The organism is Wenyingzhuangia gilva (assembly GCF_030519655.1).
Classification (GTDB): Bacteria; Bacteroidota; Bacteroidia; order Flavobacteriales; family Flavobacteriaceae; genus Wenyingzhuangia; species Wenyingzhuangia gilva.
In genome coordinates, this window is the sequence record NZ_JAUMIT010000002.1 from 173,014 (window position 1) to 230,684 (window position 57,671).

58 protein-coding genes and 1 tRNA gene (1 of these 59 running past the window's edge) are annotated in these 57,671 nt (G+C 31.9%); 31 read left to right on the forward strand and 28 right to left on the reverse strand.

All coding sequences use genetic code 11. The annotated features are described in order from the left end of the window. The 3 genes from QVZ41_RS05785 to QVZ41_RS05795 form a co-directional block, all read left to right on the forward strand. Positions 1–438, forward strand: the final stretch of a protein-coding gene (locus QVZ41_RS05785) for a RelA/SpoT family protein (protein WP_302883606.1). 1,767 nt of this gene lie to the left of the window's left edge; only the last 438 of its 2,205 coding nucleotides appear in the window; the start codon falls outside the window, past its left edge; the stop codon is at positions 436–438. An 81-nt stretch (positions 439–519) separates the two neighbouring features. Continuing rightward, positions 520–960 (forward strand): Fur family transcriptional regulator, encoded by a 441-nt coding sequence (locus QVZ41_RS05790; protein ID WP_073121135.1) that lies wholly within the window; start codon positions 520–522, stop codon positions 958–960. A 22-nt stretch (positions 961–982) separates the two neighbouring features. Further along, positions 983–2,254 (forward strand): adenylosuccinate synthase, encoded by a 1,272-nt coding sequence (locus QVZ41_RS05795; protein WP_302883607.1) that lies wholly within the window; start codon positions 983–985, stop codon positions 2,252–2,254. 67 nt (positions 2,255–2,321) lie between these two features. On the opposite strand, the gene QVZ41_RS05800 is transcribed toward QVZ41_RS05795, so the two are convergent. Further along, on the reverse strand, positions 2,322–2,660 hold the full coding sequence (locus QVZ41_RS05800) for a cupin domain-containing protein (RefSeq protein WP_302883608.1): 339 nt from the start codon (positions 2,658–2,660) through the stop codon (positions 2,322–2,324). A gap of 131 nt (positions 2,661–2,791) precedes the next feature. Between QVZ41_RS05800 and QVZ41_RS05805 the strand changes: the two genes are divergently transcribed. Further along, the gene (locus QVZ41_RS05805) at positions 2,792–4,297 is read left to right on the forward strand and encodes an OstA-like protein (RefSeq protein ID WP_302883609.1); all 1,506 of its coding nucleotides are present in this window, start codon (positions 2,792–2,794) and stop codon (positions 4,295–4,297) included. Then, a complete protein-coding gene (locus QVZ41_RS05810; protein ID WP_302883610.1) occupies positions 4,290–5,480 on the forward strand; it encodes an aspartate aminotransferase family protein in 1,191 nt (396 codons plus the stop codon). The genes QVZ41_RS05805 and QVZ41_RS05810 overlap by 8 nt, the downstream gene beginning before the upstream one ends. Positions 5,481–5,516: 36 nt before the next feature. Here QVZ41_RS05810 and QVZ41_RS05815 read toward each other — a convergent pair whose 3' ends face one another. The 4 genes from QVZ41_RS05815 to QVZ41_RS05830 all read right to left on the reverse strand — a co-directional run bounded on the left by QVZ41_RS05815 (position 5,517) and on the right by QVZ41_RS05830 (position 9,370). After that, entirely contained in the window at positions 5,517–6,533 is a 1,017-nt protein-coding gene (locus QVZ41_RS05815) for a LacI family DNA-binding transcriptional regulator (protein WP_302883611.1), read from the reverse strand. An 89-nt stretch (positions 6,534–6,622) separates the two neighbouring features. Then, positions 6,623–7,924: a TRAP transporter large permease gene (locus QVZ41_RS05820; protein WP_302883612.1), complete on the reverse strand. Its 1,302-nt coding sequence runs from the start codon at positions 7,922–7,924 to the stop codon at positions 6,623–6,625. A 5-nt stretch (positions 7,925–7,929) separates the two neighbouring features. Continuing rightward, positions 7,930–8,388, reverse strand: coding sequence for a TRAP transporter small permease (locus QVZ41_RS05825; protein ID WP_302883613.1), 459 nt, complete (start codon positions 8,386–8,388; stop codon positions 7,930–7,932). 1 nt (position 8,389) lies between these two features. After that, positions 8,390–9,370, reverse strand: a complete 981-nt coding sequence (locus QVZ41_RS05830; RefSeq protein WP_302883615.1) for a TRAP transporter substrate-binding protein — start codon at positions 9,368–9,370, stop codon at positions 8,390–8,392. A gap of 262 nt (positions 9,371–9,632) precedes the next feature. Here QVZ41_RS05830 and kduI point away from each other — a divergent pair, with 262 nt between their 5' ends. The 3 genes from kduI to QVZ41_RS05845 are packed head-to-tail and all read left to right on the forward strand — an operon-like array spanning position 9,633 to position 12,475. Continuing rightward, on the forward strand, positions 9,633–10,475 hold the full coding sequence (kduI, locus tag QVZ41_RS05835; protein ID WP_302883616.1) for a 5-dehydro-4-deoxy-D-glucuronate isomerase: 843 nt from the start codon (positions 9,633–9,635) through the stop codon (positions 10,473–10,475). 19 nt (positions 10,476–10,494) lie between these two features. Next, complete coding sequence (locus QVZ41_RS05840; protein ID WP_302883617.1) at positions 10,495–11,289, forward strand: gluconate 5-dehydrogenase; 795 nt, start codon at positions 10,495–10,497, stop codon at positions 11,287–11,289. Between the two features lie 16 nt (positions 11,290–11,305). Beyond that, the gene (locus QVZ41_RS05845; protein WP_302883618.1) at positions 11,306–12,475 is read left to right on the forward strand and encodes a DUF4861 family protein; all 1,170 of its coding nucleotides are present in this window, start codon (positions 11,306–11,308) and stop codon (positions 12,473–12,475) included. 63 nt (positions 12,476–12,538) lie between these two features. Here the strand turns inward: QVZ41_RS05845 and QVZ41_RS05850 are convergent, their stop codons facing one another. After that, a complete protein-coding gene (locus tag QVZ41_RS05850) occupies positions 12,539–13,447 on the reverse strand; it encodes an ROK family protein (protein WP_302883619.1) in 909 nt (302 codons plus the stop codon). Between the two features lie 210 nt (positions 13,448–13,657). On the opposite strand from QVZ41_RS05850, the gene QVZ41_RS05855 reads away from it, so the two are divergent. After that, the gene (locus QVZ41_RS05855; RefSeq protein ID WP_302883620.1) at positions 13,658–14,506 is read left to right on the forward strand and encodes a transketolase; all 849 of its coding nucleotides are present in this window, start codon (positions 13,658–13,660) and stop codon (positions 14,504–14,506) included. A 136-nt stretch (positions 14,507–14,642) separates the two neighbouring features. Here the strand turns inward: QVZ41_RS05855 and QVZ41_RS05860 are convergent, their stop codons facing one another. Together QVZ41_RS05860 and QVZ41_RS05865 are read right to left on the reverse strand one after the other, a co-directional pair. After that, positions 14,643–14,858: a choice-of-anchor I domain-containing protein gene (locus tag QVZ41_RS05860; RefSeq protein WP_302883621.1), complete on the reverse strand. Its 216-nt coding sequence runs from the start codon at positions 14,856–14,858 to the stop codon at positions 14,643–14,645. Between the two features lie 64 nt (positions 14,859–14,922). Next, positions 14,923–14,995: transfer RNA gene (locus tag QVZ41_RS05865), tRNA-Phe, on the reverse strand. Positions 14,996–15,072: 77 nt separating this feature from the next. Here QVZ41_RS05865 and QVZ41_RS05870 point away from each other — a divergent pair. The 11 genes from QVZ41_RS05870 to QVZ41_RS05920 all read left to right on the forward strand — a co-directional run bounded on the left by QVZ41_RS05870 (position 15,073) and on the right by QVZ41_RS05920 (position 25,376). Then, positions 15,073–15,840, forward strand: coding sequence for a type III pantothenate kinase (locus QVZ41_RS05870; RefSeq protein ID WP_302883622.1), 768 nt, complete (start codon positions 15,073–15,075; stop codon positions 15,838–15,840). Continuing rightward, positions 15,821–17,077: a BamG family beta-barrel-assembly machinery protein gene (gene bamG / locus QVZ41_RS05875; protein WP_302883623.1), complete on the forward strand. Its 1,257-nt coding sequence runs from the start codon at positions 15,821–15,823 to the stop codon at positions 17,075–17,077. Before QVZ41_RS05870 ends, bamG begins: the two co-directional genes overlap by 20 nt. A 15-nt stretch (positions 17,078–17,092) precedes the next feature. Continuing rightward, a complete protein-coding gene (locus QVZ41_RS05880; RefSeq protein ID WP_302883624.1) occupies positions 17,093–18,448 on the forward strand; it encodes a tetratricopeptide repeat protein in 1,356 nt (451 codons plus the stop codon). A gap of 131 nt (positions 18,449–18,579) precedes the next feature. Next, on the forward strand, positions 18,580–19,161 hold the full coding sequence (gene lptC / locus QVZ41_RS05885; protein WP_302883625.1) for an LPS export ABC transporter periplasmic protein LptC: 582 nt from the start codon (positions 18,580–18,582) through the stop codon (positions 19,159–19,161). Positions 19,162–19,163: 2 nt separating this feature from the next. Beyond that, the gene (locus QVZ41_RS05890) at positions 19,164–19,349 is read left to right on the forward strand and encodes a hypothetical protein (RefSeq protein ID WP_302883626.1); all 186 of its coding nucleotides are present in this window, start codon (positions 19,164–19,166) and stop codon (positions 19,347–19,349) included. Between the two features lie 6 nt (positions 19,350–19,355). Beyond that, positions 19,356–20,621 carry a hemolysin family protein gene (locus QVZ41_RS05895; RefSeq protein ID WP_302883627.1) on the forward strand — a complete coding sequence of 422 codons (1,266 nt, stop codon included), beginning with the start codon at positions 19,356–19,358 and terminating at the stop codon, positions 20,619–20,621. 90 nt (positions 20,622–20,711) lie between these two features. Further along, positions 20,712–22,862: a peptidylprolyl isomerase gene (locus QVZ41_RS05900; protein WP_302883628.1), complete on the forward strand. Its 2,151-nt coding sequence runs from the start codon at positions 20,712–20,714 to the stop codon at positions 22,860–22,862. A gap of 84 nt (positions 22,863–22,946) precedes the next feature. Further along, on the forward strand, positions 22,947–24,053 hold the full coding sequence (prfB, locus tag QVZ41_RS05905; RefSeq protein ID WP_302883629.1) for a peptide chain release factor 2: 1,107 nt from the start codon (positions 22,947–22,949) through the stop codon (positions 24,051–24,053). A 68-nt stretch (positions 24,054–24,121) separates the two neighbouring features. After that, on the forward strand, positions 24,122–24,463 hold the full coding sequence (arsC, locus tag QVZ41_RS05910; RefSeq protein ID WP_302883630.1) for an arsenate reductase (glutaredoxin): 342 nt from the start codon (positions 24,122–24,124) through the stop codon (positions 24,461–24,463). A gap of 19 nt (positions 24,464–24,482) precedes the next feature. Next, the gene (locus QVZ41_RS05915; RefSeq protein WP_302883631.1) at positions 24,483–25,055 is read left to right on the forward strand and encodes a pseudouridine synthase; all 573 of its coding nucleotides are present in this window, start codon (positions 24,483–24,485) and stop codon (positions 25,053–25,055) included. Between the two features lie 150 nt (positions 25,056–25,205). After that, the gene (locus QVZ41_RS05920; protein ID WP_302883632.1) at positions 25,206–25,376 is read left to right on the forward strand and encodes an MgtC/SapB family protein; all 171 of its coding nucleotides are present in this window, start codon (positions 25,206–25,208) and stop codon (positions 25,374–25,376) included. A 160-nt stretch (positions 25,377–25,536) separates the two neighbouring features. Here QVZ41_RS05920 and QVZ41_RS05925 read toward each other — a convergent pair whose 3' ends face one another. From QVZ41_RS05925 to gcvP, 10 genes are all read right to left on the reverse strand, one after another. Beyond that, positions 25,537–26,148 carry an arsenate-mycothiol transferase ArsC gene (locus QVZ41_RS05925; RefSeq protein WP_302883633.1) on the reverse strand — a complete coding sequence of 204 codons (612 nt, stop codon included), beginning with the start codon at positions 26,146–26,148 and terminating at the stop codon, positions 25,537–25,539. Between the two features lie 10 nt (positions 26,149–26,158). Beyond that, entirely contained in the window at positions 26,159–26,623 is a 465-nt protein-coding gene (locus QVZ41_RS05930) for a DUF6428 family protein (RefSeq protein ID WP_302883634.1), read from the reverse strand. A gap of 22 nt (positions 26,624–26,645) precedes the next feature. Next, positions 26,646–26,978, reverse strand: coding sequence for an ArsR/SmtB family transcription factor (locus QVZ41_RS05935; protein WP_302883635.1), 333 nt, complete (start codon positions 26,976–26,978; stop codon positions 26,646–26,648). A gap of 74 nt (positions 26,979–27,052) precedes the next feature. After that, positions 27,053–27,619, reverse strand: coding sequence for a pentapeptide repeat-containing protein (locus QVZ41_RS05940; protein ID WP_302883636.1), 567 nt, complete (start codon positions 27,617–27,619; stop codon positions 27,053–27,055). Positions 27,620–27,730: 111 nt separating this feature from the next. Further along, positions 27,731–28,180, reverse strand: coding sequence for a NanQ anomerase/TabA/YiaL family protein (locus QVZ41_RS05945; RefSeq protein WP_302883637.1), 450 nt, complete (start codon positions 28,178–28,180; stop codon positions 27,731–27,733). Between the two features lie 157 nt (positions 28,181–28,337). Beyond that, positions 28,338–29,735, reverse strand: a complete 1,398-nt coding sequence (gene fumC / locus QVZ41_RS05950; RefSeq protein WP_302883638.1) for a class II fumarate hydratase — start codon at positions 29,733–29,735, stop codon at positions 28,338–28,340. Positions 29,736–29,873: 138 nt separating this feature from the next. Then, positions 29,874–30,884 carry a TlpA family protein disulfide reductase gene (locus QVZ41_RS05955; protein ID WP_302883639.1) on the reverse strand — a complete coding sequence of 337 codons (1,011 nt, stop codon included), beginning with the start codon at positions 30,882–30,884 and terminating at the stop codon, positions 29,874–29,876. Positions 30,885–31,038: 154 nt separating this feature from the next. Beyond that, on the reverse strand, positions 31,039–32,688 hold the full coding sequence (locus QVZ41_RS05960; RefSeq protein ID WP_302883640.1) for a pyruvate dehydrogenase complex dihydrolipoamide acetyltransferase: 1,650 nt from the start codon (positions 32,686–32,688) through the stop codon (positions 31,039–31,041). A 16-nt stretch (positions 32,689–32,704) separates the two neighbouring features. Further along, positions 32,705–33,703: a pyruvate dehydrogenase (acetyl-transferring) E1 component subunit alpha gene (pdhA, locus tag QVZ41_RS05965; protein ID WP_302883641.1), complete on the reverse strand. Its 999-nt coding sequence runs from the start codon at positions 33,701–33,703 to the stop codon at positions 32,705–32,707. A gap of 377 nt (positions 33,704–34,080) precedes the next feature. Then, positions 34,081–36,930, reverse strand: a complete 2,850-nt coding sequence (gene gcvP / locus QVZ41_RS05970) for an aminomethyl-transferring glycine dehydrogenase (protein WP_302883642.1) — start codon at positions 36,928–36,930, stop codon at positions 34,081–34,083. A gap of 120 nt (positions 36,931–37,050) precedes the next feature. Here gcvP and QVZ41_RS05975 point away from each other — a divergent pair, with 120 nt between their 5' ends. Beyond that, positions 37,051–37,875 (forward strand): UbiA prenyltransferase family protein, encoded by an 825-nt coding sequence (locus tag QVZ41_RS05975; RefSeq protein WP_302883643.1) that lies wholly within the window; start codon positions 37,051–37,053, stop codon positions 37,873–37,875. A gap of 48 nt (positions 37,876–37,923) precedes the next feature. Here QVZ41_RS05975 and QVZ41_RS05980 read toward each other — a convergent pair whose 3' ends face one another. The 7 genes from QVZ41_RS05980 to rsfS are packed head-to-tail and all read right to left on the reverse strand — an operon-like array spanning position 37,924 to position 43,299. Then, positions 37,924–38,523 (reverse strand): YceI family protein, encoded by a 600-nt coding sequence (locus QVZ41_RS05980; protein WP_302883644.1) that lies wholly within the window; start codon positions 38,521–38,523, stop codon positions 37,924–37,926. Next, positions 38,520–38,798, reverse strand: coding sequence for an acyl-CoA-binding protein (locus QVZ41_RS05985; RefSeq protein ID WP_073121236.1), 279 nt, complete (start codon positions 38,796–38,798; stop codon positions 38,520–38,522). The genes QVZ41_RS05980 and QVZ41_RS05985 overlap by 4 nt, the downstream gene beginning before the upstream one ends. Before the next feature lie 12 nt (positions 38,799–38,810). Beyond that, positions 38,811–39,464 carry a phosphatidylserine decarboxylase family protein gene (locus QVZ41_RS05990; protein WP_302883646.1) on the reverse strand — a complete coding sequence of 218 codons (654 nt, stop codon included), beginning with the start codon at positions 39,462–39,464 and terminating at the stop codon, positions 38,811–38,813. Between the two features lie 3 nt (positions 39,465–39,467). Continuing rightward, on the reverse strand, positions 39,468–40,295 hold the full coding sequence (locus QVZ41_RS05995; protein WP_302883647.1) for a phosphatidate cytidylyltransferase: 828 nt from the start codon (positions 40,293–40,295) through the stop codon (positions 39,468–39,470). 9 nt (positions 40,296–40,304) lie between these two features. Further along, complete coding sequence (locus QVZ41_RS06000; RefSeq protein WP_302883648.1) at positions 40,305–40,898, reverse strand: LUD domain-containing protein; 594 nt, start codon at positions 40,896–40,898, stop codon at positions 40,305–40,307. A gap of 27 nt (positions 40,899–40,925) precedes the next feature. Further along, positions 40,926–42,914, reverse strand: coding sequence for an ATP-dependent zinc metalloprotease FtsH (ftsH, locus tag QVZ41_RS06005; RefSeq protein WP_302883649.1), 1,989 nt, complete (start codon positions 42,912–42,914; stop codon positions 40,926–40,928). A gap of 22 nt (positions 42,915–42,936) precedes the next feature. Next, entirely contained in the window at positions 42,937–43,299 is a 363-nt protein-coding gene (gene rsfS, locus QVZ41_RS06010; protein ID WP_302883650.1) for a ribosome silencing factor, read from the reverse strand. 76 nt (positions 43,300–43,375) lie between these two features. On the opposite strand from rsfS, the gene QVZ41_RS06015 reads away from it, so the two are divergent. Continuing rightward, on the forward strand, positions 43,376–44,116 hold the full coding sequence (locus QVZ41_RS06015; protein ID WP_302883651.1) for a biotin--[acetyl-CoA-carboxylase] ligase: 741 nt from the start codon (positions 43,376–43,378) through the stop codon (positions 44,114–44,116). On the opposite strand, the gene QVZ41_RS06020 is transcribed toward QVZ41_RS06015, so the two are convergent. Beyond that, positions 44,113–44,502, reverse strand: coding sequence for an SRPBCC family protein (locus tag QVZ41_RS06020; protein WP_302883652.1), 390 nt, complete (start codon positions 44,500–44,502; stop codon positions 44,113–44,115). The genes QVZ41_RS06015 and QVZ41_RS06020 overlap by 4 nt on opposite strands. An 82-nt stretch (positions 44,503–44,584) precedes the next feature. Further along, positions 44,585–45,235 (reverse strand): orotate phosphoribosyltransferase, encoded by a 651-nt coding sequence (gene pyrE / locus QVZ41_RS06025; protein WP_073121264.1) that lies wholly within the window; start codon positions 45,233–45,235, stop codon positions 44,585–44,587. 7 nt (positions 45,236–45,242) lie between these two features. Here pyrE and QVZ41_RS06030 point away from each other — a divergent pair, with 7 nt between their 5' ends. From QVZ41_RS06030 to QVZ41_RS06070, 9 genes are all read left to right on the forward strand, one after another. Continuing rightward, positions 45,243–45,839 (forward strand): NUDIX hydrolase, encoded by a 597-nt coding sequence (locus QVZ41_RS06030; RefSeq protein WP_302883653.1) that lies wholly within the window; start codon positions 45,243–45,245, stop codon positions 45,837–45,839. A gap of 51 nt (positions 45,840–45,890) precedes the next feature. Beyond that, entirely contained in the window at positions 45,891–47,804 is a 1,914-nt protein-coding gene (locus QVZ41_RS06035; RefSeq protein WP_302883654.1) for a protein-disulfide reductase DsbD family protein, read from the forward strand. A gap of 76 nt (positions 47,805–47,880) precedes the next feature. Further along, on the forward strand, positions 47,881–48,561 hold the full coding sequence (locus QVZ41_RS06040; protein ID WP_302883655.1) for a phosphatase PAP2 family protein: 681 nt from the start codon (positions 47,881–47,883) through the stop codon (positions 48,559–48,561). Continuing rightward, on the forward strand, positions 48,561–50,153 hold the full coding sequence (locus tag QVZ41_RS06045; protein WP_302883656.1) for an ArnT family glycosyltransferase: 1,593 nt from the start codon (positions 48,561–48,563) through the stop codon (positions 50,151–50,153). Before QVZ41_RS06040 ends, QVZ41_RS06045 begins: the two co-directional genes overlap by 1 nt. A gap of 14 nt (positions 50,154–50,167) precedes the next feature. Then, positions 50,168–51,835, forward strand: a complete 1,668-nt coding sequence (locus tag QVZ41_RS06050) for an ArnT family glycosyltransferase (RefSeq protein WP_302883657.1) — start codon at positions 50,168–50,170, stop codon at positions 51,833–51,835. Positions 51,836–51,914: 79 nt separating this feature from the next. Next, a complete protein-coding gene (locus tag QVZ41_RS06055) occupies positions 51,915–52,862 on the forward strand; it encodes a glycosyltransferase family 2 protein (protein WP_302883658.1) in 948 nt (315 codons plus the stop codon). After that, positions 52,849–53,739 (forward strand): lysylphosphatidylglycerol synthase transmembrane domain-containing protein, encoded by an 891-nt coding sequence (locus tag QVZ41_RS06060; RefSeq protein ID WP_302883659.1) that lies wholly within the window; start codon positions 52,849–52,851, stop codon positions 53,737–53,739. Before QVZ41_RS06055 ends, QVZ41_RS06060 begins: the two co-directional genes overlap by 14 nt. A gap of 173 nt (positions 53,740–53,912) precedes the next feature. Further along, on the forward strand, positions 53,913–55,706 hold the full coding sequence (gene rpsA, locus QVZ41_RS06065; RefSeq protein WP_302883660.1) for a 30S ribosomal protein S1: 1,794 nt from the start codon (positions 53,913–53,915) through the stop codon (positions 55,704–55,706). 118 nt (positions 55,707–55,824) lie between these two features. Further along, a complete protein-coding gene (locus QVZ41_RS06070) occupies positions 55,825–56,679 on the forward strand; it encodes an N-acetylglucosamine kinase (protein ID WP_302883661.1) in 855 nt (284 codons plus the stop codon). Between the two features lie 62 nt (positions 56,680–56,741). Here the strand turns inward: QVZ41_RS06070 and QVZ41_RS06075 are convergent, their stop codons facing one another. Beyond that, positions 56,742–57,536 carry a hypothetical protein gene (locus QVZ41_RS06075; protein ID WP_302883662.1) on the reverse strand — a complete coding sequence of 265 codons (795 nt, stop codon included), beginning with the start codon at positions 57,534–57,536 and terminating at the stop codon, positions 56,742–56,744. Positions 57,537–57,671: the final 135 nt, after the last annotated feature.

Genomic DNA, 57,671 nt, shown 5'->3' on the forward strand with positions numbered 1-57,671 from the left:
TTGTTTGGAAATGATAATGAAAGGTTAGAGTATACATTATCTAAATGCTGTAATCCTATTCCGGGAGATAAAGTGTTTGGTTTTTTAACGGTGAACGAAGGAATTAAAGTACATAAAACCAATTGTCCAAATGCCATTAGTATGCAATCTAACTATGCATACAGAATTATGAAGGCACATTGGGTAGATTCAACCAAGCAAGAATTTAAAGTAACCCTAAGTATTACAGGAGAAGATAGTTCTGGAATGTTAGGAAATATAACAAGAGTGATTTCTAATAATAATCACGTCAATATAAATAGTCTGAATATTTCTGGAGATGGTAGTTTGTTCGAAGGAAAATTTACGATTACTATTAATAATAAGAGTAAACTAAAAAAAATAACACAGCAGTTACAAGGTGTTAAAGGGGTGAAGCGCATAAAACGTATTATTTAAAAAAAAGCCCTTTTTTTTAACTAGATAAAACAAATAAAAGTATAAATTTGCATCTTGCTGTTTTTAAACAACAACCCAGTCATGGATACTAAAGAAAAGAATCAAGAAATCGTTAAAAATGTGTTTGTTAAGTTTTTAGAGACTAACAAACATCGTAAAACGCCTGAGCGTTTTGCCATTTTACAGGAAATTTATGATTTAGAAGAGCATTTTGATATTGAGTCATTATATATCAACATGAAAAACAAAAAGTATCGAGTAAGTAGAGCTACCCTTTACAATACTATAGAATTGTTGTTAGAATGTGGTTTGGTAAGAAGACATCAATTTGGACAAAACCAAGCACATTACGAAAAAAGTTTTTTTGATAAACAGCACGATCATTTGATTTTAGATAGTGGAGAAGTAGTTGAGTTTTGCGACCCAAGAATACAAACCATTAAGAAAACAATAGAAGACGTATTTGGTGTAGAGATTCATAAACACTCTTTATATTTTTACGGAACTAAGAAAGAAAATTAGAATTATACATTTATAAAGCAAAATGGCGGTAGATTTATTATTAGGATTGCAGTGGGGTGATGAAGGTAAAGGAAAAATAGTTGATGTTTTAACTCAAAATTACAACTTAATATCTCGTTTTCAAGGAGGTCCAAATGCTGGGCATACTTTAATCTTTGACGGACACAAACATGTTTTACACACAATTCCTTCTGGAATTTTTCATAAAGATGCTGTAAACGTTGTAGGTAACGGAGTGGTTATAGACCCTGTTATTTTTAACAAAGAAATTGAAAACTTATCTCAGTTTGATATTGACTTTAAAAATGTGTTGTTAATTTCTAGAAAAGCACACTTAATTTTACCAACCCACCGTTTGTTAGATGCTGCATCTGAAAAAGCGAAAGGAAAAGATAAAATTGGTTCTACTTTAAAAGGTATTGGTCCAACTTATATGGATAAAACAGGACGTAATGGAATGCGTGTTGGAGATTTAGAGTTAGACAACTGGAAAGAAATTTTTGAAACGTTGACTCAAAAGCACATCAATATGTTAGATTTCTACAAAGTAGATTTAGACTATGATTTAGATGCTTTAAGAGAAGAGTTTTTTGCAAGTGTTGCAGAGTTAAGAAAATTAACTTTTATAGATAGTGAGGAGTATTTACACACCGCTATTAGAAATAAAAAAACCATTTTAGCAGAAGGAGCACAAGGTTCTTTGTTAGATGTTGATTTTGGAACTTATCCATTTGTTACTTCATCTAATACTACAGCTGCTGGAGCTTGTACAGGTTTGGGTATTGCACCAAACCAAATTGGAGAAGTTTTTGGAATATTTAAAGCTTACACTACTCGTGTAGGTTCTGGACCTTTCCCAACTGAATTGTTTGATGAAGATGGAGCAACTATGGCTAAAGTAGGTCATGAGTTTGGAGCAACAACTGGACGTGCACGTAGATGTGGGTGGTTAGATATGGTAGCTTTAAAATATGCTTGTCAAGTAAACGGTGTTACTCAATTAAATATGATGAAAGCTGATGTGTTATCAGGTTTTAAAACTTTAAAAGTGTGTACTGCTTATGAATATAAAGGAGAAGTAATCACACATTTCCCATATAACATCGAACCAGAAAATGTAAAACCAATTTATACTGAATTACCAGGTTGGAATGAGGATTTAACTGGAATGACTTCTGAAGATCAATTACCACAAGCTTTATTAGATTATATTGCTTTTATAGAAAAAGAAACAGGTATTAAAATTACAATTGTTTCTGTAGGACCAGATAGAAAACAAACTATTGAAAGATAGTTTACTACTGATATAAAACAAAAACCTCATCAATCTGATGAGGTTTTTTTATGGGTTAAAAATAAGACTAGCTTAAAAAATCTTCTCTAATAGGAGAAAAACTATCTATTAATTTTACGTATTCCGTTAAGGTTTGAATTCCGTGCTTTAAGTTAGAAGCTACTTTAAAAGTATCTCCTTCGTTTAACAAATATTCTCTGTCTTCAATAAATAGTTTTACAGATCCAGCTGCGATGTAAGTGATTTGTTCATGTGGATGACTGTGAGGAACTTCAGGTTCTGCCATAGGTCCATTAGAAATTTCTATCACCGTAACCATTAAAGTGTCTAAGTGAATAATTTTTCTTTGCGCATTTGGATTGTTAGGAATTGGTTGGTATGATTCGCTTTTTTTTGTGATTTCCATGTGATTTTTTGTTTTTATAAAATTAAGCAAATTTTATAGGAGAACCGCTCTTTTTATGGCATACTCATTGCTCATTCAATTGTTTTATAAAGGTTTCAAAAATTCACTTAATAAAGTATCTTTGCTAGCGTATGAAAATATTAATGAAACACAGTTTATTGTTTTTGCTCATTCCTTTTTTAGGAATGTCTCAAGCTAGTAAAATAAAAATATTACACGCCAATCAAACCTATGCAGATCAAAAGCAATACCCTAAAGCTTTGGTGTTGAATGGAGATGTTCGTGTATCGCATCAAGGTGCTTTAATGACCTGTAAAAAAGCATTGTATTATAAGCTAGACAATAGATTGTATGCTTATGGTGATGTGGTCATTAATCAAGGAGATACTATTAAGCAATATAGCGATCATTTACAATATGATGGAGATTCTCAAAAAGCATTGTCCTGGGGTAAGGTAAAAGTAAATGACAAAGACATGATATTAACTACCGATACCCTTCATTTTAACAGAGTCACTCAAGTATTAAGTTATGATTGTTTTGGTAAAATTGTTAACAAAGAAAATACTTTAACAAGTCAAATTGGGGAGTATTTTGCCAATGATAAAAAATTAACAGCCAGACAAAATGTTAAAGTAGTAAATCCAGATATGGATTTAAAAACAGGTCATTTAGATTATTATACAGAAACGGGAAAAACTTATTTGTATGGTCCTTCGACTATCAAAAATAAAGAGAGTGATTTATACACAGAGAGAGGAATTTATGATACTCGACTTTCTTTAGGGTATTTATTAAAAAATTCAGTCATTTATCATGAAGATAATGAGATTCAAGGAGATAGTTTATACTACAATCAGAAGAATGATTTTGCTTCGGGTACAGGGAATTTAATCATTACAGATACCGTTAACAAAATAGTAGTCAAAGGAGATTATGGAGAAATTTATCGAAGAAAAGACTCCATGATTGTCTCAAAAAGACCTATTGCTATTTCTATTGTTGATAAAGATTCTATGTACATTCATGGAGATACAATCTCTGTGACTGGAGTGGATAAAAACAAATTGATGAAAGTATATCATCATGTAAAGTTTTTTAAATCAGATTTAAGTGGAAAGTGTGATTCTTTGGTTACTCGACAAGAAGAAGGAGTAACAGAATTGTTTAGAAATCCAATTTTATGGTCAGGTGAAAATCAAATTACTGGAGATAGTATTCGTTTGATTAGTGACAAAGTCACACAAAAGTTAGATTCTTTAAAGATTGTTAAAAATGCTTTTATTATTCAAAAAGATAGTATTGAAGGGTACAATCAAATTAAGGGAAAAGACATGTTTGGTAAGTTTATAGAACAAAGGCTTTCCACCTTGTTAGTAAAAGGAAATGGAGCAGTAATTAATTATGGTAGGAGTGATGATACCAAAGAATTAATTAGTATTGAGAAAATGGAATGTAGTAATATACTTTTTACATTGAAAGAGAATAAAATGCAAACCATTAGGTTTTTAAAAATGCCTGAAGGAAAAATGTATCCACCCTCCCAGTTTCCAAAAGATCAGGCCTTGTTAAAAGGATTTATATGGCGGGGTGATGAACGTCCATTAACAAAAGAAGATATTTTTATCCATGACTAATTTAAGAGAAGATTTTTTTAAACATCAAGCACAAACCTCTCCTCATCCGTTGATTATTGAGGTTGCTAGTGCTAAAGGATCTTATGTGTACGATGTACAAGGCAAGGCTTATTTAGATTTTATTGCAGGGGTTTCAGCCAATAGCTTGGGACACAATCACCCAAAAGTTTCTCAAGCAATTAAAGATCAGGTAGATGCTTATAGTCACGTGATGGTTTATGGAGAATTTGTTCAACAGCCACAAACAGAGTTGTGTAAGTTGTTGGCAGATTTATTACCAGAAAATTTAAACACAGTGTATTTGGTGAATTCTGGAACCGAGGCGACAGAAGGAGCTTTAAAATTGGCCAAAAGAGTCACCAAAAGATTTGAAATTGTTGCTGCAAAACACGCATATCATGGTAATACTCAGGGTTCTATGAGTGTTTGTGGTACAGAAATACAAAATAGAGCCTTTAGACCCTTAATTCCGGGGACAAAGTTTATTACTTATAATGATATAGAAGATTTGTCTAAAATTACCACAGAAACCGCTGCCGTGATTTTAGAAACCATTCAAGGAGGTGCTGGTTTTATTGTGTCTCAAAATGGATATTTAGAAAAAGTACGTAAAAAGTGTGATGAGGTTGGAGCGCTGTTAATTTTAGATGAAATTCAATCAGGAGTAGGACGTACAGGAAAATTTTTCGGTTTTGAACATTATAACTGTATTCCAGATATTGTAATTACAGGAAAAGGTTTAGGAGGTGGAATGCCAATTGGAGCTTTTATTAGTAGCTATGAAAACATGAGTCTGTTAAAAGAAAATCCAAAGTTGGGGCATGTGACTACTTTTGGCGGGCACCCTGTAATTGCAGCAGCAGCTTTGGCTACTGTAAAAGAAATTACCGAAACCAACTTAATGAAAGAAGCTTTACGCAAAGAACAGTTGATTAAAGATTGTTTGCAGCATCCGGCTATTAAAGAAATTAGAGGGAAAGGATTGATGTTGGCTTTGATCATGGAAAATGCTGATGTAGCGGCTGACGTTGTTCTAAAATGTATGGATGATGGGTTGTTGTTGTTCTTTTTATTATTTGAAAAAAGAGCTGTAAGAATTAGTCCACCATTGACCATTTCTGATGAAGAAATCAGAATAGGATGTGCAAAAATATTAAAAGTGATTGATAAGGTTACTGCATAAAAAAAGAGGATGATAATTCATCCTCTTTTTTTATTGTTATGATTTTTGAGAGGACTGTCTAATAATTAATTCAGTCCCTAAAGTTTTTGAATGTTCTGATGGTGACTCAATTGTTTTTTTGATGAGTTCAATCAATAATGAAGATGCAATAATTCCCATTTCAACATCTGGTTGATTTACGGTAGTTAAACCAGGTTCTATAACAGCAGAAATAGAATCGTTATTAAAACCTACAATAGCAATGTCATCAGGAATTTTTAAGCCATTCTTTTTAAAGTATTGCATGGCACTAATGGCTGCTGTATCATTAGAGGAATAAATTCCATCAACCTTGGGTAAGGAAATTACTTTTTTTGCCAGTTCTATACCATCTGCTTCGGAAAGTTGAGATTCTAAAATGTATTCTGGTCTAACAGGTATGTTATTGTCTGTTAAAGCAGCAACATAACCTTGCATTCTTCTTTTGTAGAGTTCTATTTTTTGAAAACCTGAAAAATGGACAATGTTTTTACATCCATTTTCTATCAGATGTTGTGTAGCATTATAACTAGCTTCGTAATCATCAATAGTAATACTAGGAATGTTTGGCATGGTCATAGGTCTATCAAAAAAAACGATTGGACCTCCATTGGTTTTAAAATTTGAAAGGTGATTGTAATTTGTAGTTCCCATAGAAACTGAAATTAATAAGCCATCTACACGGTTAGAAAGTAAAGTAGAAACTAATTCTTGTTCTCTTTCAAGACTTTCTAAGGATTGCCCAATAACTACATTATAACCAGCTCTGTATGCAGTTTCTTCAATTCCAGAAATTACAGAAGAAAAGAAGTTTCTTGAAATTCTAGGAACAATAATACCAATGGTATTGGTTTTGTTAGTTCGTAAATTTGAAGCTAAAATGTTTTTTTGATAACCTAATTCAACAGCTTTTTTTTGGATTAAGTCTTTTGTTTTTTGTGAAACTCTAGGACTATTATTCAAAGCTCTAGAGACCGTAGAGCTGTTGATCTTTAGTGCTTTAGAAATATCATGAATAGTAGTCTTTTTTTTCATTTTATAAAGAATCATCTTATAGATAAATAAAACTGAAGATTATATGATTACAACCTTCAGTTTTACTTTTATATAGATAAAATGTGATGTTAATTTAATAAACCAAATACCCCTGGCAACCATAAACTTAGTGAAGGGAAATAAGTTACAAGAAACAGAGAAACAATCATTGCTAAGAACAATGGTAGTAATGGTTTGATAACCTTATCAATAGTTGTATTTGCCACTCCAATTCCAACAAATAGTACAGATCCTACTGGAGGAGTACACAGTCCAATACTTAAGTTTAACACCATAATCATTCCGAAGTGAATTGGATCCATTCCAAGAGAAGTTACCACTGGTAAGAAAATAGGTGTAAAGATTAATACCGCAGGAGTCATGTCCATAAATACTCCAACAAATAATAGTAATAAGTTAATGATAATTAAAATTACAATCTTGTTATCACTAATTCCCAATAATACATTACTAATATCTTGAGGAATGTTTTCAAAAGACATTACCCATGACATACTCATAGAAGCACCAATCAATAACATTACAATAGCTGTTGTACAAGAAGAGTCTAGTAAAATTTCAGGTAAGTTTTTAAAATTTATTTCTTTGTAAACAATTCCTAATAAAAAAGTATATAATACTGCAATTGCAGAAGCTTCTGTAGCGGTGAAAATACCTACTACAATACCTCCAATTACAATAATAAGTAATAACAAACTAGGAACCGCATCAATAAAAGTTTTAAAAACCTGTTTTAGAGAACTACGTTCTCCTAATTTATATTTTTTCTTTTTAGCCCAAAAAGAAGCAACAACCATTAATAGCAATCCTGTTAAAATTCCAGGAATATATCCAGCCAAGAACAAGGCAGCAATAGAAACTCCACCACTGGCTAAAGAATATACAATTAATACGTTACTTGGAGGAATGATTAATCCTGTTGTTGATGAGGTAATGTTTACCGCAGCTCCAAATTCTTTAGAATATCCTTCTTTTTCCATTTCAGGTCCTAAGATACTTCCCATGGCTGATGCAGATGCCATTGCAGATCCTGCAATAGCCCCCATAAGCATGGCTCCAATTACGTTGATAAGAGCTAAACCACCAGGTAAAGATCCTACCAAAGTTTTAGCAAAAGCAATGAGTCGATGGGCAATTCCTCCTTTATTCATTAACTGTCCTGACAATACAAAGAAAGGAATGGCTAATAATGAGAAACTATCTAATCCTGTTCCCATTCTTTGGGAAACAGTGGTTAATGCTGGTATAACAGGTATACTTACAAGCATAGTTAATACTGAAGAGATGGCAATACTCCATGCAACAGGTGTTCCTATGGTTAGTAAGATTAAAAAACTTACTACTAATACTAATTCTGGTAAAAATTCCATAATATTTATGCTCTTAAAAGGTCTGTAATTTTATAATAAATAATCAAGATTCCACTCAAAGGAATTACTGCGTATACAAAAGCCAATGGAATTTGTAATGCAGGAGAGGTTTGTCCTAGTAAAAAACTAATATAAACCAATCTTAATCCTCCTATAACCATGGCTGCAAAAGCAAAAAGAATAACCAATGCAAACACCAATATTCTTAGTTTTTTTTGAGTAGCAGGTCCTGTTTTTAAAGGAACTACATCAATGGCAACGTGCATGTTTCTACCCGAAACATAAGCAGCTCCTAAAATTCCTACCCATATCATTAAATATCTAGATAACTCATCAGTAAAAGAACTTGGAGCTCCTAATACAAATCTTGAGAATACTTGCCATAATACATTGATTACCATTAAACCCATAATGATGGTTAAGGTTGATCCTAGTATTTTATCTACTTTTTTTCTTAATTCCATTTTACTTCGTATTTCTAATTTGTTGAATCAATTGGTGAACAGCTGGATCTTTTTCTACTTCATCATAGATAGGTTTAACCATATCTGAAAATAAAGTTTTGTCAGGTCTAATGATTTCAACTCCTGCTTTTTCAACTTCAGTAAGCGCTTCTTCTTCTGCATCTAACCAAAGTTCTCTTTGATATTTAACAGAGTTTTTTACAGCAATTTTTACCCATTCTTGTTCTTGTTCAGTCAACGAATTCCAAAAATGAGTACTTCCTACTAATACATCAGGAACCACAGTATGTTCGTCTAAAGTATAGTGCTTACAAACTTCGTAATGTCTAGATAAGTAAAAAGATGGAGGATTGTTTTCAGCTGCATCTACCACTCCTTGTTGTAAAGAAGTATATAATTCACCCCATGAAATAGGTGTTGGAGAACCTCCAAAACTACGAACCATGTTCATAGCGCTTACGCTCTCCATTACACGTACTTTTAATCCTTTTAAATCTTCTGGAGTTCTAATCGCTTTGTCTTTACTGTAAAAACTTCTACTACCAGCATCATAATATCCCAAACCTTTTAACCAAAATTTAGTACCATTATCTAATAATTCTTGACCAATAGGACCGTCTAACACATTAAAAGAATGTTCACGATCTCTAAATAAATAAGGTAAACCAAGAACTTTCATTTTTGGAGCAAAATTTTCTAACACTCCCACAGATACCTTGGTCATTTCTAAACTACCTATTTGAAGTAATTCTAAACATTCTCTTTCAGTTCCTAATTGTTGGCTAGGGTATACATTTATTTTTAGCGTACCATTTGATAGTTTATACAAATCATCGCTCATTTTTAGCATGGCAATATGTACAGAGTGTTTGGTGTCTAAACCATGAGCTAACTTGATGGTTTTTGTTTTTTTTGTTAATTCGTTACATCCATGTAATAATGGAATAAAACATAAACAATATAAGATTGTTTTAAGTCGCATGAGTTTTGTCTTATTAAGGATTTTAATGATGATTTTAAGTAAATTAAGTTCTAAGTAAAGGTGTTAAGGTAATGTTATTTATATTATGTTTTTCTATGATTCAATACTCTTTTTTCTGATGTATGTGCAAAATTTATGAAAAAAAATTATTGAATTATTAGCGTTAAAGCAAATGTATAATTTTATATTCATAATACAATCGATTGTATTGTATTTTTTTTTTACTACATTTACGTAGAATTAAATACTAATACAATATAGCATGAAACAAAATATCGAGACTAGATATGCAGCTTCTCCAAGAGAAGTAAAACAGATGGATACCCAACAATTAAGAGATGAGTTTTTAATAGAAGACTTGTTTACTGAAGATCAAGTTAAATTGGTGTATTCTCATTATGATAGATACATTACAGGAGGTGTTTTACCAGTAAATAAATCTATTACATTAGAAACAATAGATCAATTAAAGTCTACTTATTTTTTAGAAAGAAGAGAATTAGGAGTAATTAATGTTGGTGAAACGGGAACTGTAAGTGTTGATGGTGAGATATATGAATTAGGACATAAAGAAGCTTTGTATATAGGAAGAGGGAATAAAGAGATTATTTTCTCTAGTAATTCTTCTTCTAATCCAGCCATATTTTATATCAACTCAACACCTGCGCACAAAGCCTATCCTACTAAAAAAATAGGTTTAGACGATGTTGAGGTTGTAGAATTAGGGACACCAGAAACTTGTAATGCAAGAACCATTCGTAAATATATAGTTAACAGTGTAGTTGATGTTTGTCAGTTACAAATGGGAATGACTACTTTAAAATCAGGAAGTGTATGGAACACTATGCCAGCTCACGTACACGACAGAAGAATGGAAGTTTATTTCTATTTAGACGTGCCACAAGATCAAGCAGTTTCTCATTTTATGGGACAACCAACAGAAACAAGACATGTATGGATGGCCAATCACCAAGCAATTATTTCTCCACCTTGGTCAATTCACTCAGGTGCAGGAACTTCTTCTTATACTTTTATTTGGGGTATGGCTGGTGAAAACTTAGACTATGGAGATATGGATGTTTGTAAAATAACAGAATTAAGATAATCTAAAAAAAGAAATATACATGTCAACACAATTATTTGACCTATCAGGAAAAATAGCTCTTATTACTGGAGCAACACATGGTTTAGGAATGGCCATGGCTAAAGGTTTAGGTTTGGCTGGAGCAACAATTGTTGTCAACGGAAATTCATCTCAAGAAAAATTAGACAATGCTGTTGCTGAGTACAAAGCTGCTGGGATCAATGCTTCTGGATACTTGTTTGATGTTACTAATGAAGAACAAGTTGTGGCAAGCATCAAGAAAATAGAATCGGAAGTTGGAGCTATAGACATTCTAATTAACAATGCTGGAATTATCAAAAGAACTCCATTGGTAGAAATGGAAGTTGCTGATTTTAAACAAGTAATAGATGTGGATTTGGTTTCGCCTTTTATTGTTTCTAAGGCGGTTGTGAAAGGAATGATTGAGAGAAGAAATGGAAAGATCATTAATATTTGTTCTATGATGAGTGAATTAGGAAGAAATTCTGTAGGAGCTTATGCGGCAGCAAAAGGTGGTTTAAAAATGCTTACTCAAAATATGGCTACAGAATGGGCTAAATTTAATATTCAAACCAATGGAATTGGACCAGGATATTTTGCTACAAGTCAAACCGCACCTATTAGAGTTGATGGAAACCCTTTTAACGAGTTTATTATTAGTAGAACTCCAGCAGGTGTTTGGGGAGACCCAGATGATTTACAAGGAGCTGCTATTTTCTTAAGTTCTAAGGCCAGTAATTTTGTAAATGGTCAGGTACTTTATGTTGATGGAGGAATTTTAGCAACTATTGGAAAACCATCAAACGAAGATTAATCTACAAGAGTAAAATATGAAATTCCTATTCAATATTACAGCATCAGTAACCATGTTTACTCTGTTGTCTTGTTCAAATACTAGAACTGTTTTTGTACAAAATATGTTAGATAAAGAACGTTCTTTTGAAACTGTAACACTTACTAAAGAATTTTTAGAACTTCAAAGTCTTGAAGGTTTAGGTATTAAGAATACAGAAACCAATGAGTATGAAATTACACAATTAATTGATGTTGATGGAGATGGAATTATGGATGAAATTATATTTCAGCCAACAATAGCTCCTTACGCTAAATCAATATACAAAATTGCCAATATTTCTAAAAGTAAAGTACCAAAAGGAGAAAATTTGTGTTATTCTAGATTTGTTCCAGAGCGTACTGATGATTATACTTGGGAAAATGACAAAGTTGCTTTTAGAGTATATGGGCCTACAGCTCAAAGATTAAATGAAGAAAACGATCCTACAGGAACACTTTCTAGTGGAATTGATGCTTGGTTAAAAAGAGTAAGTTATCCTATTATCAATAAGTGGTATCAAAAAACAGTTGTTGATAAAACAGGAAGTTATCATGTAGACACTGGTGAAGGATTAGATAATTTCCATGTAGGGTCAAGTAGAGGTGTAGGAGGAAGTTCGGTAAAAGTAAATGGTGAGTATTATATATCGAAAAATTATACAGAGTGGAGAACCATTACTACAGGACCTTTGAGGACATCGTTTTATTTAAAGTATGCTGATTGGAAAGCTGATGATAAAAATATTAGTGAATACAAGGTGATTACTTTGGATAGAGGGAGTAATTTATCTAAAATAGAAGATTATATTACAGGAACTGATGTTGTTTCAGTTGGATTGACTTTACACAAACAAGAAGGTGTTGTATATGGTGATAAAGCCAAAGGATGGATCAGTTATTGGGAACCTTTAGATGATTCTGAAATTGGAACTGCTGTAGTTGCGACAGGAGATTCTTTTATTAACAACAATACTTATATTGTAGATAATAAAGATTTGTGTAATGCATTTGTAGATTTAAAAGTAACAAATAACCAAGCTGTTTACTATTCAGGTTTTGGATGGAAAAAAGCAGGTGAATTTAAAACTAAAGAAGATTGGTATCATTATTTAAGTGATTTTAAAACCAAAATAGACAATCCATTGATTGTTAAAAGAGTTAAGTAAAAATGATGTTAAACATTTTTTAGATTTACAAAAAAAGAGGATGATTACTTCATCCTCTTTTTTTTATGAATCTTCTTTAAAGCAAAGAGCTGCAGCTCCAATAATTCCTGCATCATTCCCTAAAGTAGCTAGTCTAATATCCAAATCCTCCAAATAATAATCAGGAAGTCTTTTTTTAAGAGCTTTGTTCATGTTCTTTTTTACTATTTTAAAGGTTTTGCTTACACCACCTCCAATAAAAATAGTTTTTACATCTAATATTCTAATGGTTGACACTAGGGTTTCTCCTAAAATAGTTCCTACTTTTTTAAAAACATCAACAGCAATAGGGTCGTCGTTTGTGGCGGCAATAACAATGTCTTTAGCGGTTAGATTTTTTGTAACTAAGCTGGTTTTTTTACCTTTTTTTATTTTTTTTAAAGCCATGTCAACAATGGCCTTTTTTCCCATGTTTTCTTCAGCAGTTTTTCCATTAGAAGAAATGATATGACCAGCTTCCATGGCATTTCCATTTCCTCCTTTAAAAATTTTACCATTTAATACAGCCGCTCCTCCAAGTCCAGTTCCTAAAGTCATAAAAATAAAGTTTTTCGGAACTTTTGTTTTTGCAAAATGTAATTCTCCTATAGCAGCAGCATTGGCATCATTTTCTAGATAGAAACTAATTTTAGGATGTTTTTTTTCTAAGATAGGAATTAAAGGAGTGTTGTTGAATTCAGGTATATTTGCCATGAATACCGTTGATAATCTGTCTTTAGAAATCATACCAGGTACTGCAATTCCAACTCTCTTAATATGTGGATGGGTTTTTAATTCCTGTCCAATAATCTTCACAAATTCATTTATAAAATTATCGCTTTCTTGTAATATAGAAGTGGGATATTTTTCTTTTTTTAACAAAAGGCCTTTTTTGTTTACAATTCCAATTTTGATGTTGGTTCCACCAACATCAATACCTATATATTCTTCCATCCTACTTTGTTTTATAAATTAAAATAAGGCTATGTGAGTAAATATAAGTAAAATCTGTTTTTATGAAGCTATGTAAAGGGATTATGTGGTTTAAATTTAGATTATTTTGCTTTTAAATGCATTTTTTGATGAAATATCACTGATTTACAATTCAAAATAATTTGTCCTACATAAATAAAACTGTATTTTTGCCGCACTAAATTAAATAAAATGGCAAGTATTCAAGAGCTAAAAGATTTTACACAACAAGTAAGAAGAGATATTTTACGTATGGTTCATGCTGTAAACTCAGGACATCCAGGAGGTTCTTTAGGGTGTGCAGAGTATATTACAGTGTTGTATCAAGAAATTATGAAGCACAATGCTGATGTGTTTGATATGGATGGAAAAGATCAAGATTTGTTCTTTTTGTCTAATGGACATATCTCTCCAGTATTTTATAGTGTATTATCTCGTAGTGGATATTTTCCAGTATCTGAGTTAGCAACGTTCCGTTTGTTAGATTCAAGATTGCAAGGGCATCCAACTACTCATGAAGGTTTGCCAGGAATACGTATCGCTTCTGGCTCTTTAGGACAAGGAATGAGTGTTGCTCTTGGAGCAGCTCAAGCAAAAAAATTAAACGGAGATACTCGTTTGGTTTATAGTTTACACGGTGATGGTGAGTTACAAGAAGGTCAAAACTGGGAAGCAATTATGTATGCTGCTGCTAAAAAAGTAGATAACTATATTGCTGCGGTTGATGTTAACTTAAAACAAATTGATGGTACTACTGATCAGGTATTACCAATGGGATCTATTAAAGCTAAGTTTGAAGCTTTTGGATGGGAAGTTTTAGAAGTTAAAGAAGGAAATGATATTGAGGCTATTATTGCTGGAGTAAAAAAAGCTCAATCTTTAACTGGAAATGGAAAACCTGTTTGTATTTTATTATATACAGAAATGGGGAACGGAGTTGACTTTATGATGCATACGCATGCTTGGCATGGTAAAGCACCTAATGATGAGCAATTAGAAAACGCATTGTCTCAAAACCCTGCAACTTTAGGAGATTATTAAGATTATAATTATCTAGTTAAAATATATTAGTAAAAAGCGCTGCAACAATACAGCGCTTTTTTTTATGATATAAACTTAAGAGAATAAAAGAGGCTTTCATTAGGAAAGCCTCTTTTTATGTTTTTTAGATGTGATATTATTTTATCTCGTAAATAGCAATGGTACTAGACACTTCGTTGGTAGCAATCATTAAATAATTTCCAGTAGGGCTATCGGCTTTATCAATTGTAATAATTCCCTCAGTAGCAATATCTTGTGCTCCATATAACCAAGTAATAAACTTAAGATTTAAAGGATTCGTAATGTTATAAATAAACACAGCGCTGGTTCTTTCTAAGTCAACAAATAACACGGTTTTTACAAACGAATATATTAAAAACAAAAAAACCACAACAATTACGTTGTGGTTTTTGATGTGGTGCCTCCAGGAATCGAACCAGGGACACAAGGATTTTCAGTCCTTTGCTCTACCAACTGAGCTAAGGCACCATGCTTAACTTAGCGGTTGCAAATATATAATCTTTTTAAAGTTTTACAAATTTTTTGACAAAAAAATGTTTCTATATTTGAAGTCTATAAATATAGATGTGATGAATTTAATTATTGATGAAGGAAATACTAGAATAAAACTAGCGGTGTTTAAGGATGTTCAGCTGGTTGATTTGGTGATTTCCAATCTTGAAGACTGTAAAGAAATGATTGATGTTTTTATCAGAAAATATGACATTAAATCTTTGATTGTCTCTTCGGTAACAGATGATGTAAATCACATAGTAGGGGAGTTAGCTATCATTAACAAGTTTTTTTTGTCACATGAAACCTCTTTGCCTTTTACAAATTTATACGAGACTCCAAAAACTTTAGGGGTAGATAGAATGGCTTTGGTAGCAGGGGCTTGGTCTCAATTCCCAAATCAAAATTCTTTGGTGATAGATGCTGGAACTTGTGTTACTTATGATTTTATTGATAAACACGGACACTATTTAGGAGGAGCTATTTCTCCAGGATTAAAAATGCGTTTTAAGAGCATGCATTTTTTTACAAAAAAGTTGCCAGATTTAGAGATTCCATCAGGTTCTGTAGAAATGATTGGAAAATCTACAAAACAATCTATGGAAAGTGGTGTTTTAAATGGTATGGTGTTTGAGATGGATGGAGCTATTGCGCATTATCAACAAAAATTTAAAGATGTTAATATAATATTAACGGGAGGAGATGCTAATTCCTTGTATAAACAATTAAAAAATAGCATATTTGTCAACCCTAATTTTTTGTTAGAAGGATTAAATGCGGTTCTAACGTATCAAAATAAAAATGAAGCAAAACTTAAGTAATATCGTTGTTGGATTATTCACGTTGTTTTTTGTGTCTGCAAAAGCACAAGAACAACAAGTTTCATCCCTATTATCTAATATAGGTTTAGGAACTACTTTTTCAGAAGCAACTATAGCCGAAAAGGCACAAGGAGATTTATCAGTTGTAGGAAATAATAATTTTGAGGTACTTACTTTTACCAACCCAGCTTTATTGTCGGATTTACAGTTTACATCATTTGGATTATCATTTCAAGTGCAAAGTGCTGATGTATCTTCTCCAGAGGCTAATTTTAAAAGTTCAAATACTACATTGTCTAATTTGTCTTTTGGAGTACCGTTAGGTGTTAAAGGGGGCTTTGCTATGGGGTTACGAGTACATTCTGCTGTAGGTTATGAGGTAAATACTGATAACTTTTACAATTATGGTAGTGGAGGTGTTAATCAAATATATGCTGGTTTAGGTTATGAAGTGTTTAAAAACTTTTCATTAGGATTGCAAGCAAATGCTTACTTTGGAGAAACTACTAAAAAACAGGCTTTTAAAAATGTTCAGAAAGCTACAGTTTACGATCAAACATATAATGTTAAGGGACTTACTACAAAAATAGGTGCTCAATATAAAATGAGTTTGTCAGAAAAAATAATAGCACAAGTAGGTGCTTATGGAGTTTTAGGTCACCAAATGACAGCTACCGGGACTGCTAAGTTTTACGAAGCTATACAAACCAATGAAAATACTTTTGCAATGATTGATACTCCTGTTAGCTCAGGTTTGTCTGGAGTACAAGAAAATTCATTTAAATCTGTTTTTGGAGTAGGTTTAGGTACCTATAACAATTGGTTTGCCGGAGTTTCGTATGAAAATCAAGGAGCAACAACTTATTCAGGAAATACCTTTAATCAAGGTTTTTCAGATAGCCAGTTAAGTTTTGAGTCTCGTTCTAAGATTAGTGTTGGAGGGTACATTATCCCTAAAAGATACGCATTAAAAAACTATTTTAATAGGGTAGCTTATAGAGCAGGATTTAAGTATGAAAACACGGGAACGGTATTAAATAATGAGAGTTTAAAAAATATTGGCATGTCTTTTGGACTAGGATTGCCAATAGGAAAGAGAATTTCGTACGCAAACTTCACACTTGAAGTAGGAAAATTAGGAGATTTTTCTAAAAATAAATACGAAGAAAAATACATCAATGTTGGAGTGAACTTTTCTCTATCTGACAAATGGTTTGAAAAACGAGTAATACGCTAAATAATCAATAATATTATGAAAACAAGACTACTAACAATTTTTACAATTTTATTTTCAGTTATGATGTTTACGGCTCATGCACAGGATGATCCAGCTTTACGTTATAACATGTTAAAAACAGATTACAAAACCAAAAATTACGAATCAGCACTTAAGAACCTAGAGTGGTGTTTAGATAATAGTCCTAAATTAACTGCAAATATCTATAAATATGGAGGGAATTTATTGGATGATGTGTTAAAAGAAAAACCAGAAAAAAAAGCAGAAGTAGCTGTTTTGGGTAAAAAAATGTTTGAGAAAAGATTTGTAAACTATCCAGATGAAGATCCTGCTAAAGCACATAGTGATTATGCAGATTTTTTAGAGGAAGTAGGTGGTGATAAAGAAGAAATTTTTAATCACTATGATCAAGCCTTTAAAATTGATCCTACTAAATTAGGAGTAGGTTCTATCATTAGTTATTTTACAACGGTAATTGATAAATATAAAGATACAGATTTACAGTTAGTGTTTACAACCTATGATGTTACTGTGGAGGCTATCAACGCAAAAGTTGAAGGATATTTAGATAATATTCAAAAATTAAAAGCAAAACAAGAAGAAGGTCAAACTTTGATTTCATCAGAAAAAAGAAATTTACATATCTATACCGTAAACTCTAAGGCTTTAGGGCAAGTAGAAGCTATCTTAGATCAAAGAATGGAAGAAATTTCTACTTGTGAATACTTAATTCCTTTATACACTACAGAGTTTGAAGAGAACAAAACAAACAAAGTTTGGGTAACAAGAGCAATCAACCGTATGTTTAAAAAAGATTGTACAGAAGATCCTTTGTATGCTAGCTTGGTAGAACAATACCAAGAAATAGACCCATCACCAGAAGCATCTGTATTGTATGCAGGTTTGTTAATGGATAAAGGAGAAACTGAGAAAGCCATTTCTTTCTTTGATAAAGCTATTTCTCAAGAAACAGATCCAGCTAAAAAGGCTAAAAATTTATACAAGGTAGCAGATATTTTTAAGAAAAGAGGTCAGAATGCAAAAGCAGTTTCATATGCTAAAAAAGCCATTGCAGCAAAATCTAACTTTGGTAGAGCTTATACAATGATTGCTACTTTATATGCAGGTGCAGTTAATGATTGTGGAAATGATGAGTTTGAAAAGCGTATGGTATATGTAGCTGCAAAAACATATGCATTAAAGGCAAGTAAAGTAGATCCAAGTATTGGGGTTTATGCATCAAAATTAGCACAAGCTTATGCGGCAAACGAACCAAGTAAAAAATTGGTATTTAATAATGAATTAGGATTAAAATCTGGTGATTCTTATACGATTAAATGTTGGATTGGGGAAACCGTAAGAGTTCCATAGTTTAATTTTACCAAAACAATATATAAAAGTCAAAGATTAATTTCTTTGACTTTTTTTATGAATCAAACGGAGGATCGTAATGGTTTACATTAGAATTTATAATCCTATATTTGTAATAGTTATTAAAAAGCATGAGTCAGAAAAGTAATTTTGTTTTTATTCTAAAATATTTAAGTAAAATAAGTTTAATACTAGTTGTTTTGGTGAGCTGTAAAAATTCATCAAAAGAAATTAATGACTTTTTAGCGGATAAAAATTTACCTGTTGGTGTTTCTGAAAATGTAAATCTTGTCCGCAAGGACTCAGGTATCACGGTAAGTAGAGTGATTACTCCACTTTATTGGGATTATACCAATAAAAAATTAAATCCATACTATGAATTTCCTGAAGGAGTTAAAATTGTTACAATTAATAGACTTTCAAGAGATTCTGTAACCGTTACAGGAGATTATGCTATTAGTTATCAAACCACAGCGATATCCGAAATTATAGGGCATGTAGTGGTCGTTAATCATGAAAATGGGGTCACTTTAAATACAGAACAAATGTATTGGGACCAAAAAGAAGATTATTATTTTACCGAAAAACCTTTTACCATTTACACCGAAAAAGATACGATGAATGGTGTTGGTTTCGAATCGGAAAGTAACTTGAATAATTGGATATTAAATAATACAAAAGGCGATTTTATCGTAGATCAAAAAGAAGAATAAAAATGCACAAGTTTTCAAAAATTATAGAGTGGGGTTATTTAGCAGTTGGAATCGTTTTTTTAGTTGAAATATTTACCAATTGGAATACAGACAGACAAAAAGCAATTGTTTCTATTTTAATGTCTGCTCTTGCTTTTTTTATGTTTATTTTTAAACGTAGATTTAGACAAAACCGCACAGAAAAATAAAAATCTATGGATTTAGAAATCCTTATTATTGTTATCTCCATTCTTTTATCTGCCTTTTTTTCGGGTTTAGAAATTGCATTTGTTTCTTCAAATAAGTTACAAGTTGCTTTGGAAAAGAAAAAAGAAGGATTAACCTCAAGGCTGTTAACTAGGTTAACCGAAAAATCATCAAAATTTATTACCACTATGTTGGTCGGTAATAATATTGCTTTGGTTGTTTATAGTTTTTACATGGGAAAAAAGTTGGTGACTTTGTTTCCACAAGACATGAACGATTTTACATTATTATTGCTGCAAACCGTTATATCTACGCTGGTTATTTTAATTACAGCTGAGTTTTTACCCAAAGCTATTTTTAGAGTTTATGCCAATGAAACACTCATTATTTTTGCGGTACCTGCTTATTTCTTTTACTTGTTGTTTCATTTGATATCAGGTTTTATAGAGCAAATTTCAAATGTTTTATTAAAGTTATTTTTTGGAGCCAATGTAGATGAGGAAGGAACAGAATTTAGTAAAGAAGAATTAGGTCATTATATTGATAAGCAGTTAGAAACAGGGAAGAAAGACGATGAAGAAATTGATTCTGAAATTCAAATTTTTCAAAATGCTTTAGGGTTTAATTCCGTAAAAGCACGTGAAATTATGGTACCAAGAACAGACATTGAAGCCATTGAAATTCACGATAGGGTAAGCAAACTAAAGCAGCGATTTGTAGATACAGGTTTTTCTAAAATCTTAATATATAAAACTTCTTTTGATGATATTGTAGGGTACGTTCATGCTTATGAAATGTTTAAAATGCCTAAAACCATTAAATCAATTCTATTACCAGTTGAGTACATACCAGAATCTATGATGATTAATGAGGTGTTAAACATTATGATGAAAAAACGTAAAAGCATTGCGGTGGTGATTGATGAATACGGAGGAACCTCTGGAGTGATTACAGTAGAAGATATTATTGAAGAATTGTTTGGGGAAATAGAAGACGAACATGATAAAATCGCCTTAACAGATAAAAAATTGGATGAAAATGAGTTTGAATTGTCAGGAAGGTTAGAGGTAGATTATCTAAACGAAACCTACGATTTAAAAATTCCAGAATCAGAATCTTATGAAACTCTAGGAGGCTATATTATTGAAAGCATAGAAGATATCCCTCAATTAGGAGAAGAATTTCAAATAGATGGTTTTTTCATCAAAATAACACAAGTAAGCAACGCAAGAATAGAAGAGGTTTACCTAAAATCTAATTATTCAACAGAGTAATTGTTTTTTTCTTTAAAAACAGTCTTTTTATTTCCTGATTTCAATTGAAATTGTATTTTAGCGGACAATCAAAAAATTACATATATAGAAATGGCAATATTATCAAAAATCAGAGATCGCTCAGGATTTTTAATCATCGTTATTGGATTAGCGATGTTTTCATTCGTAGTAAGTCCTAAAAATATTATTGATTTTTTTAGTAGTAAAAATGTAGATACTATTGGAAAAGTGAATGATGAGGACATTTCTTACAAAGAGTTTGCAACAAGAGTTGAAAACTTTAAAGCTCAAAATAGAAATGCATCTGCTTATGGAGCAATGACTGTTGAGAACATGGTATGGGATCAGATGGTTAGGGAAAAGATTTATGAAACTAAATTAGCTCAAGCAGGAGTGGTTATAGGTGAAGGAGAAATTTGGCAAGCAATTATTTCAAGTAATGAAGTTGTAAACTCTCCTCAGTTTAAAGATAAAGACGGAAATTTTAACGAAGATTTGTTAAAAGCATATGTTGCAGGTTTAGAGGCAGATACTTCTGAACAAGGTAAACAATACTTGCAAGGTTGGTTGAGCTATGAAAAATCAATCAAACAAAATTTATTAACGCAGGCCTATAATTCTTTAGTAAATGTTGGTGTTGGAGTTACAGAAGTAGAAGCAATTAACGATTATGTAATCACGAATACAAGTGTTAGTGCAGATTATGTTTATTTGCCGTTTTCTTCTATTCCTAATACTGAAGTGAAAGTAAGTAAGGAAGAAGTTGCTGATTATATTAATGATCATTCAAACTTATATCAAACAGAGGCTACAAGAAGTCTAAACCTTGTTAAGTTTGCTTTTACTGCCTCACAAGAAGATGAAGAGGAAATTAAACACAGCTTAGAGTCTTTAATTGCTGATAAAGAAGAATACAATAAACTTTCTAAATCAACAGAACTAATTAAAGGTTTTAAGAATACCGAAAACGCAAAATTATTTGTTGAAGAAAATGCCTCTGATTTACCATTGGTAGATAGATTTCAATTTGAGGATGAATTACCAACAGTTGCTAAAGAAGAAATTAAAAATGCTTCTATAGGAGAGGTAGTCGGACCTTATAAATTTTCTCAGTACTACAAAATATCTAAATTATTAGACGTACAACAAATTCCTGATTCAGTTCAAGCAAGTCACATCTTAATTAACTTTATTGGGGCACAAGGAGCACAACCTACAGTAACAAGAACTTTAGCAGATGCACAAAAATTGGCTGATAGTCTTTTAACAGTTGTTCAAAAATCATCTAAAAAATTCGGTGAAATTGCACAGAATTATTCTTCAGATCCAGGATCTGCTGTTAAAGAAGGATCTTTAGGATGGTTTGGGTACAGAGCAATGGTTCCAGAATTTAGAGATTACTGTTTTGAAAACAAAAAAGGATCTATAGGAATTGTTAAAACTGCTTATGGTTTACATATTATTAAAATTGAAGACCAAAAGAACTTTAACAAAGCATATAAATTAGCAACCATTGCAAGACAAATTCAAGCTTCTGAAAAAACAGAGAACAAAGTATTTGAACAAGCAGAAACTTTTGCTAATGAATTAAGAAATGGTGGTGACTTTGAAGCAATCGCTAAAGAAAAAGGATATGCAGTAAGTCCAGTAAATGGATTAAAAGCTTTGGATGTTTATGTAGGTTCTGTTGGAGAAAACAGAAGAATTGTAAAATGGGCTTTTGATGAAGAAACCGAAATTAATGAGACCAAACGTTTTGACTTAGATGAAAAAGGATATGCGGTTGTGATGTTAACCAATAAGCAAGAAAAAGGATTGATGTCTGCAAGCAATGCATTTAGCCAAGTAGAGCCTATCTTAATCAAGCAAAAGAAAGCAGAAATGCTTGAAGAAAAAATGGATGCAGATAGTTTAGAAGCTATCGCTAAAGCAAACAACGTAAAAGTAGAAAACTTTAGCAATGTAACTTTAGGAGCTCCAACCATTTCTGGTGTTGGTATTGAGCCAGGTGTGGTAAGTGCAGCAGCAGTAAGCAAAAAAGGAGCATTAGTTAATAATATTGTTGGAAACAAAGGGGTTTTTGCAATTGTAAATAAATCTGTAACAGTTCCTGAGGCTGATGCTAGTAAAGTAAGTGTTAAAACAGTAAATAACATTGTAAAATCTAGCGTGTCTAGTCAATTATACAACGGATTAAAAGAAGAAGCGACTATAGAAGATTATAGAGACACTCGTTACTAAGAATCCAATTTATACAGAAATAAAAAAGAGGCTTTAGAGCCTCTTTTTTTGTACTCAATATCAACGTTTCTTACCTTTGTTATTATGATTACTCAAGAACAACTACAAAAATTGGCTAATAGAGTTGCCAAGCTTAAACAATACTTAGAGATTGATAAAAAATTGATTGAAATTGCCAATCAAGAAGAAAGATCTTTGGCTCCAGATTTTTGGAACCATCCCAAAGAAGCCGAAGCTCACATGAAAGTGTTAAGAGGTTTAAAAAAATGGGTAGAAGATTATAAAAAAGCAAATACTTTAATTGAAGATTTAGGCGTTACCCTTGAGTTTTATAAAGAAGGTGAAGCCACTGAAGAAGAAGTAAACGATATAGAAGCTGAAGCGGTTACTTTAATAGAAGATATTGAATTTAGAAACATGCTTTCTGAAGAAGGAGATGAAATGAGTGCGGTATTGCAAATTACGGCAGGAGCAGGAGGAACAGAAAGTTGTGATTGGGCTGCCATGTTGTTACGTATGTATAGCATGTGGTCTAACAAACAAGGATTTAAAATAAAAGAATTGAATCTGCAAGATGGTGATACGGCTGGAATTAAAACTGTAACCATTGAAATTGAAGGTGAATTTGCTTTTGGATATTTAAAAGGGGAAAATGGTGTACATCGTTTGGTGCGTATTTCTCCGTTTGATAGTAATGCCAAACGTCATACTTCTTTTGCTTCCGTCTATGTGTATCCTTTGGTAGATGATTCTATTGAAATTAAAATTGATCCCTCAGAATTTTCTTTTGAAACCATGAGATCTAGTGGAGCAGGAGGACAAAATGTAAACAAAGTTGAAACGGCAGTTCGTTTACGTCACCACCCAACAGGAATCATTATTGAAAACTCAGAAACTCGTTCTCAGTTAGACAACAAGACCAAAGCCATGCAATTGCTAAAATCTCAATTATATGAAATTGAGTTACAAAAGAAAATGGCTGCCAGAACAGAAATAGAAGCCAATAAAATGAAAATTGATTTTGGTTCTCAGATTCGTAACTATGTTATGCATCCTTATAAATTGGTAAAAGATGTTAGAACGTCTCATGAAACTGGAAATGTTGATGCAGTCATGAATGGTGATATAGATGGTTTCTTAAAGTCATATTTAATGATGGCTGGACAACCAGAAAAAAAGAACGAATTGTAAAAAAAAATATAAAATTTTAATAGGTGTTCGAGCGTAGTAGAGAACTTCTCAATTAAAATAATAAAATAATGATAAAAATATACCACAATCCTAGATGTACCAAAAGTAGACAAGGTGTTGCTTTTTTAGAAGATAAAGGACTTGATTTTGAAATTGTAAAGTATTTAGAAAATACATTTACAGTAGAATCATTAACAGAAATGATATCTGAATTAGGAGTTAAACCTATTGAGTTGGTTAGAAAAAATGAAGCTATTTGGAAAAGTGATTTTAAAGGAAAGGAATTGTCAAATACTGAGATTATTCAGGCTATGGTAGATTTTCCAAAATTGATAGAACGCCCTATTGTTGTGAATCATGGAAAAGCTGTTGTGGCACGACCTACTGAAAAAATAGAAGAGGTTTTATAAAATTTTTTAAAAGATCAATTTGCAACACCATTTTATCATACATAAACCTTATGGTTACTTATCTCAATTTACAAGTGGAGAAAAGTTAGCACATAAAAAAAAGTATTTAGGAGATTTGTATACAGTACCAAAGGGTACAATGGCCATTGGTCGTTTAGATGAACCTAGTGAAGGCTTGTTGTTGTTAACTACTGATGGTAGTGAGAGCGAAAGAATTAGATCCAATAAGGTGGAAAAAGAATATTACGCACAAGTTGATGGATACATTACTGCTGATGCCTTAGAACTTCTTAAAAACGGTGTCATCATTGGCGTGAATGGGGAAGATTACAAAACAAAACCAGCTAAAGTTAAAAGTATTTCAATACCAGATAAATTACCACATAGATCTAAGAAAATTAGAGATGATAGGCATGGCCCTACTTCTTGGGTTTCTATCACCTTAACTGAAGGTAAATTTAGACAAGTCAGAAAAATGTGTTCTGCTGTTGGTTTTCCTGTTTTAAGATTGATTAGAGTTAGGGTAGGGAAGATGCAGTTGTCTCAAATTGATGAAACTGGAATTTTAAAAGTAGATTCTTTTTTGATTTAATTAATTTTTATGATGTTGTATTAACTCATATGAGTTTAAAATATTTTATATTAAGATTAATTGTTGCCTTGTAACGGGCTTTGTATAGGCTTAGAAAGACACTAGAGATGTAAATCCAATATGTGTTAGTGGCAACAGGTTCTGACATATTTGTTATCCCTTAAATTTTCAGAATTAAATAATGATGTTGATGTTACTGGAATTGTAGCTCAAGTGGTTACGGGTATTGGGTTTTTAGGAGCAGACGTGATTTTTAGCAAAGGAATAAATGATGAACTTACTACGGCTGCTACCATTGTAGTATTGTTATTGGTTGTATGATAGCTACAGGTTTTTATATGGAAATCGTTATTTGTACCCTTTTGGTCTTAATTATAAGTGCAGAAATAGAACCTGTTTATAGGTGGTTGAAACATAGGAATGTTTCAGATTGAAATTGTTAAAATAAAAGTCCTCATCCATTTATGACAAGGACTTTTTATTATTTTATTTGCGAAAAAACATAATACATTTCCGTAGCAATTTGTGTACTTCTTTCTTGGTATTTGTTTTCTTGTTCAGGTGTATTATCAAATATTTTTGGGTCTTCATAAGTCATAGGAATTCTTTTTTCAGCTCCTGGAATAAATGGACAGCCATGATCTGCACTAGAACAAGTCATGATGGCAGCAAAAGATTCTTCAGGATTGAAATCATCATCATAAGTTTTAGAAAACCCTATGATAGGATGTGTTTCGTTGCTGAATTTAATGCTGTAAATAGGGTTTGTATTGTTGGTTAAAGTCTGGATATGAAATCCTGAATTTTCTAAAGTAATCGCTACAAAGGGAAACAAAGCAGTAGCTTCTGTTCCGCCAGAATAACAAAAAACATTGTTGATGTTAAACTGAGCAGCCATGGTTTGTGCCCATATTTGCGATAAATGACTTCTTCTTGAATTGTGAGTACAAATAAAGTTAAGATTAATTTTTTCTTGACTATTTTTTTTCTGCTGAATGTAGTCGATTAATGGCTGTAATACTTCTTTTCTTTCTAAAGAAATTGTAGTGGTATTTACATCTTTTATTACTCGTTGTAATTCTGGATATATCATAGATTTTAATTTAGCAGCATCCAGAACCTGGAGCACATTTTGATTTTTGATTTGTTAATTCTGATAATTTTATTTTTTCTTTTGGCACTCCACATTGATCTGGGGCCAAACAGTTGGTTGTTTTGTTAGTTAATAAAAAATCACGACCATTAAAATCTAATCCATATTTACCAATGGTGTTTGATTGGTATTCAATTTCTATTTCTAAATCTTTTATCTGAAGTACTTTTTCAGAAAGTTCAATAATTTGCAATAGTTTTTCAGGATGCAATCTGTGGTCATAATCATTGGCTTCCCATAATTGTAAGTTGATTGTATTTTCTTTTCTTAAAACACCACCACAATCAATAAAGTGTTTACTTACTTTTCCAACTTCTGTTACATGAAAATGACTTGGCACTCTTGTCTCATCTGGTAAAACAAATCCAATGGTTTCTAAATTATTTAAAACAGATTTTAATTCTGATAATTTCATTTTTTACAATTTTTAGGATTGATTAACAACATTGATTTTTCTGCGTTTTTTTAGTGGATATAAATTTGTTAAGTATTGAATTCATTTGTTCCCAATTGTTTTCATCAATGCAATAACAAACGCGAGTTCCATCAATACTTCCTTTGATGAGCCCAATGCTTTTTAATTCTTTTAAGTGCTGAGAAATGGTGGCTTGAGCCAATCCTATTTCTTCTACAATATCTCCACAAACACAAGACTTGGTTTTGAATAAATATTCTAAAATAGCTACTCTTGCTGGATGCGCTAAGGCTTTAGCCAAAGCTGCTACCTTGTTTTGTTCTTCTGTAAACTTTTCTATTTTACTAATTCCCATATGACGACTTTATAATCGCAATATTACGATTAATAAAAATATAAATCTAGAAGAAAGGGATATTTAATATAAAATTAATGAATGATAATATTATGTTTGTGTAGCAATCCTTGAATGTTTTCTAGCGAAAACACTGCTTTTTTAATATTGTTATTTTCAGGATCTATGATGTAATTTTTAGAAGTTTTAAAGTTTGCTTTTTCTAAATTGGTACGTTCAAATTTGGCTTTTGTAAAATCACAATCATCAAATAAAGATAGAGACAAATCACATTCTGTAAAATCTACATTTTGTAATAAGGTATTTTTAAAAATGGTTTTCTTTAATTTTTGTTGATAGAAAGAACTATGGTTTAAGGAACAATGATGGAATTGAAAAGAAAGTCCAAAAGGATTACAAGCTTCAAATAGAATTCCAATCATTTTACAATCTTTAAAAACAATTTCTTGTAGCACGGTTTTGTTTAATCTAACATTGCTTAGATTACAATCTTTAAACTCACAATTGGTAAATTCTATTCCAGACAAATCACATTCCGAAAAATCACAGTTAATAAAAGTACATTCTTCGTATTCGCCAGATTCTATAGCATATTTTGTAAAGTTTTTTTGTTCAAAAACCTCTTCTTCAAAGTAATTCACGTAACTTATTTTTAAAATGATGAGGGCTAAAAGTAAGGGCTAACATCGATTATAAAAAATAAAAAAGAGATTAAATTTTTTTAATCTCTACTTTTCTAAAATGAATAAAGCTTATTGTACTTTAATTTTCACCACTACTTTTTTTACTTTTTCAGGAGTATCAATATGTACACTTGGCATGTGTAAGTCATCTGGAAAGAAAATCATAAAAGTACCCGTATCAAATTTTACCAGAGATGAAGTCGTATCATAAAAATCTAAATCTTTTTCTGGATCTTCGCTAATGGGTTTTTGATCAGTTAGCGTTGTAACACCAACATATTCAGTTCCAGAAATAATGTATTGTAAATCTATATGCGCATGATGACCTTCGCAATTTGCCTCCTCAATGTCTTTGGTAATATATTCCATTACAATGGCAAAAACTTTGTCATCATCAATTTCATAAGTTCCAATGGGCGTGTTTGCTAAATCTGTTTGGGTTACGTAATCAAAAGCCATGGCTATTCTATCGCTAAGGTTTCTGTATAGTTTGTGGTTTTCTAGTTTGTCTATAATCATTTTAGTTTAGTTTTTAATTTTCTTTTTTAGCTATAACAAGATAATTAAATAGTTTTAGATATGTGACTATTTAATTTTAGGTTGATGAAAGATATTATATAAAAAAACCGCTACTCTTTTTATTTAGTAGCGGTTTGGTATTAAGGAAAATCCTTTTTTATTTTAAAGAACCAATCATGTCTTCTGGTTTTACCCATTCATCATATTGTTCTGATGTTACATATCCTAAACGTACCGCTTCTTCTTTTAAAGTAGTTCCGTTAGCATGTGCAGTGTTTGCAATTTCAGCAGCTTTGTAATATCCAATTTTAGTATTTAAAGCAGTCACCAACATTAAAGAGTTGTTAAGTAACTTTTCTATTACAGGATAGTTTGGTTCAATACCAATTGCACAGTGCTCTTCAAAAGACACGCAAGCATCACCAATTAAACGAGCAGATTCAATTAAGTTTTTAGCCATTACAGGTTTAAATACGTTTAATTCGTAGTGACCTTGTAATCCACCAACTCCAATAGCAACATCGTTCCCCATAACTTGAGCAGCGACCATTGTAATTGCTTCACATTGTGTAGGGTTTACTTTTCCTGGCATGATAGAAGATCCTGGTTCGTTGGCAGGTATGATTAACTCTCCAATTCCTGAACGTGGTCCAGAAGCCATTAAACGAATATCATTCGCTATTTTGTTTAATGATACAGCAATTTGTTTTAAAGCTCCGTGAGTCTCAACAAAGGCATCGTGGGCAGCCAAAGCCTCAAATTTATTTTCTGCAGTAACGAAAGGCAATCCTGTAAATTCAGCAATTTTTCTTGCCACTAATACATCATAACCTTTAGGTGTATTTAATCCTGTCCCTACAGCAGTTCCTCCTAAAGCCAATTCAGCCAAATGCGCTAAAGTGTTTTTTAAAGCTTTTAACCCATGGTTTAATTGAGAAACATAACCAGAAAATTCCTGACCAATGGTTAATGGTGTTGCATCCATTAAGTGTGTTCTACCAATTTTTACTACATCTTTAAATGCTTCTGATTTTGCTTGCAAAGTATCACGTAACTTTTCTACTCCAGGAATGGTATTTTCTACAATGATTTTATATGCAGCGATGTGCATTCCTGTAGGGAAAGTATCGTTAGAAGACTGAGATTTGTTAACATCATCGTTAGGTTGAATTGCTTTTTCTCCTTCACCAATAATTCCTCCAGCTAACTCTTGTGCACGGTTTGCAATGACTTCATTTGCGTTCATGTTAGACTGTGTTCCAGAACCTGTTTGCCATACTACTAATGGAAATTGATCATCGTGTTTACCAGCTAATATTTCATCACAAACAGCAGAAATTAAATCTCTTTTGCTTTCTGCCAATACTCCTAAATCACAGTTAGCGTGTGCAGCAGCTTTTTTTAAATAAGCAAAACCATAGACTATTTCTAAAGGCATGCTTCCTGCAGGACCAATTTTAAAGTTATTTCTAGATCTCTCTGTTTGTGCTCCCCAATACTTATCAGCAGGTACTTTCACCTCGCCCATAGTATCTTTTTCTATACGATATTTCATTGGATTTTTATTTAATTCTCTAAGCAGCCAAATATAAGCTGATTGTCTTTTTATTTAAAAAAATGTAACCAAAACTTGTTTGATTTCTATAACATTACACAGATTTTTATATTTGTGATGCTATTTTAACAGTTTGATTTATGGTAGACTATTTAACAAATCATTTATTTGATCGCTTGAAGGTCTTGGAGCATTTGCCGAAATGATTTTTCCTTCAGTGTCTAACAATATAAAACGAGGAATACCAGTAACATTATAAGCTGTGGTAAACTCCTGATCTCCATTTGCAAATAATTGAATTCCTCCCATTTCTTTTTCTTGAATCATTTTTTTCCAAGTCTCTTTCGCATTTTTGCTATCCACAGATATACTCACAAATTTGATGTTTTTTTTGTGAAACTTTTCTTCTAATTTTTTCAAATAAGGAATTTCAACTTTACAAGGACCACACCAAGTTGCCCAAACATCAATATAAACATAATTACCACGTAAATCTTTTAAAGATGTTTTTCCTCCTTTGTAGTTTTCGTAGTTGTTAAACTCTGGAGATACGTCTCCTTTTTTAAATTCTCCACCAATACCATTCATTGCATTGTATTGTTGTTCTAAGTTTTTAACAAAAAATTCTAAATTTTCTTTTTCTGTTTTGATGATATAAGGATTGATATCAGCATATTCTTTAAACAAAGCCTCAATATTCCCAACCATATTTAATTTAAAATCTTTAAAACCATCAGGCTCTAAACTGTTAATACTGTCAATTTTTTCAAATATCTCTTGCGTGTAAATTTCTCTTTTATTTAAATAGTTATTGGCTCTTTTACCATGACCTGAATAAACTAAAGAATTATCATAATCGTTGGCATCTATGCTAATCTCTAATTGGGTTTCTTTGTCTAAGAAAAGTGTTTTTTGAAATTGTCCAATTTGGATAAAACAAAATTTAGCATCTACATTAATAGTGTCTCTAAAAACACCATTTTCAATTTTTATTTTTTTTATTTGGGATGGGGTTCTTAAAACAACTTCGGTAACTTCTTTTGGTAAGTTTTTAATCTCTCCTGAAATACTTGATTGCTTGGGAGTATTGTTGCAAGCCATTGCTAATAAGGTAACACTAGCAATAAAAATTCTTTTTAAATGGTTCATTTTTTTATGGTTCTGTTAGAAATCTATTTTACAAATGATAGCACATATCAAGCCAACATTTACTAGATCTTTTATAAATTTTTAGAAAACTAAGATATAAAAAAAACACCTTTGTATTTAAACAAAGGTGTTTTAGAAATATGTTCTTTATTGCTTAAGCAATCATAGTCACAGGGTTTTCAATATACTGTTTTAAAGTATTTAAAAAAGCAGCACCAACAGCACCATCAATAGTTCTGTGGTCACAAGACAATGTTAAATTCATTACATTACCAACAACAATTTCTCCGTTTTTAACAACTGGTTTTTGTTTAATTCCACCTACAGATAAAATAGCAGAGTTAGGTTGGTTAATGATTGAGGTAAAGTTATCTACTCCAAACATTCCTAAGTTAGAAACAGTAAACGTACTTCCAGACATTTCTGCTGGAGTTAACTTTTTGTTTTTAGCTTTGATTGCTAAATCTTTTACTTCAGCACCAATTTGAGTTAAACTTTTAGTGTCTGTAAAAGGAATTACTGGAACTACCAATCCGTCTTCAATTGCTACAGCTACACCAACAGAAATATGTTCGTTGTAAATGGTTTTTTCAACTGTCCACTCAGTATTGATTTGTGGATGTTTTTTCAATGCCATTGCAGTTGCTTTCACTACTAAGTCATTAAATGAAACTTTAGTATCTGGCAGTTGATTAATCATTGCTCTAGAAGCCATGGCGTTGTCCATGTCTACATCCATACTGATTGTAAAGTTTACGTTTTCAGTTTGAGATTTGTCTAAAGCTCTAGCAATTGCTTTACGCATATTAGAGTTTTTCTCTTCTCTTTGACTAACTTCTCCAGTAGGAGCAGCAGCAACTGCTTTAGCGGCAGGAGCAGCAGATTCTACAGCAGGAGTATAGTTCTCAATATCTACTTTTACAATTCTTCCACCTTCACCAGTACCTACAACTTTTGCTAAGTTGATTCCTTTTTCTTCAGCCAAAGCTTTTGCTAAAGGAGAAGCAATAATTCTTCCATTTTCAGAATTGATAGCACTTACTTTTTTTGTAGCGGTTGGAGCAGCGGCTTTTGGAGCTTCTGTTTTTGCAGGAGCAGGGGCATCGGCTTTTGTAGCCTCTGCAGCTGGAGCTTTTTTAGGTGCAGGAGCACTTGCTTTTCCAAAATTTTCAGCAACAGCAGAAACATCAGTTCCAGCTTCACCAATAATAGCCAGTAGACTATCTACAGGAGCCGTTTCTCCTTCTTGCAATCCAATATATAGTAAAGTTCCTTCATTAAAAGACTCGAACTCCATGGTTGCTTTGTCAGTTTCAATTTCAGCAAGTATATCACCTTCTTCAACTTTATCTCCAACTTTCTTTAACCAAGAAGCAACAGTACCGTCGGTCATGGTATCACTCAAACGAGGCATTGTTACAACGGTTACTCCATCAGGGACAGAAACTTCTTCACTAGCAGGTGCTTCTTCAGTTTCAGCAGCAGGAGTTGATTCCTCAGTTTTTGGAGCTTCAGCAGCTGCTTCAGATGAATCACCACCATTTAATAATCCAGAAATATCTTCACCTTCCTCACCAATGATTGCTAATAAACTATCAACAGGTGCTGTTTCTCCGGCTTCTAAACCTATGTGTAATAAAACACCTTCATTAAAAGATTCAAATTCCATTGTAGCTTTATCAGTTTCGATTTCAGCTAAAATATCACCTTCTTCAATTTTGTCACCAACTTTTTTAAGCCATTGAGCTACGGTACCTTCCGTCATCGTATCACTCAATCTAGGCATATTAACTATAGTAGCCATAATTTATTGTATGGGATTATTTATGTTTAACAAATGGGTAGTTTTCTTGCTCATATACCATGTCGTATAATTGTTGCTTTTCTGGATATGGAGATTCTTCAGCAAACTTCTCACATTCAGCTACCTTTTTCTTAACGTCCTTATCAATTTGTTTGATTTCTTCGTCTGTTAAGTATTTTTCTTTTTTAATGATATCTAATACTTGCGTAATAGGGTCAATTTTTTTGTATTCTTCAACCTCTTCTTTAGTACGGTAGTGTTGTGCATCAGACATAGAGTGACCTCTATAACGGTATGTTTTCATTTCTAAGAAAGTTGGTCCATCACCTCTACGAGCTCTTTCCATAGCTTCGTCCATGGCTTCAGCTACTTTAATAGGGTTCATTGCATCAACAGGTCCACAAGGCATTTCGTATCCTAAACCTAATTTCCAAATATCTTGGTGGTTTGCAGTACGTTCTACTGAAGTTCCCATTGCATATCCATTGTTTTCTACAATAAATACTACTGGTAATTTCCACAACATAGCCATGTTAAAAGTTTCATGTAAAGAACCTTGACGGGCAGCACCATCACCAAAACAACAAATAGTAACACCACCAGTATTGTGGTATTTATCACCAAAAGCCATACCAGCTCCTAATGGAATTTGTCCACCTACAATACCATGACCTCCATAAAAACCATGTTCTTTAGAGAAAATATGCATAGAACCTCCCATACCATGAGAAGTACCTGTTGCTTTTCCATATAATTCGGCCATAACTCTTTTAGGATCTACTCCCATACCAATTGGTTGTACGTGGTTACGGTAAGCTGTAATCATTTTGTCTTTACCTCCTAATTCCATCACATGTAAACATCCTGCTAAAATAGCTTCCTGACCGTTGTACAAGTGCAAGAATCCTCTAACTTTTTGTTGGATGTAAACTGCAGCTAGTTTATCCTCAAACTTTCTCCAGAAAAGCATGTCCTTATACCAGTTGATATAGGTTTCTTTGGTGATTTCTTTCATGATTTGTTTTAAATTTATAATAAAATGATATACGCATATATACGTAATTCAAACTTTTATATTTATAGAATAGGAACAAAAATAAGACATTATAGCTAAGTAATAAACATCTATAATCACTTTTTTAATACCTGTTTCATAAGATTTTACGAGGTTTTTAAAAACATTGAGTTGAATTTCGTGGGAGGTGTAAAATGGTTTTTTGTTAAATCACTGTTTTTTAGTTTTTTATATGTTTTTTTTGGTGTTTTTTTAGATGTTGAATATCGTTAAAATAAAATTTGTTTTTTTCTAAAAAAAAACGTGTTCTAAATAAAAAACTCTATCCATTTAAATGGATAGAGTTTTTTATGAATTTAACTTTTATAAAAACTATTTTAAGCTTCAATATAATTTTCAATTGGTTCACAAGAACAAACTAAGTTTCTATCACCATAAGCATCATCTACTCTACGAACTGTAGGCCAGAATTTGTTATCGGCAATATTTTCTAATGGATAAGCAGCTTTTTGCCTAGAGTAATTAAAACTCCATTGATCTCCTGTTAACATTTGTTGAGTATGTGGTGCGTTTTTTAAGACAGAATTTTCATCATGGAAATCTTGTTCGTCAATTTCTGCTTTGATACTTAATAAAGCATTGATGAATGTATCTAGTTCTTCTTTGTTTTCACTTTCGGTTGGCTCAATCATTAACGTTCCTGCTACTGGGAAAGATACCGTTGGAGCATGAAAACCGTAATCCATCAAACGCTTAGCTACATCAACCACTTCTATGCCCTTAGCTTTAAAACTTCTAAAATCTACAATCATTTCGTGCGCACAGAATCCATTTTCACCAGAGTAAAGAATGTTATATTCTGCTTCTAATTTTGTTTTGATGTAATTGGCATTTAAAATAGCGTTTTCTGTAGCTGATTTTAATCCTTTTGCTCCTAACATTTTAATGTAACCATAAGAAATTAAACAAACCAATGCAGATCCCCAAGGAGCAGAAGAAACTGCTTTTATGGCGTTTTCTCCACCCGTTTTTACAACTGGATTTGATGGTAAAAAAGGAGCAAGATGCTCTACCACACAAATAGGTCCTACTCCAGGTCCACCACCTCCGTGAGGAATGGCGAATGTTTTATGTAAGTTTAAGTGACAAACATCTGCACCAATGGTAGCAGGATTTGTCAATCCTACTTGTGCATTCATGTTGGCACCATCCATATATACTTGTCCACCATTATCGTGAATTAATTGTGTAATTTCTTTAATTCCACTTTCAAATACTCCGTGAGTAGAAGGGTAGGTAACCATTAGACAAGATAAATTGTCTTTATGCAAAATGGCTTTTTCTTTTAGATCTTCAAAATCAATATTTCCTTCTTCCGTAGCTTTGGTTACTACAACTTTCATTCCAGCCATAACAGCAGAAGCTGGGTTGGTACCGTGAGCAGACGAAGGAATTAAACAAATATGTCTATGGCTATCTCCTCTAGATTCGTGATAAGCTTTGATGGCTAATAAACCTGCATATTCTCCTTGAGCACCAGAGTTTGGTTGAAGAGAAGTTGCATAAAAGCCAGTAATTTCATTCAAATCGTTTTCTAGACCTTTTAAAACTTCCTGATATCCTTGAGCTTGATCAACAGGAACAAATGGGTGAATATTTCCCCAGTTAGGCCAACTTAAAGGCAACATTTCTGATGCTGCATTTAATTTCATAGTACAAGAACCTAAAGAAATCATAGAGTGATTTAAAGATAAATCCTTACGTTCTAATTTTTTAATATAACGCATCATTGCTGTTTCAGAATGATGGGTGTTAAATACAGGATTTGTTAAATAATCAGAAGTTCTTTTAAATTCAGGTTTTACATCTACTTCTTTTAATTCGTGAATTTCTGTAAAGTTTTTACCAGTAGCTTTGGTTAAAATTCTAACAATTTCATTAATGTCCTCTAAATTGGTGGTTTCATTAATGGCAATTGTTACAGAAGTTTCGGAATTGTATAAAAAGTTTACCTGTAATAATTCTGCAATTTCTTTTACTTTACTTGCGGAAGGAACAGTAATGTTTAAAGTATCAAAAAAGACCTTGTTCACTTGTTCAAAACCTAAATCTTTTAATGCACTGTTTAAAGTATAAGTATGATTTAATATTTTACTGGCAATGTATTTTAATCCTTTAGGACCATGAAAAACAGTATACATTCCTGCCATAACTGCTAACAATACTTGTGCGGTACAAATATTAGAGGTGGCTTTTTCTCTTTTAATATGTTGTTCACGAGTTTGTAAAGCCATACGTAAAGCACGGTTTCCATCAATGTCTTTTGTAACTCCAATAATTCTTCCTGGTAAAGATCTTTTATATTCTTCTTTGGTAGCAAAATATGCGGCATGAGGCCCACCATATCCCATTGGGATTCCAAAACGTTGCGTAGTTCCTACCACAACATCTGCTCCCCATTCTCCTGGAGGAGTTAATAAGGTTAAACTCAACAAGTCAGCAGCCACGGCTATTCTAACTTCTGTTTCATTTGCTTTTTTAACAAAATCCGTATAGTCAACTACTTTTCCGTTTTTACCTGGATACTGCACCAATCCCCCAAAAACATTTTCTGAAAATTCAAAAGTTTCGTGATTTCCAATAACCAAATCAATATGCAAAGGAGTTGCTCTAGAAGTTAAAACATCAATAGTTTGCGGTAATACATTTTCTGAAACAAAAAACTGTAATGCATCTTTTTTCTTTTGATTTCTACTTCTAGTGTTAAAAAGTAAAATCATGGCTTCTGCAGCAGCAGTTCCTTCATCTAACAAAGAAGCGTTGGCAATTTCCATTCCTGTTAAATCAGTCACCATGGTTTGGAAATTTAACAAAGCTTCTAATCTACCTTGTGCAATTTCTGCTTGGTATGGAGTATAAGCAGTGTACCAACCTGGATTTTCTAAAATGTTACGTTGAATTACACCAGGAGTGATGGTAGGATGATACCCTAAACCAATGTAGTTTTTAAATAATTTATTTTTCACAGATAATTTTTGAATATGATCCATGTATTCATGTTCACTCACAGCAGGTGCTAACTGTAATTCATTCTGTAAAAGAATATCTTTAGGAACAGTTTTTTTAATTAACTCATCAATAGAATTTACATTGATAGCTTTAAGCATTTCAGCTTGTTCCTCTTGGTTAGAACCTATGTGTCTTTGTGCAAAAACATCTGTTTTCATAAATGGAAAAAATAATTATTTTGAAGCCCAAAAATACGGATAATAAAAGTTTTATTTTTGTTCTATTGTCAAATGTTTTAACCAATTTTGGTTGTTATTGTTGATAAGTATAAATAAACGATGAAATTTTTAAAAGCCCTTTTTCAATTTTACGTCTATAGTAATTTACATGTATCTATTGCTGTTGCTTGTTTGGTGCTGAGTGTTGGTTTTTTGTTTGAAGTAGAAGTGAGTCATGAAGCCTTATTGTTAATGTGTGCTACTTTTGTTTCTTATCATTTAATTCGCTTTTTAAATAGGCACAAATACGGAAAAAAACATTTGTTAGATGTTTTCAGTAATCAATACAAAGTACTTATATATGTAATGATTGGTACAGCAATGATCGTTGGTATGTATGAGTTGTTACAGTTAAAAATGATTCAGTTTTTGCATTTATTTCCCTTTGTAGTGCTGACTTTATTATATGCTTATAGTTTTATTGGTAAAAATGGAGTTAGGCATTCTATTCGTTTTGTTCCAGGAATAAAAATATTTGTGATTGCTTTTGTTTGGGCAGGAACGGTGGTGTTTTTTCCTGTAACTTCTTCAGTTCCTTTTGATATCAATCATATAATCTATTTTTTAGGATTGATGTTTTTTGTAGTTGTGTTAACTCTTCCTTTTGATATTAGAGATTTGGCTTTTGATGAAAAAAGTATCAGAACGTTACCGATGCTTTTAGGGGGAAAGGGAGTAAAGGTTTTAGGAGTTATTTTGTTGATGTTTTCTTTAATGATACATTGGTCTATTTTTGGGTACGAAGGGTTTTATCAATTTTTAATTACTTGTATGGTGTTGATTTTTTTATTGTTTTTTGCCAAAGAAGAACAATCCAAATATTATGCTTCTTTTTGGGTAGAAGGAATTCCAATACTATATTATTTACTGTTATTGTATGCATAAAAAAAAAGCACCTATTAGGTGCTTTTTTTATGTAATATGTTTTTTGAATTAGAAATTTAGTACCGCATCTAAATCTACAGTATCCCAAGTTTTGCTAATTCCATCTTCACCAGTATGTAATGCTTCACAAGCTTTGTGTAAAGAAGCCAAAGCTTTTTCAGCGTGCCAAGTATTTAAATCAATAGTTGCTTTTAAATAAGCAGTCTTTCCTTGAATGTTTAAAGTAAAAGGTAAATCATGTGTTTCATTGTTCATAGTTAATGAAATCACTCCTTCATTATTTCCTGATTTAGTAACGGTACCAGAAAGCATTTCGGTATTGTCCATTACTCCAAAAAACAACGTTTTAAGTTTGGTGTCACGGATGTCATTATCGCTAAAAATACTACTTACAGGTATTGAGAATTCAACACCGTTTAAAGCTTCGTCAATGGTTGCAGCAGACTTGTTATTTTCAATATTTACAGTTTGCATTTGTCCTTTAACACCTGTTTTGTTTGTGAATTTATAACCTGTCCAGTTTACCACAGCTGTTTCAGCATCTAATTGATAAGTTGTTACTTCAGATTTTTTTTCGTTTTCTTTTTTTGATGGTTTACATGCTGCAAGTGTTGCAACGGCCAATAAAATAAGTGTTACTTTTTTCATGATATCTTTTGATTTGTATATTTTTCTACCAGTTTAATATATTCTTTTTGAGCTTGTTTAGGCGAAATACCTCTTAATTGCATCCAAGCATTGTATTTAAATGAACTCCTTAAATCTTGATCTTGATTCGCATTAAAACTAAAATCGTCTCCTTTGGTAGCTTGTTTATAGTATGCGTAGAATTCTAACATGATATCCGGCGGAAGTGTTTCCATTTCTAACGCCAATTTAACCGCTTTGTTAAAGCGCTCTTTTAATAAAGAATCATTACTCATAAATTATAAAAATTATAAAGATGCAATTACATCTTCTGCACCTTTTACTGTTTGATTTAAAGATACGTTAATTTTAGAATTTAAAGGTAAAAACAAGTCAACTCTTGATCCAAATTTAATAAAACCAGCATCAGTTCCCTGTAATACTTCTGTACCTTCCACAGCATAGTTTACAATTCTTTTTGCTAATGCTCCAGCAATTTGTCTGTATAAAACTTCTCCAAAAGTTTTGTTTTCAATCACAATACTTGTACGTTCATTTTCTTCAGACGCTTTTGGATGCCAAGCAACCAAGTATTTACCAGGATGATATTTACTATATTTTACCAATCCGCTTAAACCATATCTTGTAACATGTACATTTAATGGGCTCATAAAAATAGAAACCTGTAATCTTTTGTCTTTAAAATATTCAGGTTCATATACCTCTTCTATCACAACAACCTTGCCATCAACTGGTGCTACCACATGATTTTCTGACACATTTGTGTTTCTTTTTGGATTTCTAAAAAATTGCAGTACAATTACTACAAAGAATATTAAAACAACATATATGATGTATTGTAACCAAGGTAAATCTTCTAATAGAAAATAGGTTAAGTCTGTAATTATTAATGCTAAGATTAATGTGGCTAAAATGATGGTTTTTCCTTCTTTGTGAAACATAGTTTATGAAATTAGTTGTAAGTAAAAGTATATAAAAGGAGAGGCAAAAACCAAACTGTCAAAACGATCTAATACACCTCCATGACCTGGGATTAAATTCCCACTATCTTTAATGTTTGCAGCGCGTTTAAACATAGATTCTACCAAATCTCCAAGGCTACCAAAAATACTGATAACCAAGCTCAGTCCAAGCCATTGTATTAATGAAAACTGTGTAAAATATATAGATAATATACTAGCTGTAATCAATGTTAAAAGTAATCCTCCTACAGAGCCTTCAATGGTTTTGTTTGGTGAAATTCTTTCGAATAATTTTGTTTTACCAATACTTTTTCCTGTTAAGTAAGCAAAAGTATCTGTAGACCAAACTAAAATAATACAACCTAAAAAGGTAGTTCCTTCATAAGTATGAGTTTCATTACAAAAAGGAATGGCTAATATAATGGTAAAAGGGAGTATGGCGTATAAATAGGTTAAAAATACAACACCTAAATCTGTAAATGGTGATTTGTTAACTCTTTTAAACAATACAATTAAAAAGGCTACAAATAGTAAAACATATATAAAAGCTGAGTTTGTTTCAGCTATAGAAATAGAATCACTTAGGTTAAAATGTTCTTTTAAAATGGTAATGCTTCCAGCAGATAATACAAATGAAAAGATTCCAAGAATATTAAAAAAAGGTGTTTTATAGTTGCTCAGTTTTTGAAACTCATAAATTGCAACTAGCATAAAGAAAAAGAACAAAATATAAAAAGTAATACTACTATACAATGTTGCAGATACTAGTATGGCAACAAAAACAATTCCTGAAAGAGCTCTCTGCAACATAATTATATATTATAAATCTTCAATTAAGATAAGGTAAGTGTTTTTGGAATTAGAAAGTCCGTAGTTTAAAAAAGTTTCCTTTTTTTTATCATTCCCGTAGCTTTTAATTTCGCAAATATTGCTGGGGATTCTTTGTTTACAACTAGCTTTGATTCCGGTTAAACCTTCTCCCATATTTTTGACGATTTGGCTAGTGGTAGCCATTACAATAAAATTGCTGTTTAATTCAATTAACTTCATCTCTTTAATCTGATTTGAGGAAATCATGATGTTACCAGAATCAGCAACCAAATGTTCACAATTTGTGAAAAAAGGACTATTGTAGTTGGAGTCAGAGATTTGTGTTTTTGTTTTTTTAGAAAATTCAATTAACTTTTCTTGCACACAAGAAACTTTATGCCAATCATTCTCTTTTAAAATTCTTGTAAAAACTTCATATGCTTCATTTTCAGAAATACAATATAGAAATTTTCCTCCTTTATTAATAAAGTTATGAACAAACAAATCATCTAAAGACAAAACAACGGGTTGTTCGTTGATTTTTTTGTCTTTAGATGATGGTTTAGATTTTGAATTTTTAAAAAGTTTATCGAATAAACCCATATAAATAAATCCTTCCTTTATTGAGGTTTAGTTTTCTACCTCAGAATTGTTTTCTTCTGTTTGTTCTTGTTCTTTAAGTTTTTTCTCTAAGATCTCACTTTCAGATAAAAAAGCTCTTTCTCCAAAAATTTTAATCAAATCATCTTTAAAGATAACTTCTTTTTCTAATAAACGTTCAGCCAATTCTGTTAATTTGTCTTTATTGTCTGTTAAGATTTGGATGGCTCTTTGATATTGTTGCTCAATTAAAGAGCTAATTTCTTCGTCAATTAACTTAGCGGTAGTTTCGCTGTACGGTTTTGTGAAGCCATATTCTTGACCGCTAGAATCGTAATAAGTTAAGTTTCCAACCTTTTCACTTAAACCATAAATACTTACCATGGCTCTTGCTTGTTTGGTTACTTTTTCTAAATCGCTTAATGCACCTGTAGAAATTCTATTAAAGATAACTTTTTCTGCAGCTCTACCTGCTAAAGTAGCACACATTTCGTCAAGCATTTGTTCAGTTTGTACAATCATTCTTTCTTCAGGTAAGTACCATGCAGCTCCTAATGATTGTCCTCTAGGTACAATGGTTACTTTTACCAATGGAGCAGCGTGCTCTAGCATCCAACTAGCAGTAGCGTGTCCAGCTTCATGAAAAGCAATCGTTTTCTTTTCTTTAGCAGAAATAATTTTATTCTTCTTTTCTAGACCTCCTACAATTCTATCTACAGATTCTAAAAAGTCTTCGTTTTCAATGGATTCTTTTCCTTTACGGGCAGCCATTAAAGCAGCTTCGTTACAAAGGTTGGCAATATCTGCTCCAGAAAAACCAGGTGTTTGTTGAGCTAAAAAGTCAACTTTTACATCAGTTCCTAATTTTAATGGTTTTAGGTGAACATTAAAAATAGCGCTACGCTCGTTTAAATCTGGTAGGTCAACATAAATCTGTCTGTCAAATCTACCTGCACGCATTAAAGCTTTGTCTAAAACATCTGCACGGTTGGTAGCTGCTATAACGATTACATTTACATCTGTACCAAAACCATCCATTTCTGTTAACAATTGGTTTAATGTGTTTTCACGTTCATCATTACCACCTGTCATGTTGTTTTTTCCTCTTGCTCTACCAATGGCATCAATCTCATCAATAAAAATAATAGAAGGAGATTTTTGAGCTGCTTGTTTAAATAAGTCTCTTACTCTAGAAGCACCAACTCCCACAAACATTTCAACAAAATCAGAACCTGATAAAGAGAAAAAAGGAACCCCTGCTTCACCAGCTACAGCTTTTGCTAATAAGGTTTTTCCAGTTCCAGGAGGTCCTACTAACAAGGCTCCTTTTGGTATTTTACCCCCAAGGTTTGTGTATTTTTCAGGACTTTTTAAAAAGTCAACAATTTCTTGAACTTCTTCTTTTGCCCCTTCTAAACCAGCAACATCTTTAAAAGATATTTTTACTTTTTGGTTTTCATCAAATAATTTTGCTTTAGATTTTCCAATGCTAAAAATTTGTCCACCAGGACCACCAGCACCAGCACCACCAGACATTCTTCTCATAAAGAAAATCCATAAACCTAAGATTAGGATGAATGGTAAGAATCCTAAAATAGAATCAAAAAGATCTGTTTTATTAACATTTTTAAGGTCAATATCTAGATTGTACTTTTCTTTATTCTCTTTAATTGTATTCTCAAAATTTTCTAGACTACCAAAGTTATATGTCAATACAGGTTTTGCACTAACCCATGGTAAAGACTCATCTTTGTTGTTATTTCTAAATTCTTTTTGAGCGTCTTCGGTTAAATGAATTTCTGCGTAATCGTTGTTAACAATTAAAATATTTTTAATACTGTTAGCGCGTAATAAATCTTCGAATTTATTTCTAGAAATATCCGTGTTTGTTACATTGTTACCAAAAAAATTAAAAGATATAATCACAGCTATGATAGCAGCATATATCCAATAAGAATTAAATTTTGGCTTAAACCCATTAGGATTAGGTTTAGGTTGGTTTTTTTGTTCTTTGCTCATTTGTTTTTGTATGCTTTTTCGATTATGAAATCTTAGTGATTTTAGCATCACCCCATAACCCTTCAATATCATAAAGTTCTCTGACAGGTTTTTGGAAGACATGTACTACAACATGTATATAGTCTAGTAAAATCCAGTTTGCTTGAGATTCTCCTTCTACATGAAAAGGTTTTTCTTGAGCTTCTTTACCCACTATTTTTTGAATTGACCCTGCAATAGCACTTACATGTGTGTTAGAGGTTCCCGATGCGACTATAAAATAGTCACAAACAGTGTTCTCAATTTCGCGTAAATCTATCAATTGGATATTCTCTCCTTTTACTTCGTCAATTCCCTTTAAAATGGTACTAATCAATTGATCAGTACTTACGTGTTTTTTAGACATTAAAAAATCTTTAGTTTTGCTGCAAAGTTATCGTTTTTTAAGTGATAACTTACACTAATATAATTATAATTTATTTGTGAATATAATCAAACTTAATGCCATTGACTCTACAAATCGTTTTTTGAAAGATTTGGCAAAAAAATCGGATATAGACAACTTCACGGTAGCGGTTGCAGAAGAACAATTGGCAGGTAAAGGTCAGATGAATACCGTATGGCATTCAGAAAAAGGAAAAAACTTATTGTTTACAGTTTATGTAGAATTAAAGGGCTTATCTATAGATTTAATCCCTTATATTAACTTTTTATCAGCTGTAAAAATAAGAGATGTGATTGATGATGTTTTAGGAAATGTTTCCAAAATAAAAGTAAAATGGCCTAACGACATAATGTCATACAACGATAAGATTTCTGGAATATTGGTTGAGAATATTTTAAAAAAGCAACAAGTTGATGCGTGTTTTATTGGGGTGGGATTAAATGTAAATCAACTTTATTTTCCATCCCATTTAACCAAAGCCAACTCTTTGGCTAATATAAAAGGGAATGAGTTTGATAAAGAAATGGTGTTGGAGAAAATAATATTGGCTTTAGAAGCGGTAATGAATGTTGATTATATCTATAATAATTTAGAAAAAATTAAACAGGAATATTTAAATCAATTATACAAAATAAATATCCCTACAATGTTTATGGATACTGAACAAAACATTTTTATGGGGAAAATTGTTGATGTGACCAATGAAGGTCTCTTACTTTTGGAAAAAGAAAATGACTTGATATACAGTTATGCTGTGAAAGAAATAAAATTACTTTAAATATTTTGCAAGTTATTGCTTAAGGCATTGATAAAATTGGTCAAGGGTTTTTTTACCATCATGGCCATCATTGGGTTAAAATTTCCTTCAAAAAATAATTGAGCAGAAGTACTATTTTCCGAAATAGCATTTAAATCAATGGTTAAAGTAAAATCTAATTTACTTGAAGCAGCACCTAAAACTATTTTATTAGTAGGTGTTTTTTCTTTTAAAATCAATCTAATTTCTGGCATCCCAGTCAAACCAAAAATAAAAGAATCTCCATCCACTTCAAACTTTTCTTTGTTGTCTGGCATCAACTGTTCAAAATTGTTTAAATCAGTTAAAAAATCAAAAGTTTCTTGGTTTGATTTAAATATGGTTACTAAAGGAGTTTCTAATTTCATGAATCTATTATTTGGTCTGCAAATATAATTATTGAAGCTAAAAAAAGCATCTTAAAAATAATTAAGATGCTTTTTGATATGTTTAATCTTCTTCGTTAGTCCATTTGTCTGGAGCTTTTCTCCAAGTTTGGATCAAGGCTAATTCACTAGAAGTAATATAATTATTTTTTACGGCTTGTTCTATTAAAACTTGATAGTTACTTAAGGTAGTTAAAGTAACATTGGCAGCTTCAAAGTTTTTGTCAGCAATAGGAAAACCATAAGTAAAAATAGCCATCATTCCTTTTACATTTACGCCAGCTTCTTTTAAGGCTTCAACAGCTAATAAACTGCTCATTCCTGTGCTGATTAAATCTTCTACCACCACTACATTAGAACCTTTCTCAAGATATCCCTCAATTTGATTCATTCTACCATGCTTTTTAGGCTCAGGTCTAACATAAACGAAAGGAATTCCTAATTCTTGAGCTACCAAAACTCCAATAGCAATAGCTCCAGTAGCAACTCCAGCAATAACATCTGGTTTACCATACTGCTCTTCAATAGCATTGGCCATATTGGTTTTTAAAAAATTTCTTATGATTGGATAAGAAAGTGTAATTCTATTATCGCAGTATATAGGTGATTTCCAACCAGAAGCCCAAGTGAATGGATTTGTAGGTTGTAGTTTAATTGCTTTTATTTTCAAAAGCTGTTCTGCGGTATTATTTGCTGTATCTTTGTTAAAAATCATAGTGCAAATGTATAAAGTTTTTATCAATGAAGTTCCAGTTTTTTTTACAGAAAAAAACAATGAATTAACAGGTTTTTCTTCTGTGAAATATCAAGAACTTGATTTTATAAATATGTATCAAGAGATTCAAAAGAATCTCGATGCGAAAATAAATGTTATTTGTGACAATTTGGAAAATGATTGGAGCAATTTTCTATTAAATTTTGAAGTCCGTAAAGCAGCAGGTGGTGTGGTGAAAAACGTTAGTGATGAAATCTTATGGATTTACAGATTTGATACATGGGATTTGCCAAAAGGACACATAGAAAAGGGAGAGTCTAAAGAAATTGCAGCCATTAGAGAAGTGGAGGAAGAGTGTCAAGTAACTGGATTAACTATTGATAAAGAGTTAGAAACTACTTATCATGTTTTTAAACATAAAGGAGTTTTGGTGATGAAGGTTACCTATTGGTTTGCGATGCATACGAATATTGAAAAACAAACGTTAGTTCCTCAGCTAGAAGAGGGGATTACCCAAGTAGTTTTTAAAACTTTAGAGGAATCAAAAAAATGTTTAGAGAATACTTATAAAAACATCAAGTTATTGATGGAACAGTTGTTGTAGTTTGCGTGTAAAGTTTATTTAATATATTCGTCTTAGTATCAAATTATTTTTATGAAAACCATCTTAAATCTCTTTAAAACAGTAATTCTTTTTGCTTTTTTTTCTGTAAGTGCTCAAGTTTATAATCCTGTATCATGGTCTACTTCTGTAGAAAAGAACGAATCAGGAGATGTTACTTTAATTACTACTGCTACCATTGAAAAAGGTTGGCATTTATACAGTCAAAACATTGAAGATGGAGGTCCAATTCCTACCACTTTTTACTATCCTAAAGAAATTAAAACTATAGGAGAAACTACAGAAGGAAAAGGAATAGAAATACAAGACCCTATTTTTGAAATGCCAATTAAATATTTTGGTGAAACGGCAGTTTTTAAACAGAAAATAACTGTTGAAGATGTAACTTCTGTAGCCGTTACAGTGGAATACATGGTTTGTAATGATGAAATGTGTTTGCCTCCAAAAGAAGTGGAGTTGACTTATGATTTGACAAAAGCGATAGTAACAAAAACGGTTATTACAAAAGCTAGTACTACTGATGATAAAAGTTATTGGACTTTATTTATATTAAGTTTTTTAGCAGGGTTAACGGCTTTGTTAACGCCTTGTGTTTTTCCTATGATTCCAATGACCGTAAGCTTTTTTACCAAACAAAGTAAAAACAGAGCTGCTGGAATTAGAAATGCCATGATTTATGGAATTAGCATTGTAGTAATTTATGTGTTGCTTGGAACTTTTGTAGTAGGTGTTTTTGGAGCGGATTCCCTAAATAGATTGTCTACAAGTGTTGTTTTTAATGTCGTATTTTTTGGAATTTTAGTATTTTTTGCCTTGTCATTTTTAGGAGCTTACGAACTGGTCTTGCCAAGTTCTTGGGGAACAAAATTAGATGAAAAGGCAGATAGAGGAGGATTGATAGGAATCTTTTTTATGGCTATGGCTTTGGCTGTAGTTTCATTCTCTTGTACAGGACCTATTGTAGGAACGGCTTTGGTAGAGTCTGTATCGCAAGGAGGAGTTGCTCCCATTATTTCTATGTTAGGTTTTTCTTTAGCGATTGCGATTCCTTTTGCATTGTTTGCTGTTTTTCCAGGATGGTTAAATTCGCTGCCAAAATCAGGAGGATGGTTAAACACAGTAAAGGTAGTGCTAGGGTTTATAGAATTGGCTTTGGCATTTAAGTTTTTATCAAATGCAGATTTGGTTTTACAAGCGCACTGGTTAGAAAGAGAGGTGTTTATCGCTATTTGGATAGTGATTTTCTTGTTCTTAGGAATTTATTTGTTAGGGAAATTAAGATTATCTCATGATTATCAGGCAGTAGAAACCATATCAGTCACAAGATTGATGTTGGCTATTTTGAGTTTTACTTTTGTGGTTTATATGATTCCGGGAATGTTTGGAGCTCCCGTAAAATTGATTGGAGCTTTTGTACCTCCGTTAGAATATAGCGAATCTCCAAATGGAGTGATGAGTAATCAATCAAATTCTAATATTTCACATCAAGATTTGCCTGAGGGGGCACATATTTTAGCTCCGTACAATATTTTAACATTCAACGATTACGAACAAGGTTTGGCTTATGCTAAAAAAGTTAACAAACCAGTGTTGTTAGATTTTACAGGTAGAGCTTGTGTAAACTGCAGAAAAATGGAACAAAATGTATGGACAGTTCCTGCGGTTTTAGATGTTTTACAAAATAAAGTAGTGTTAATTTCTTTATATGTAGATGATCGTCAAAAATTGCCAACGGAAGAAATATCTCCTGTAACAGGCAAACCATACAGATATATTGGTCAAAAATGGTCAGAGTTTCAAACCAAAAGATATAAAACCAACTCGCAACCTTACTATGTAGTTGTAGATGCTAATGGAGAAGATTTGAATCATCCTGTAGGTTATACTCCAAATGCGGAGGAATATTTATCATGGTTACAACAAGGAATAAAAAAAGCTGGAAATTAAGGTTTTGTTAAAGCTTCCTTAACTTCATCAGCTTCGTATCAGTCTAACTTTGTGATTCAATCATTACTATTTAGTTATGAAAATTAATCATAAAGTTTTATTGCCGTTTATAGGTGTTTTACTCCTGTCTTTATGCTTTTTTAGTTTTCCTAAAGGAGAAATTGTCTTGGCTGTTAATAAAACTCACACGCCATTTTTAAATAGATTTTTTGCAGGTGTTAGTTCTATAGGAAATACCATGAGTATCTTTCTGTTTATAGCGATTGTTCTTAGATATAAACTCAAATTTCTATATTTTTTTGTGATGGCTTTTTTAATAGAATCAACTATTGTAATCCTTTGTAAACATCTTTTCTTTGATGGACTTCCACGGCCATATTTATTGTTTGAAGCCAAAGGAATTTTAACCCAAATAAATTTTGTTGAAGGAGTAAGAGTCAATAAAAGAGATTCTTTTCCATCGGGACATACTGCTTATGCTTTTGTAATTGCTACTTTTTTTGCTTTAAAAATAAAAAAAATGCTTCCAGCGATAGGTTTGTGTTTGTTTGCGATGCTTGTGGGTATTTCTAGAATGTATTTGGTTCAACATTTTTTTATGGATGTTTTTGCGGGAGCTGTTGTGGGGATCTCATCAGCGTATATAGCGATTGTTTTGATAAAAAACTCTAGAAAACGAACTTGGTACAATATGAAAATTCGTTTTACTCCAACTCATAAAAATTGGTTTACACTAATTACATTCCCAGATAATTAATGAATTTTTTTAATTTTAAAAATCCATTATGGTGGATGTTTTTACTTGCTTTTGTTTTATGCCTTTTTGGTAGCGGAAGTTCTATTATTTACATTTTAGATGAAGCAAAAAATAGCGAAGCAGCAAGGGAAATGTTGCAATATGGGAATGTTTTTAGGCCTACTTTTAATGATGTCATCAGAACAGATAAACCTCCTTTTCATTATTTTTTTATGATGATAGGGTATCAGTTGTTTGGAGTAAATGCTTTTGGAGCAAGATTTTTTTCCGCATTGTTTGGAGCTTTTACCATTGTTTCTACTTTTATTTTTACTAAAAAACATTTAGGGAATAAAGTTGCTAATACAACGTATTGGGTGTTGTTATCTTCTTTTTATTTTATTCAAGAATTTCATTTGGCTGTACCAGATCCGTATTTAATTTTTTGGATGAGTTTGACCTTCTTTTGTTACATCGATTTTTTTATTTCAAGAAATTCAAAAATACTTTGGTTGCTCTATTTTTCTATGGGATTTGGGGTGTTAACCAAAGGGCCTGTAGCCATTGCTTTACCTACTTTGGTAGCATTTATACATTTAGTTTTGGTAAAACAATTTACTGTTAAACAGATTTTATTATTTAAACCCTTTTCAGGATTGCTCTTGGTTTTGTTGGTTAGCCTTCCTTGGTTTTATATGGCACATGTAGAAACGGTAGGTGTTTTTACAGAAGGATTTTTTTTAAAACACAACGTAGCTAGGTTTCAAGATAAAATGGAAGGACATGGTGGTATCTTTTTAATTACCATTGGTTTTGTGATCTTAGGGATGTTGCCTTTTTCTTTGTGGATTTTTAGAGCTTTGTTTTATGCAATTAAACAAAAAACTAATAATAAATTTGTTTTTTTTAGTGCTATTTTGGTGATTGTTTTTGTGAGCTTTTTTGCCATTTCTGCTACCAAACTTCCTAATTACACTATGCCTTGTTATCCTTTTATAGCCATACTTTTGGCTTGGTTTTTCCAACAGGCATTAGAAAAAGGCGATGTAAAGTATTCTTTTATAGAATGGGCTTTTTTAATTTTAATAGCTTTTGCTTTACCTGTGGCAGGGTATATTGGTTTGTCTTTAGAGAGTGCTTTGGAGTCAAAAAAATGGATTGCCCTGTTGTTAATTTTCATTCCTATAGGAGTTGTTGTTGCTTTTTATTATTTCATAAAAAAGAATTTTATTTTAAGTTTTAAAATAATTACATCAGTATTTATAATGCTTAGCTTGTTGTTGTTTGGATTCGTTTTTCCTCAGTTAACAAAAGAATCTCCTGTAGAAAAATTTAAGGAACACATTGCTAGTCATCGGCCAGTAATAGTGTACCAAAGAATGGATGCTGCTTTTCCAATTAACTTTAATAGATCTTATAAAATTGTAGATACCATTGAAGAGATTGATGCTTTTTTTAAGGAGTTTCCTAATGGTGTTGTGATGACTAATACAAGAAATAAAGATGAAATAAATGAATTAAGTATCTTTAATCAATTATTTTCGCAAAAAAGTTTGTTCGAAAATCATACCACTAGGGTATATGAAAAAAAATCAAACAAAATAGTTGAGTAAAAATTTATAACCTTATGATTTTATCAAAAAGAGATCTTTATGTTCTTTATCCATTATTGTTACTTGTTTATATAGCAGGTTTGTTTATTCCAGTGATGGAAAACGATTCTGCACAACATGCAACCATGGCTATGAGGATGTATCTTGAGAATGATTTTTTACATATATATAAAGGAACTCATGATTATTTAGACAAGCCACATATGCATTTCTGGTTGGCGGCTTTGTCTTTTAAACTTTTTGGAATTTCTGAATGGGCTTATAGATTACCTGCTTTTTTATTCACTTTAGTTGGTGCCATGTACTCCCATAGATTGGCAAAATATTTTTATGGAAGAAAAATAGGGCATATGGCTTCTTTGGTTTTTTTATCATCTCAGGCGATTATTTTGTCTAACCATGATGTAAGAACTGATGCGGTTTTAACTGGGGCTACTATTTTTGCCTTGTATCATTTTGTTAAATATATAGATAGACTAACTCTTAAAAACATGATTCTAGGTTTTTTAGGGTTGGCTATTGGTTTTTCTACCAAAGGTCAATTGGCGGTCTTTGTTTGTGGAGTGGTTTTGTTTGCACATATATTGTATGCAAATAAATGGAAATCGGTTTTCTCATGGAAAGTATTAGTTGGATTGGCGAGTTTCTTTCTTTTTATCAGTCCCGTTTTATATGCCTATTATATTCAGTTTGATTTGCATCCAGAGAAAGTATTTAATGGCTATTCTAATATTTCTGGAATTAAATTTATTTTATGGGATCAGAGTTTTAATAGGTTAACAGCCACAGGGTTTGGTAATACAAGTCCAGATTATTTGTTCTTTTTCCATTCTATTCTTTGGGCATTTTTACCATGGCCCTTTATTATGTATACAGCTATGTTCAGCAATATTAAAAGAGCTGTTAAATATAAATTTAAGTCTTACGAAAGTTTTGAGTTGATGACCTCTTTAGGAGTTTTACTGGTGTTGTTGGTTATTAGTACTTCAAAATTTAAATTACCACATTACTTAAATAGTTTAATTCCGTTAATGTCTATTTTAGTTGTTGGTTTTTTGTGGTATTTGCAAAAAAGCCAAAAAGTAAAGTATATAAAAAGATGGGCAAACTTTCAAATAGGATTATTTTCTGTTTTGTCGGTGTTAGTTATTTATTTATGTTTTTGGGCATTCCCAATTCATAGTGTTTATATTATTATTGGGCTGATAGCGATTGCTGTTTTATTAATTCTCTTTATAATAAAGGAAAAAGCAAGTCCTTTTAGAAAATTAATTGTGTCATCGGTAGGTTTTATGATTTTGATTAATTTTTGTTTAAACACACAGTTTTATCCTAATTTGTTACAATATCAATCAGGAATCAAGGCAAGTAAAATTATCAAAGAAAACAATATAGATGTCAATCATCTGTATTTAAGAAAAGATATAGAAGCTTGGTCGGTAAGTTTTTATGCCCATAAAAATTTAAAAGAAATTTCAGTTGATGAAATTCCACATCAACTGAAAAAAGGAGATTGGGTTTACATGGAAGAGGCCTCTTTTTTACAATCTAAAGAATTAGGAATGGAGTGGGCAAAAGTTTATCCTTTAGACCATTATAGAATCACGAGATTAAAATTAAAGTTTTTAAATCCAAAAACAAGATCAGAAACCTTATCAAAAAGGTATTTGGTGCAATTGTAATCATCAAAAAGTTTAACCCATAACTCATAACTTGGTTTAAGTATATTGAGTAAGTTTGTATCACCGAAATTAAAGTAAAATGAGTAAATCAAGTTTATTATCTATTGTAATTCCTGTTTATAACGAAGAAGGAAATGTGACTTTGTTAACAGAAAATATAGATAAAGGTTTAGCAGGGTATCACTACGAAATTATTTATATAGACGATTGTTCTACTGATAATACTCGTAAAGAGGTGAAGGATTTAAATCATCCAAAAGTAATTTTAGTAGAGCTTAGAAAAAACTACGGACAAAGTTCTGCCATTGCTGCGGGAATTGATATTGCAAAAGGAGATTATATCATTACCATGGATGGAGATTTGCAGAATGACCCATCAGATTTACCTGCAATGTTAGACAAGCTGATAGAAGATGACTTGGATATGATTACAGGGATTCGTCAAAAAAGGCAAGATAATTTTGTTAGAACTTTACCTTCTAAAATAGCAAATTATATTATTAAAAAAACAACTGGTTTGCATATTACAGATCACGGTTGTGCTATTAAAATTTTTACTGCGGAAACTGCTAAAGGACTAAAATTATACGGAGAAATGCATCGATTTATTTCTTTGGTTACTTTTATGAATGGAGCAAGAATATCAGAAATGCCAGTAAAGCACCATGCTCGTCAATTTGGTGTTTCTAAATATGGTTTGGGGAGAACTTTTAAAGTCATTAATGATTTGTTATTGATTTTATTTCAGCGTAAATACATGCAAAAACCAATTTATTTGTTTGGTAACATAGGGTTGATTTTTGCAGGGGCGGGAATGTTGATCAATTTTTATTTATTAATTCTTAAACTTTTAGGAGAAGATATTTGGGGAAGACCTTTGTTAATTCTTGGAGTGATGTTAGTGGTGATGGGAATTCAATTTTTTACTGTAGGGATTATTATAGACTTGCTAATGAAGACTTATTATGAGTCTCAAGACAAACGACCATATAACTTAAGAAAAGTAACTACTTTTGAAAAAGAATAAACTGAAAAAAATAATAACAACTGTCCTAAAAATAGGAGTCAGTGTCCTTTTGTTTTATTTTGTACTTACCAAAATATCATTTGTAGAAATATTTAAGATTATTAAGAACAGCGATGTTTTTTTGTTGATTTTAAGTGGTGTTTTTTTACTGTTGTCACAATGGGTGTCTTCTATCAGGTTAAATACCTTTTTTCATTCATTAGGATATCATCTGTCTAATAAAAGCAATCATGTTCTTTATTTAATAGGAATGTTTTATAATTTTTTTATTCCAGGAGGAATAGGAGGAGATGCCTACAAAGTTTACAAACTCCACAAAAAATTTGATTGGAATGTAAAAAAGTTATCAGCAGCCATTTTTGTAGATCGCTTTTCGGGTTTAACTACCATTGGAATGTTGTTGGTTTTGCTAATGATTCCTTTTGTAAAATCTTTAGATTGGATTTCTTCTAGTTTGATATTGATAGCATTGGCTACTTTATTGTTAGTTTTAATTCCATTTATGGCTTATGCTTTGGTGCAAAAATTATTTCCATCCTTTAAAAAAGTCTACCTTAAAACGTTGCTACTTTCTATAGTTGTTCAAACATTACAATTGATTTGTGTGTATTTCTTGGTACTAAACTTTCATGTTGTTTCAGATTTGTTTTCTTACTTATTGGTGTTTTTAATCTCTGTAATTTTGTCTATTGTATCTTTTGCAGGAATTGGTGTAAGAGAATTTGTATTTTATCAAGCAGCAGATTTGTTACATTATAATAAAGATGTGTCTGTAGCCATCGGTTTGTTGTTTACTTTTTTAACCGCTATTTTATCATTGATAGGGGGGGGGGTTCAGTTAAAAAAAGTCAACTTATCACTGCAAGAAAAAAAATAGCTAACTAGCTGTTTTTGTGTGTGCTTACTTAAAAATAATTTGTATATTTGCATTCCTTTTTGGCGAGCTAGGTTAAGAGAAGGAATAAAAAACAATTTAATTTAACATCTTTAGTTGTGGTTACTCGCTTTAAAAACATAACAATCAGCTAGATACAAATTATTTTTAGACACATGTCTGAAGCAAATCAAAACGCAGTAGAAGCTCAAGAGCAAGAAACTGTACAAGTAAACCCACAAGAATTTTTAGCAAACTTTAACTGGCATAAATACGAAGAAGGTATTGATGAAGTTGATGAGGCTCAATTAAAAGAGTTTGATGCTGCATTAGAAGGAACTGTAGGTTTCGTAAACGAACGTGATGTAATTGAAGGAACTGTTGTTCGTATTACAGATCGTGATGCGATCATCGATATTAACTCTAAATCAGAAGGAGTTATTTCTTTAAACGAATTCCGTTACAATCCTAACTTAGCTGTTGGAGATAAGGTAGAGGTTTTAGTTGATAGAAGAGAAGATCACTCAGGACAATTAGTATTGTCTCACAAAAAAGCAAGAGTAATCAAAGCTTGGGATAGAGTTATTGCTGCTCAAGAATCTGGTGAAGTAGTTAACGGATACGTTAAGTGTAGAACTAGAGGAGGTATGATTGTTGATGTTTTTGGAATTGAAGCATTCTTACCAGGATCTCAAATTGACGTGAAGCCAATTAGAGATTACGATCAGTATGTAGACAAAACAATGGAATTCAAAGTTGTGAAAATCAACCATGAGTTTAAAAACGTTGTGGTATCTCACAAAGCTCTTATCGAGGCTGATATTGAAGTTCAGAAGAGAGAAATCATTTCTGGATTAGAAAAAGGACAAGTATTAGAAGGTATTGTTAAAAACGTTACTTCTTACGGTGTATTCGTAGATTTAGGAGGAGTTGATGGTTTAGTGCACATTACTGACTTATCTTGGTCAAGAATCAACCACCCATCTGAGGTAGTTGAATTAGATCAAAAATTAAACGTCGTAATCTTAGACTTTGATGACAAGAAAACTAGAATCCAATTAGGATTAAAGCAATTGTCTCAACACCCTTGGGATGCTTTAGATGCTAACTTAACTGTTGGTGATAAAGTGAAAGGAAAAGTAGTTGTTTTAGCTGATTACGGTGCATTTATCGAAGTTGCTGAAGGAGTTGAAGGATTAATCCACGTTTCTGAAATGTCATGGTCTACTCACTTACGTTCTGCACAAGATTTCGTAAAAGTAGGAGATGAGGTTGAAGCTCAAATCTTAACTTTAGATAGAGAAGAGCGTAAAATGTCATTAGGTATTAAGCAATTACACCCAGATCCATGGGCTGATATTACTGCTAAGTACCCTGTAGGTTCTACTCACAATGGTATTGTACGTAACTATACTAACTTTGGTGTTTTTGTTGAATTAGAAGAAGGTATTGACGGATTGGTATACATTTCTGACTTATCTTGGACTAAGAAAATCAAACACCCATCTGACTTTGTTGCTGTAGGTGATAAATTAGATGTTCAAGTGTTAGAATTAGATGTTGAAAACAGAAAATTAAACTTAGGACACAAACAAACTCAAGACAACCCTTGGGATGCTCACGAAGCTAAGTACGCTCTTAACACTGACCACGAAGGAACAGTTAAAGAGAAAACTGACAAAGGAGCTGTTGTAGACTTTGAGGATGGAGTTGAAGCATTTGTACCTGCACGTTTATTAGAAAAAGAGGATGGTTCTAAAATCAATAAAGGAGATACAGCTACTTTTAAAGTAATTGAGTTTTCTAAAGAATTTAGAAGAATTGTAGCTTCTCACACTGCTACGTTTAAAGAATCTGAAGCTAAAAATGTAAAAGCTCAAGCTAAAAAGGTTGAGTCTAGTGAAAAATCAACTTTTGGTGATATCGCTGGTTTAGCAGATTTAAAAAAGAAAATGGAAGAAGGTAAATAATTCCATCTTTTAAATATTATTAAAAAGCTGTTTTGGAAACCCAAAACAGCTTTTTTTTATCTCTAATTTGTATATTTGGGCTTCCTTAAAACTAACATTTTTAAAAATATAAATACTTATGATATTAATTGCCGATGGTGGATCAACCAAAGTGGATTGGATTGCATTAAATAACGACAAAACAGAAAGGTTTAAAACTAGATCTGAAGGACTTAACCCTGCTATTGTGGGAAAAGATTTACTAAAGAAACGAGTGTTGGACAATGTTAATTTAGGGCCCCTTAGAACAGAAGTAACCCATGTTTTTTTCTATGGTGCAGGTTGTGGAACCCCAAAAGCAGTTGAGGCATTAAGACAAGTATTTCAAGAAATTTTTGTAACTGCAGAAATTGTAGTGGCAGAAGATATGTTGGCGGCAGTTTATGCAGCATCAGAAGCAGAACCAGCCATCGTTTGTATTTTGGGTACGGGTTCTAATAGCTGTTATTTTGATGGTAAAGAAGCTAAGTCAGCAACAGCATCTCTAGGTTGGGCTATCATGGACGAGGCAAGTGGTAATTATTTTGGAAAGCAATTGATTAGAGATTATTACTACAAAATTATGCCTGAAGAAATTAGAGCAAAATTTGAACGTGACTTTAACTTAGATGATGATTATATCAAACACGAATTATATCAAGGAGACGCCCCTAATACTTACTTAGCAAGTCATGCTGCTTTTATGTTTGACTTTAAAGATCATGATTATATTACAGGATTGATTGAAAGAGGGGTTGATGAATTTTTCCGTTATAGAGTATTGCCTTATGGAAAAGGAAAAGAAACACCTATTTATTTTATTGGATCTGTAGCTTTCTATTTCTCAAACATCATTGAAAAAGTAGCGAATAAATATGATTTAAGATTTGCAGGAGCCATCAAACGTCCTATTGATAATATGATTACTTATCATAAAAAATACTTAATTAAGTAAATAATTTCAAAAAAAAAGGATACTGATTTCAGTATCCTTTTTTTTGAAATAAATCTAAATGTCTATCTTTTTTTATTCTTTTTTGAAACATTATCGTTAGTAGTTACATACTTAGAATCATTACTGCTAGAGTTTCTTCTATAAGAATTACTGTTTCTTCGGTAAGTTTCTTTTTGATTGTTGCCTTGTTTCTTAAACTCTCTTTTATGGAATTCTTTTTTACCTCTTTCTGATGAGTTGTTATGATTTGAGTATTTGTGATTTTGTTTATACTCTTTTTTGTGTTCCTTAACTTTGTAATTGTAATGTTCTCTTACAATATTGTTTTGTTTATATGGCTTTGTATGTACAATAGATCTTCTATAATTAGGTCTTTTATATGCGAAATAACAAGGCTTATAATTAATGTTATGATGATTTATATATCCTCTTCTATTATAAATTGTTCCATGATTGGTGTAATAAATATTTAGATTTCCAATATTTGAAACCCATCCATGATGATTGTAATTAATTAAGACGCTACCAATTCTAGTTACTTTACCATATCTATTGTAATAAATGGGAGTTCTTTCAATTTGTATGATAGCTCCGTATCTATCTTTTTGTATATATGGTTCATAATTATAACCTGTGTTAAAGCTTAGATTAATATTTCTTGTACGGATATTAATATTTGCTTTTGGTTGATGAATGATATTAAAATCAAATTCTCCATTGTTAAATACGGCATATTCTACACCATTCTCTATAAATATAAATGGTGTTTGGTTGTTCAATCTATTGCTGGTATTATTAGCATTGGCTGCAATACTTAACAAAAAACAACCTGTTATAAAGAAGTAAATTTTTTTCATGATGTATTGTTTTAAATGAGACATTGTTTCTGTAATGATAGAAACTTAACATAGGTTATAAGCCAAACAACGTGCCAAAAAAAAATATCTAAAAATTGAAAAGCCAGTTATATGATGATAACTGGCTTTTTAAAA

What these genes read in the sequence shown, in the direction of transcription:
- QVZ41_RS05935 (WP_302883635.1), bottom strand. Translation starts at nt 26,978, where the DNA reads ATGGGAATTAGTAAAATAGAAAAGTTTACAGAAGAACAAAACAAGGTA.
- fumC (WP_302883638.1), bottom strand. Translation starts at nt 29,735, where the DNA reads ATGAAATATCGTATAGAAAAAGATACTATGGGCGAGGTGAAAGTACCT.
- pdhA (WP_302883641.1), bottom strand. Translation starts at nt 33,703, where the DNA reads ATGAAAGAAATCACCAAAGAAACCTATATCAACTGGTATAAGGACATG.
- QVZ41_RS06020 (WP_302883652.1), bottom strand. Translation starts at nt 44,502, where the DNA reads ATGAAATTAGAAACTCCTTTAGTAACCATATTTAAATCAAACCAAGAA.
- QVZ41_RS05980 (WP_302883644.1), bottom strand. Translation starts at nt 38,523, where the DNA reads ATGAAAAAAGTAACACTTATTTTATTGGCCGTTGCAACACTTGCAGCA.
- QVZ41_RS05990 (WP_302883646.1), bottom strand. Translation starts at nt 39,464, where the DNA reads ATGTTTCACAAAGAAGGAAAAACCATCATTTTAGCCACATTAATCTTA.
- QVZ41_RS05855 (WP_302883620.1), top strand. Translation starts at nt 13,658, where the DNA reads ATGGCAAGTATTCAAGAGCTAAAAGATTTTACACAACAAGTAAGAAGA.
- QVZ41_RS05930 (WP_302883634.1), bottom strand. Translation starts at nt 26,623, where the DNA reads ATGAAATTATCAGAATTAAAATCTGTTTTAAATAATTTAGAAACCATT.
- QVZ41_RS05795 (WP_302883607.1), top strand. Translation starts at nt 983, where the DNA reads ATGGCGGTAGATTTATTATTAGGATTGCAGTGGGGTGATGAAGGTAAA.
- QVZ41_RS05900 (WP_302883628.1), top strand. Translation starts at nt 20,712, where the DNA reads ATGGCAATATTATCAAAAATCAGAGATCGCTCAGGATTTTTAATCATC.
- QVZ41_RS06045 (WP_302883656.1), top strand. Translation starts at nt 48,561, where the DNA reads ATGAATTTTTTTAATTTTAAAAATCCATTATGGTGGATGTTTTTACTT.
- QVZ41_RS06040 (WP_302883655.1), top strand. Translation starts at nt 47,881, where the DNA reads ATGAAAATTAATCATAAAGTTTTATTGCCGTTTATAGGTGTTTTACTC.
- bamG (WP_302883623.1), top strand. Translation starts at nt 15,821, where the DNA reads ATGAAGCAAAACTTAAGTAATATCGTTGTTGGATTATTCACGTTGTTT.
- gcvP (WP_302883642.1), bottom strand. Translation starts at nt 36,930, where the DNA reads ATGAAAACAGATGTTTTTGCACAAAGACACATAGGTTCTAACCAAGAG.
- QVZ41_RS06050 (WP_302883657.1), top strand. Translation starts at nt 50,168, where the DNA reads ATGATTTTATCAAAAAGAGATCTTTATGTTCTTTATCCATTATTGTTA.
- QVZ41_RS05880 (WP_302883624.1), top strand. Translation starts at nt 17,093, where the DNA reads ATGAAAACAAGACTACTAACAATTTTTACAATTTTATTTTCAGTTATG.
- prfB (WP_302883629.1), top strand. Translation starts at nt 22,947, where the DNA reads ATGATTACTCAAGAACAACTACAAAAATTGGCTAATAGAGTTGCCAAG.
- QVZ41_RS05895 (WP_302883627.1), top strand. Translation starts at nt 19,356, where the DNA reads ATGGATTTAGAAATCCTTATTATTGTTATCTCCATTCTTTTATCTGCC.
- lptC (WP_302883625.1), top strand. Translation starts at nt 18,580, where the DNA reads ATGAGTCAGAAAAGTAATTTTGTTTTTATTCTAAAATATTTAAGTAAA.
- QVZ41_RS05820 (WP_302883612.1), bottom strand. Translation starts at nt 7,924, where the DNA reads ATGGAATTTTTACCAGAATTAGTATTAGTAGTAAGTTTTTTAATCTTA.
- QVZ41_RS06075 (WP_302883662.1), bottom strand. Translation starts at nt 57,536, where the DNA reads ATGAAAAAAATTTACTTCTTTATAACAGGTTGTTTTTTGTTAAGTATT.
- QVZ41_RS05955 (WP_302883639.1), bottom strand. Translation starts at nt 30,884, where the DNA reads ATGAACCATTTAAAAAGAATTTTTATTGCTAGTGTTACCTTATTAGCA.
- QVZ41_RS05850 (WP_302883619.1), bottom strand. Translation starts at nt 13,447, where the DNA reads ATGGAAGAATATATAGGTATTGATGTTGGTGGAACCAACATCAAAATT.
- QVZ41_RS06035 (WP_302883654.1), top strand. Translation starts at nt 45,891, where the DNA reads ATGAAAACCATCTTAAATCTCTTTAAAACAGTAATTCTTTTTGCTTTT.
- QVZ41_RS05815 (WP_302883611.1), bottom strand. Translation starts at nt 6,533, where the DNA reads ATGAAAAAAAAGACTACTATTCATGATATTTCTAAAGCACTAAAGATC.
- QVZ41_RS05945 (WP_302883637.1), bottom strand. Translation starts at nt 28,180, where the DNA reads ATGATTATAGACAAACTAGAAAACCACAAACTATACAGAAACCTTAGC.
- QVZ41_RS06055 (WP_302883658.1), top strand. Translation starts at nt 51,915, where the DNA reads ATGAGTAAATCAAGTTTATTATCTATTGTAATTCCTGTTTATAACGAA.
- QVZ41_RS05810 (WP_302883610.1), top strand. Translation starts at nt 4,290, where the DNA reads ATGACTAATTTAAGAGAAGATTTTTTTAAACATCAAGCACAAACCTCT.
- QVZ41_RS05975 (WP_302883643.1), top strand. Translation starts at nt 37,051, where the DNA reads ATGAAATTTTTAAAAGCCCTTTTTCAATTTTACGTCTATAGTAATTTA.
- rsfS (WP_302883650.1), bottom strand. Translation starts at nt 43,299, where the DNA reads ATGTCTAAAAAACACGTAAGTACTGATCAATTGATTAGTACCATTTTA.
- QVZ41_RS06000 (WP_302883648.1), bottom strand. Translation starts at nt 40,898, where the DNA reads ATGGGTTTATTCGATAAACTTTTTAAAAATTCAAAATCTAAACCATCA.
- pyrE (WP_073121264.1), bottom strand. Translation starts at nt 45,235, where the DNA reads ATGATTTTTAACAAAGATACAGCAAATAATACCGCAGAACAGCTTTTG.
- QVZ41_RS05840 (WP_302883617.1), top strand. Translation starts at nt 10,495, where the DNA reads ATGTCAACACAATTATTTGACCTATCAGGAAAAATAGCTCTTATTACT.
- QVZ41_RS05890 (WP_302883626.1), top strand. Translation starts at nt 19,164, where the DNA reads ATGCACAAGTTTTCAAAAATTATAGAGTGGGGTTATTTAGCAGTTGGA.
- QVZ41_RS05845 (WP_302883618.1), top strand. Translation starts at nt 11,306, where the DNA reads ATGAAATTCCTATTCAATATTACAGCATCAGTAACCATGTTTACTCTG.
- QVZ41_RS06030 (WP_302883653.1), top strand. Translation starts at nt 45,243, where the DNA reads ATGTATAAAGTTTTTATCAATGAAGTTCCAGTTTTTTTTACAGAAAAA.
- kduI (WP_302883616.1), top strand. Translation starts at nt 9,633, where the DNA reads ATGAAACAAAATATCGAGACTAGATATGCAGCTTCTCCAAGAGAAGTA.
- arsC (WP_302883630.1), top strand. Translation starts at nt 24,122, where the DNA reads ATGATAAAAATATACCACAATCCTAGATGTACCAAAAGTAGACAAGGT.
- QVZ41_RS06070 (WP_302883661.1), top strand. Translation starts at nt 55,825, where the DNA reads ATGATATTAATTGCCGATGGTGGATCAACCAAAGTGGATTGGATTGCA.
- QVZ41_RS05830 (WP_302883615.1), bottom strand. Translation starts at nt 9,370, where the DNA reads ATGCGACTTAAAACAATCTTATATTGTTTATGTTTTATTCCATTATTA.
- QVZ41_RS05960 (WP_302883640.1), bottom strand. Translation starts at nt 32,688, where the DNA reads ATGGCTACTATAGTTAATATGCCTAGATTGAGTGATACGATGACGGAA.
- QVZ41_RS05995 (WP_302883647.1), bottom strand. Translation starts at nt 40,295, where the DNA reads ATGTTGCAGAGAGCTCTTTCAGGAATTGTTTTTGTTGCCATACTAGTA.
- ftsH (WP_302883649.1), bottom strand. Translation starts at nt 42,914, where the DNA reads ATGAGCAAAGAACAAAAAAACCAACCTAAACCTAATCCTAATGGGTTT.
- QVZ41_RS05800 (WP_302883608.1), bottom strand. Translation starts at nt 2,660, where the DNA reads ATGGAAATCACAAAAAAAAGCGAATCATACCAACCAATTCCTAACAAT.
- QVZ41_RS05825 (WP_302883613.1), bottom strand. Translation starts at nt 8,388, where the DNA reads ATGGAATTAAGAAAAAAAGTAGATAAAATACTAGGATCAACCTTAACC.
- QVZ41_RS05805 (WP_302883609.1), top strand. Translation starts at nt 2,792, where the DNA reads ATGAAAATATTAATGAAACACAGTTTATTGTTTTTGCTCATTCCTTTT.
- QVZ41_RS05790 (WP_073121135.1), top strand. Translation starts at nt 520, where the DNA reads ATGGATACTAAAGAAAAGAATCAAGAAATCGTTAAAAATGTGTTTGTT.
- QVZ41_RS05985 (WP_073121236.1), bottom strand. Translation starts at nt 38,798, where the DNA reads ATGAGTAATGATTCTTTATTAAAAGAGCGCTTTAACAAAGCGGTTAAA.
- QVZ41_RS05925 (WP_302883633.1), bottom strand. Translation starts at nt 26,148, where the DNA reads ATGATATATCCAGAATTACAACGAGTAATAAAAGATGTAAATACCACT.
- rpsA (WP_302883660.1), top strand. Translation starts at nt 53,913, where the DNA reads ATGTCTGAAGCAAATCAAAACGCAGTAGAAGCTCAAGAGCAAGAAACT.